The organism is Streptomyces cinereospinus (genome assembly GCF_042430725.1).
GTDB classification, from domain to species: domain Bacteria; phylum Actinomycetota; class Actinomycetes; order Streptomycetales; family Streptomycetaceae; genus Streptomyces; species Streptomyces cinereospinus.
The window spans coordinates 10,435-67,327 of the sequence record NZ_JBHMCY010000016.1; the positions used below are offsets into that span (position 1 = coordinate 10,435).

At 72.3% G+C, this 56,893-nt stretch carries 50 protein-coding genes (1 of these 50 cut by a window edge); 14 read left to right on the top strand and 36 right to left on the bottom strand.

Annotated elements, in window-relative coordinates:
* Window positions 1–312: 312 nt before the first annotated feature.
* Window positions 313–1,278 carry a LysR family transcriptional regulator gene (locus ACFF45_RS10840; protein ID WP_381345185.1) on the bottom strand — a complete coding sequence of 322 codons (966 nt, stop codon included), beginning with the start codon at window positions 1,276–1,278 and terminating at the stop codon, window positions 313–315.
* A gap of 37 nt (window positions 1,279–1,315) precedes the next feature.
* On the opposite strand from ACFF45_RS10840, the gene ACFF45_RS10845 reads away from it, so the two are divergent.
* Window positions 1,316–1,693, top strand: a complete 378-nt coding sequence (locus tag ACFF45_RS10845) for a hypothetical protein (protein ID WP_381345187.1) — start codon at window positions 1,316–1,318, stop codon at window positions 1,691–1,693.
* A 113-nt stretch (window positions 1,694–1,806) separates the two neighbouring features.
* On the opposite strand, the gene ACFF45_RS10850 is transcribed toward ACFF45_RS10845, so the two are convergent.
* The 3 genes from ACFF45_RS10850 to ACFF45_RS10860 all read right to left on the bottom strand — a co-directional run bounded on the left by ACFF45_RS10850 (window position 1,807) and on the right by ACFF45_RS10860 (window position 5,842).
* A complete protein-coding gene (locus ACFF45_RS10850) occupies window positions 1,807–2,373 on the bottom strand; it encodes a helix-turn-helix domain-containing protein (protein WP_381345189.1) in 567 nt (188 codons plus the stop codon).
* Window positions 2,374–2,949: 576 nt separating this feature from the next.
* Complete coding sequence (locus ACFF45_RS10855) at window positions 2,950–4,770, bottom strand: ABC transporter permease/substrate binding protein (RefSeq protein ID WP_381345191.1); 1,821 nt, start codon at window positions 4,768–4,770, stop codon at window positions 2,950–2,952.
* Window positions 4,748–5,842: a quaternary amine ABC transporter ATP-binding protein gene (locus ACFF45_RS10860; RefSeq protein WP_381345192.1), complete on the bottom strand. Its 1,095-nt coding sequence runs from the start codon at window positions 5,840–5,842 to the stop codon at window positions 4,748–4,750. The genes ACFF45_RS10855 and ACFF45_RS10860 overlap by 23 nt, the downstream gene beginning before the upstream one ends.
* Before the next feature lie 193 nt (window positions 5,843–6,035).
* On the opposite strand from ACFF45_RS10860, the gene ACFF45_RS10865 reads away from it, so the two are divergent.
* The 4 genes from ACFF45_RS10865 to ACFF45_RS10880 all read left to right on the top strand — a co-directional run bounded on the left by ACFF45_RS10865 (window position 6,036) and on the right by ACFF45_RS10880 (window position 9,347).
* Window positions 6,036–6,965: a 5'-3' exonuclease gene (locus ACFF45_RS10865; RefSeq protein WP_381345350.1), complete on the top strand. Its 930-nt coding sequence runs from the start codon at window positions 6,036–6,038 to the stop codon at window positions 6,963–6,965.
* A 128-nt stretch (window positions 6,966–7,093) separates the two neighbouring features.
* Complete coding sequence (locus ACFF45_RS10870) at window positions 7,094–7,939, top strand: siderophore-interacting protein (RefSeq protein ID WP_381345194.1); 846 nt, start codon at window positions 7,094–7,096, stop codon at window positions 7,937–7,939.
* A 117-nt stretch (window positions 7,940–8,056) separates the two neighbouring features.
* A complete protein-coding gene (locus ACFF45_RS10875) occupies window positions 8,057–8,287 on the top strand; it encodes a hypothetical protein (protein ID WP_381345196.1) in 231 nt (76 codons plus the stop codon).
* Window positions 8,288–8,396: 109 nt separating this feature from the next.
* Complete coding sequence (locus ACFF45_RS10880) at window positions 8,397–9,347, top strand: RluA family pseudouridine synthase (RefSeq protein ID WP_381345197.1); 951 nt, start codon at window positions 8,397–8,399, stop codon at window positions 9,345–9,347.
* On the opposite strand, the gene ACFF45_RS10885 is transcribed toward ACFF45_RS10880, so the two are convergent.
* The 17 genes from ACFF45_RS10885 to ACFF45_RS10965 form a co-directional block, all read right to left on the bottom strand.
* Window positions 9,341–10,858, bottom strand: coding sequence for a cytochrome P450 (locus ACFF45_RS10885; protein ID WP_381345198.1), 1,518 nt, complete (start codon window positions 10,856–10,858; stop codon window positions 9,341–9,343). The genes ACFF45_RS10880 and ACFF45_RS10885 overlap by 7 nt on opposite strands.
* 57 nt (window positions 10,859–10,915) lie before the next feature.
* Window positions 10,916–11,536, bottom strand: a complete 621-nt coding sequence (locus ACFF45_RS10890) for a GTP-binding protein (protein WP_381345200.1) — start codon at window positions 11,534–11,536, stop codon at window positions 10,916–10,918.
* On the bottom strand, window positions 11,517–11,954 hold the full coding sequence (locus ACFF45_RS10895) for a DUF742 domain-containing protein (RefSeq protein WP_381345202.1): 438 nt from the start codon (window positions 11,952–11,954) through the stop codon (window positions 11,517–11,519). Before ACFF45_RS10895 ends, ACFF45_RS10890 begins: the two co-directional genes overlap by 20 nt.
* Complete coding sequence (locus ACFF45_RS10900) at window positions 11,951–12,355, bottom strand: roadblock/LC7 domain-containing protein (RefSeq protein ID WP_381345203.1); 405 nt, start codon at window positions 12,353–12,355, stop codon at window positions 11,951–11,953. The genes ACFF45_RS10895 and ACFF45_RS10900 overlap by 4 nt, the downstream gene beginning before the upstream one ends.
* Window positions 12,355–13,959, bottom strand: coding sequence for a sensor histidine kinase (locus ACFF45_RS10905; protein WP_381345204.1), 1,605 nt, complete (start codon window positions 13,957–13,959; stop codon window positions 12,355–12,357). The genes ACFF45_RS10900 and ACFF45_RS10905 overlap by 1 nt, the downstream gene beginning before the upstream one ends.
* 390 nt (window positions 13,960–14,349) lie before the next feature.
* Complete coding sequence (locus ACFF45_RS10910) at window positions 14,350–17,199, bottom strand: DEAD/DEAH box helicase (protein WP_381345206.1); 2,850 nt, start codon at window positions 17,197–17,199, stop codon at window positions 14,350–14,352.
* A 40-nt stretch (window positions 17,200–17,239) separates the two neighbouring features.
* The gene (locus ACFF45_RS10915; RefSeq protein WP_381345208.1) at window positions 17,240–18,130 is read right to left on the bottom strand and encodes a diacylglycerol kinase; all 891 of its coding nucleotides are present in this window, start codon (window positions 18,128–18,130) and stop codon (window positions 17,240–17,242) included.
* 58 nt (window positions 18,131–18,188) lie between these two features.
* Window positions 18,189–19,151 carry a twin-arginine translocase subunit TatC gene (gene tatC / locus ACFF45_RS10920; RefSeq protein WP_381345209.1) on the bottom strand — a complete coding sequence of 321 codons (963 nt, stop codon included), beginning with the start codon at window positions 19,149–19,151 and terminating at the stop codon, window positions 18,189–18,191.
* Window positions 19,152–19,198: 47 nt separating this feature from the next.
* On the bottom strand, window positions 19,199–19,483 hold the full coding sequence (tatA, locus tag ACFF45_RS10925; RefSeq protein WP_381345210.1) for a Sec-independent protein translocase subunit TatA: 285 nt from the start codon (window positions 19,481–19,483) through the stop codon (window positions 19,199–19,201).
* A gap of 260 nt (window positions 19,484–19,743) precedes the next feature.
* Complete coding sequence (locus ACFF45_RS10930; protein WP_381345211.1) at window positions 19,744–19,938, bottom strand: hypothetical protein; 195 nt, start codon at window positions 19,936–19,938, stop codon at window positions 19,744–19,746.
* 352 nt (window positions 19,939–20,290) lie between these two features.
* Window positions 20,291–20,578, bottom strand: coding sequence for a hypothetical protein (locus ACFF45_RS10935; protein ID WP_381345212.1), 288 nt, complete (start codon window positions 20,576–20,578; stop codon window positions 20,291–20,293).
* Window positions 20,575–21,747, bottom strand: a complete 1,173-nt coding sequence (locus ACFF45_RS10940) for a helix-turn-helix transcriptional regulator (protein ID WP_381345214.1) — start codon at window positions 21,745–21,747, stop codon at window positions 20,575–20,577. The genes ACFF45_RS10935 and ACFF45_RS10940 overlap by 4 nt, the downstream gene beginning before the upstream one ends.
* Window positions 21,748–21,765: 18 nt before the next feature.
* Window positions 21,766–22,719: a helix-turn-helix transcriptional regulator gene (locus tag ACFF45_RS10945; RefSeq protein ID WP_381345216.1), complete on the bottom strand. Its 954-nt coding sequence runs from the start codon at window positions 22,717–22,719 to the stop codon at window positions 21,766–21,768.
* 129 nt (window positions 22,720–22,848) lie between these two features.
* Window positions 22,849–23,220, bottom strand: coding sequence for an FKBP-type peptidyl-prolyl cis-trans isomerase (locus ACFF45_RS10950; protein WP_381345218.1), 372 nt, complete (start codon window positions 23,218–23,220; stop codon window positions 22,849–22,851).
* A 61-nt stretch (window positions 23,221–23,281) separates the two neighbouring features.
* Window positions 23,282–24,283: an FKBP-type peptidyl-prolyl cis-trans isomerase gene (locus ACFF45_RS10955; RefSeq protein ID WP_381345220.1), complete on the bottom strand. Its 1,002-nt coding sequence runs from the start codon at window positions 24,281–24,283 to the stop codon at window positions 23,282–23,284.
* Between the two features lie 124 nt (window positions 24,284–24,407).
* On the bottom strand, window positions 24,408–25,769 hold the full coding sequence (gene pafA / locus ACFF45_RS10960) for a Pup--protein ligase (RefSeq protein WP_381345221.1): 1,362 nt from the start codon (window positions 25,767–25,769) through the stop codon (window positions 24,408–24,410).
* 9 nt (window positions 25,770–25,778) lie between these two features.
* Complete coding sequence (locus tag ACFF45_RS10965) at window positions 25,779–27,038, bottom strand: MFS transporter (protein WP_381345222.1); 1,260 nt, start codon at window positions 27,036–27,038, stop codon at window positions 25,779–25,781.
* 112 nt (window positions 27,039–27,150) lie between these two features.
* Between ACFF45_RS10965 and ACFF45_RS10970 the strand changes: the two genes are divergently transcribed.
* Window positions 27,151–28,161 carry a LacI family DNA-binding transcriptional regulator gene (locus ACFF45_RS10970; protein WP_381345223.1) on the top strand — a complete coding sequence of 337 codons (1,011 nt, stop codon included), beginning with the start codon at window positions 27,151–27,153 and terminating at the stop codon, window positions 28,159–28,161.
* A gap of 68 nt (window positions 28,162–28,229) precedes the next feature.
* Here the strand turns inward: ACFF45_RS10970 and prcA are convergent, their stop codons facing one another.
* The 6 genes from prcA to arc form a co-directional block, all read right to left on the bottom strand.
* Window positions 28,230–28,979, bottom strand: coding sequence for a proteasome subunit alpha (prcA, locus tag ACFF45_RS10975; RefSeq protein ID WP_381345224.1), 750 nt, complete (start codon window positions 28,977–28,979; stop codon window positions 28,230–28,232).
* A gap of 61 nt (window positions 28,980–29,040) precedes the next feature.
* Window positions 29,041–29,886: a proteasome subunit beta gene (gene prcB, locus ACFF45_RS10980; protein WP_381345225.1), complete on the bottom strand. Its 846-nt coding sequence runs from the start codon at window positions 29,884–29,886 to the stop codon at window positions 29,041–29,043.
* Window positions 29,838–30,131: an endonuclease domain-containing protein gene (locus tag ACFF45_RS10985; RefSeq protein ID WP_381345226.1), complete on the bottom strand. Its 294-nt coding sequence runs from the start codon at window positions 30,129–30,131 to the stop codon at window positions 29,838–29,840. The genes prcB and ACFF45_RS10985 overlap by 49 nt, the downstream gene beginning before the upstream one ends.
* Window positions 30,132–30,165: 34 nt before the next feature.
* Window positions 30,166–30,384 (bottom strand): ubiquitin-like protein Pup, encoded by a 219-nt coding sequence (locus ACFF45_RS10990; RefSeq protein ID WP_062154959.1) that lies wholly within the window; start codon window positions 30,382–30,384, stop codon window positions 30,166–30,168.
* 180 nt (window positions 30,385–30,564) lie between these two features.
* A complete protein-coding gene (dop, locus tag ACFF45_RS10995) occupies window positions 30,565–32,076 on the bottom strand; it encodes a depupylase/deamidase Dop (RefSeq protein WP_381345228.1) in 1,512 nt (503 codons plus the stop codon).
* A gap of 234 nt (window positions 32,077–32,310) precedes the next feature.
* Window positions 32,311–34,077 (bottom strand): proteasome ATPase, encoded by a 1,767-nt coding sequence (arc, locus tag ACFF45_RS11000; protein ID WP_381345229.1) that lies wholly within the window; start codon window positions 34,075–34,077, stop codon window positions 32,311–32,313.
* Window positions 34,078–34,321: 244 nt separating this feature from the next.
* Between arc and ACFF45_RS11005 the strand changes: the two genes are divergently transcribed.
* The gene (locus tag ACFF45_RS11005) at window positions 34,322–34,627 is read left to right on the top strand and encodes a ferredoxin (RefSeq protein ID WP_381345230.1); all 306 of its coding nucleotides are present in this window, start codon (window positions 34,322–34,324) and stop codon (window positions 34,625–34,627) included.
* Window positions 34,628–34,685: 58 nt separating this feature from the next.
* Here the strand turns inward: ACFF45_RS11005 and ACFF45_RS11010 are convergent, their stop codons facing one another.
* From ACFF45_RS11010 to ACFF45_RS11020, 3 genes are all read right to left on the bottom strand, one after another.
* Window positions 34,686–35,255 (bottom strand): hypothetical protein, encoded by a 570-nt coding sequence (locus ACFF45_RS11010; protein ID WP_381345231.1) that lies wholly within the window; start codon window positions 35,253–35,255, stop codon window positions 34,686–34,688.
* A 197-nt stretch (window positions 35,256–35,452) separates the two neighbouring features.
* Window positions 35,453–36,355 carry a tRNA (adenine-N1)-methyltransferase gene (locus tag ACFF45_RS11015; RefSeq protein ID WP_381345233.1) on the bottom strand — a complete coding sequence of 301 codons (903 nt, stop codon included), beginning with the start codon at window positions 36,353–36,355 and terminating at the stop codon, window positions 35,453–35,455.
* Between the two features lie 51 nt (window positions 36,356–36,406).
* The gene (locus ACFF45_RS11020; RefSeq protein ID WP_381345234.1) at window positions 36,407–37,993 is read right to left on the bottom strand and encodes a site-2 protease family protein; all 1,587 of its coding nucleotides are present in this window, start codon (window positions 37,991–37,993) and stop codon (window positions 36,407–36,409) included.
* 485 nt (window positions 37,994–38,478) lie between these two features.
* Here ACFF45_RS11020 and ACFF45_RS11025 point away from each other — a divergent pair, with 485 nt between their 5' ends.
* Together ACFF45_RS11025 and ACFF45_RS11030 are read left to right on the top strand one after the other, a co-directional pair.
* The gene (locus tag ACFF45_RS11025) at window positions 38,479–39,510 is read left to right on the top strand and encodes a RecB family exonuclease (RefSeq protein ID WP_381345235.1); all 1,032 of its coding nucleotides are present in this window, start codon (window positions 38,479–38,481) and stop codon (window positions 39,508–39,510) included.
* Window positions 39,511–39,524: 14 nt separating this feature from the next.
* Window positions 39,525–40,196 carry a response regulator gene (locus ACFF45_RS11030; RefSeq protein ID WP_381345236.1) on the top strand — a complete coding sequence of 224 codons (672 nt, stop codon included), beginning with the start codon at window positions 39,525–39,527 and terminating at the stop codon, window positions 40,194–40,196.
* 99 nt (window positions 40,197–40,295) lie between these two features.
* Here the strand turns inward: ACFF45_RS11030 and ACFF45_RS11035 are convergent, their stop codons facing one another.
* From ACFF45_RS11035 to metH, 4 genes are all read right to left on the bottom strand, one after another.
* Window positions 40,296–41,876: an ABC transporter substrate-binding protein gene (locus ACFF45_RS11035; RefSeq protein ID WP_381345238.1), complete on the bottom strand. Its 1,581-nt coding sequence runs from the start codon at window positions 41,874–41,876 to the stop codon at window positions 40,296–40,298.
* A gap of 71 nt (window positions 41,877–41,947) precedes the next feature.
* Entirely contained in the window at window positions 41,948–43,549 is a 1,602-nt protein-coding gene (locus tag ACFF45_RS11040) for an ABC transporter substrate-binding protein (RefSeq protein ID WP_381345239.1), read from the bottom strand.
* Window positions 43,550–43,931: 382 nt separating this feature from the next.
* Window positions 43,932–44,624, bottom strand: coding sequence for an HAD family hydrolase (locus ACFF45_RS11045; RefSeq protein WP_381345241.1), 693 nt, complete (start codon window positions 44,622–44,624; stop codon window positions 43,932–43,934).
* Between the two features lie 129 nt (window positions 44,625–44,753).
* Entirely contained in the window at window positions 44,754–48,269 is a 3,516-nt protein-coding gene (gene metH / locus ACFF45_RS11050) for a methionine synthase (RefSeq protein WP_381345242.1), read from the bottom strand.
* A 324-nt stretch (window positions 48,270–48,593) separates the two neighbouring features.
* Between metH and ACFF45_RS11055 the strand changes: the two genes are divergently transcribed.
* The 5 genes from ACFF45_RS11055 (at window position 48,594) to ACFF45_RS11075 (ending at window position 55,074) form a co-directional block, all read left to right on the top strand.
* Window positions 48,594–49,358 (top strand): IclR family transcriptional regulator, encoded by a 765-nt coding sequence (locus tag ACFF45_RS11055; protein ID WP_381345243.1) that lies wholly within the window; start codon window positions 48,594–48,596, stop codon window positions 49,356–49,358.
* Window positions 49,359–49,724: 366 nt separating this feature from the next.
* On the top strand, window positions 49,725–50,531 hold the full coding sequence (locus ACFF45_RS11060) for an MIP/aquaporin family protein (protein WP_381345245.1): 807 nt from the start codon (window positions 49,725–49,727) through the stop codon (window positions 50,529–50,531).
* A gap of 77 nt (window positions 50,532–50,608) precedes the next feature.
* Complete coding sequence (gene glpK / locus ACFF45_RS11065) at window positions 50,609–52,150, top strand: glycerol kinase GlpK (protein ID WP_381345247.1); 1,542 nt, start codon at window positions 50,609–50,611, stop codon at window positions 52,148–52,150.
* 49 nt (window positions 52,151–52,199) lie between these two features.
* Window positions 52,200–53,816: a glycerol-3-phosphate dehydrogenase/oxidase gene (locus tag ACFF45_RS11070; RefSeq protein ID WP_381345248.1), complete on the top strand. Its 1,617-nt coding sequence runs from the start codon at window positions 52,200–52,202 to the stop codon at window positions 53,814–53,816.
* Window positions 53,817–54,120: 304 nt separating this feature from the next.
* Window positions 54,121–55,074, top strand: coding sequence for a PAC2 family protein (locus ACFF45_RS11075; RefSeq protein ID WP_381345250.1), 954 nt, complete (start codon window positions 54,121–54,123; stop codon window positions 55,072–55,074).
* A gap of 95 nt (window positions 55,075–55,169) precedes the next feature.
* On the opposite strand, the gene mshC is transcribed toward ACFF45_RS11075, so the two are convergent.
* On the bottom strand, window positions 55,170–56,399 hold the full coding sequence (gene mshC, locus ACFF45_RS11080) for a cysteine--1-D-myo-inosityl 2-amino-2-deoxy-alpha-D-glucopyranoside ligase (RefSeq protein WP_381345251.1): 1,230 nt from the start codon (window positions 56,397–56,399) through the stop codon (window positions 55,170–55,172).
* 116 nt (window positions 56,400–56,515) lie between these two features.
* A protein-coding gene (locus tag ACFF45_RS11085) for an Rv2133c family protein (protein ID WP_381345253.1) crosses the window boundary here: on the bottom strand, window positions 56,516–56,893 show its 3' end. 441 nt of this gene lie beyond the right edge of the window; only the last 378 of its 819 coding nucleotides appear in the window; its start codon lies off the right edge, out of view; its stop codon occupies window positions 56,516–56,518.

The following is a 56,893-nucleotide window of genomic DNA, read 5'->3' on the forward strand; positions in this document are numbered from 1 at the left end:
ACAGGACCCCACCGCCAACGGCTGACCGCCGGACGAACGCGAACAGACGAAGAACACGACCCCACCGCCAACGGCTGACCGCCGGACGAACGCGAACAGACGAAGAACACGACCCCACCGCCAACGGCTGACCGCCGGACGAACGCGAACAGACGAACGGTGGGACCCGACCGCCAACGGACGAAGGGCGGGCGGCGACCGCCGACGAGTGGGGGCGCGGTCTCCTCCGCCGGTCTCCACGTCACGCGGCCCGGTCACGGTCCTGGCCCCGTACCGCGGCCCCGCGCTCCGCGCCCCGCGCCCCGGCCGGGGTCATCGCCCCTTGGGTGACTTCCGCGTCAGCCCCAGCAGTTCCCGTGCCGGTCCCGCGGGGCGGTGGCCCGTGCGCCACACGGCCCGCAGGTCGCGCCGGAGGCGGACGCCGTCCACCGGGACGCTCACCAGGCGCCGGGTGGCCAGTTCCTCGCCGACCGCCAGCTCGCTGAGGACCGCCGGTCCCGCGCCGCCGACCGCCGACGCCTTCACGGCCGTGGTCGAGGAGAGCTCGATCAGGGGACGGGCGAGGCCGCCCAGGGCCGCGTCCAGGACCTGGCGGGTGCCCGAGCCCTTCTCCCGCAGGACCAGCGGGGTCGCCGCCAGCTCGGCCGCCGGCAGCGGGCGGCGCCGACGGGCCCAGGGATGGCCGGGCGCGGTGACGACGACGAGGTGGTCGTGGGCGACGACCACCGAGTCCAGGCCCGCCGGGACCGTCAGCCCCTCGACGAACCCCAGGTCTGCCTCGTCGGACAGCAGCCGCTCGGCGACGGCCGCCGAGTTGCCCGCGAGCAGCGACACCGCCGTGTCGGGGCGCCCCGCGCGCAGCGCCAGCAGCCAGCCCGGCAGCAGGTACTCGGCGATGGTCATGCTGGCCGCGACCCGCAGCCGGGAGTCCCGCCGGTCCCGCAGCGCCTGCGCCCCGGCGTCGAAGGCCTCCGCCGCCTCCACGACCCGCCGCGCCCAGTCCGTCACCAGCACACCGGTGTCGGTCAGCCGGGAACCGCGCGGCGAGCGGTCGACCAGCGCCACCCCCAGCTGCCGTTCCATGGACCGGATCCGGCTGCTCGCCGCGGGCTGGGTGATGCCGACCTCCCGGGCCGCCGCGCCGAGACTGCCCAGCCTCGCCACGGCCAGCAGCAGCTCCAGCGCCCCGAGATCCGGCACCCGGTGCGCCAGCGAACCCGCCCCCGGGGACGTCCGCCCGGCCCCGTGTGCCTCCGACTGTGCCTCCGGCCTGCCCATAACCCCACCTTATGCCCCCATAGAGACATGATCCCCGGTGGCGTCCCGCAACCGGCGCGACGGTGAGCGCATGGTCACCGCCGTCCGTCCCGTCCGCCGCGCCGCCCCGCGTGTCCCCGCCGTCCGCCGCCCGGACCGAACCGGTACGCGTCCGGTGACGGGCACCGCCCTCGTCGCCCCGGCCGGCGCCGCGCTCCCCGTGCGCCGGCCGGGCCTGCGCACCGCCTGCACGGCCGTGCGGGCGCTGTCCGTGGTCCTGCTGGTGGCCCTGCTCGCCGCCCGCGCCCTGCACCGGCCCCACCACCACCGCGGCCAGGCCCGCGCCCACCTGCTGGACCCGGCGACGGCCCCCTTCCACGGCTGCCCGGCCGTGGCCCTGGGCCCCGGCCGGCACCCGTGGCGCCCCGGCCGGTGACGGTCCGCACCGGGTCGGGCGCCGGCCGCTGAGCGGCGCGCGGAGCGGCCCCCGGGAACCGGTCACCGCCACGGCCTCCGCCGGGGAGGGCACCGGCGGGACGGCGCGCACGGCTACCGGTGCCGGTCCCGCAGGGCCTCGATGTGCTCGGCGACGGCGACGACGAGGACGCGGGTGTCCGGTACGGTCGCCCGCCAGCGGTGCCGGACGCCGCCGGTGAGGTACAGGGTGTCGCCGCGGCCCAGCCGGTAGGCGCGGCCCTCCGCCTCGATCTCGACGGCGCCGTCGGCGACGTACAGCAACTGGTCGTTGCGGTACTGGAATTCCCGGCCCGCCTCGTGGTCCCCGACGAACTCGGAGGCGTGCATCTGGTGGTGACCGCGCACCAGGGACCGCACCTGCGGGCGCGGGTCCGGCTCGGCGGCGTCGGCGCGCACCACGTCGACGCTGCACGCCGGGTCGGCGGCGGCGAGGAGCTCGACGGCGGTGGTGCGCAGGGCGTCGGCGACCCTCTCCAGGGAGCTGCGGCTGGGCCGTGCGCGGTCGTTCTCGACCTGGCTCAGGAAGGGGACCGACAGACCGCTGCGCTCGGCCACGACGGCGAGGGTGAGCTCCAGGGTGCGACGGCGCCGCCGTACGGCCGCGCCCACCCGAAGGGGCTGTTCTTTGTGGTCGCCCATCGCTCCGGCTCCCTCCTTCGCTCGTCGGCCGGTCCGTGTACGCCGCTGTTCGGGCGCACCCCTTTCTGATGAGTTCTCTGCACCCTACGCATGTTCGGCAAACCGTTTCATGCGCCCGTCACATCGCCGTCACCCAGCGTGGCCCGCTACCCCACAGTTCGCGCCACCGGATCGGCCACCTGGCGGCACCGGCCGTCCGTTCGGCCCGCGGGACGAACGGGCTGACCAGCGGGGCCGGCTGCCGCTCGGTGGCCGGTCACACGGGGGCGCGCGGGACACCGACCGTCGATCAGTACGAGCCTCGCGCTGTTCGGTTCAATGCGCGAGCGCTGCGCGGTGTTCCCGCCCCGGGCCTGGGCCGACCGGCCGGTCGGGCGCCGCGCGAGGGGGGGCGCGCGCGCCGCCCGGCCGACGACCGGCTCTGGTGGTGCCGTAGCGCTGCGTGGTTGTCCGGATCCTTTTCGTGCGGACGGTGCCCCCGGGTGGCCGGAACACACGAGGGGCGGGCGGCGGCCGCACACGCCCGCGCGTGTGCGTCGCTGCCCGCCCCTCGCTCCGGCGGCCGGACCGGTCAGGTCACCCGGCCGCCCGGTTCCCGCCCGCGCCCACGGGGGCCCAGGTGTCGACCAGGCCGGGCCGCTCGTCGAGCCAGGCGCGCACCGCGTCCCGCTCCTGGCCCTTGCCGGCCTGCTGGATCCGCGCCTCCAGGCCGGTCAGCTGCTCCTCCGTCATGGAGAAGTCGCGCAGCCACGCGGCGACCTCGGGGTTGTCCTCGGCGAAGCCGTTGCGGGCGAGCGTGTGCACGCCGTCGCCCTCGCCCCAGGCGCCCTCGGGGTCCTTGAGCTTCTTCAGGTCGTAGTCGCTGTACGCCCAGTGCGGCGACCAGAGGGTGACGACGATCGGCTGCTGCTTGGCGTAGGCGCGCTTGAGCTCGGCGAGCATCGCGGGCGTGGAGCCGTCGACGACCTCGAAGGTGTCCTGGAGCCCGTACTCCTTGAGCACCTTGTCCTTGAGCAGGCCCATCATCCCGGCGCTCGGCTCGATCCCGACGATCTTGCCGCCGACGTCCGCGGCGTGCGCCTCCAGGTCCGCCAGCGAGTTCACGTCCGTCATGTACGCCGGGACGGCCAGCTCCAGCGAGGTGGGGCCGTACCACGAGCCGAGGTCGTCGAGCCGCTCGCCGTACCTCTCCCAGTACTCGGCGTGCGTGGTCGGCAGCCAGGAGTCGGTCTGGAAGTCGATCCGGCCGGTGGCGAGGCCGGTGTAGAGCGGCCCGGCGGCGTACTGCGTGGTGGTGACCTCGAAGCCGCGCCGCTCCAGGATCTCCTGCCACAGGTACGTCGAGGCGATGCCCTCGTCCCACGGGATGTAGCCGAGCTCGATCTCCCTGCCCTTGCCGACGTTCGCCGCCGAGGCCTCGGCGGGACCGGCGGACGGGCCGAGGACGCCCATGCCGCCGGCGGCCAGGGCGAGGACGACCACGCCGACGACCGCGACGGCCGGGCGGGGGCGGTGGTGCCAGACGCGGCGGCCGCCGGCCGCGCGGGCCCGGGCGGCGGCGCGGCGGCCGAGCGGGGAGATCTGCTCGCCGAGCGCGCCGGTGACCCGGTCCAGGTAGATGGCGAGGACGACGATGCCGAGGCCCGCCTCGAAGCCGAGGCCGATGTCGAGCTGGCCGATCGCCTCGTTCACGGCGCCGCCGAGGCCGCCGGTGCCGACCATGCCGGCGATCACGACCATCGACAGGCCGAGCATGATGACCTGGTTGACGCCCGCCATGATGGTCGGCAGGGCCAGCGGCAGCTGCACCCGCAGCAGGGTGTCGCGGGGCGTGGTGCCGAACGCCTCGGCGGCCTCCACGAGTTCGGCGTCGACCTGCCGGATGCCCAGCTCGGTCATGCGGACGCCGGGCGCCAGCGCGAAGATCAGGGTGGCGATCACGCCGGCCGGCACGCCCATGCCGAAGAACAGGATCGCCGGGATCAGCAGAACCATCGACGGCATCGTCTGAAGCAGGTCCAGCACGGGCCGCAGCAGCGCGCCGACGGTCCTGGAGCGGGCGGCCCAGACGCCCAGCGGGATGGAGATCACCAGGGCGATCAGGGTCGCGACGAGCACCAGGGACAGGGTCAACATGGCCTGTTCCCACAGATCGAGCGAGTCGATGAGGGCGAAGCCGGCGAAGGCCAGCACGCCGCCCAGCAGGCCGCGCAGCCACCAAGCGACCACCGCGAGGATGCCGGCCAGGAGCAGCGGCTCGGGGGCGGTCAGGAGGTCGCTGATGCCGTCGTACATGCCTTCCACGACGGCCTTGACCGCGTCGAAGAGCCAGGCGAGGTGGGTGACGAGCCAGTCGACGCCGGAGTCGACCCAGTCACCGAGGCGCAGCCTGGGCACGGGCGGTCACCTCCCCCTCGCGCGCTCGCGCACAGGGCGCGGGGGCGCCCTGCTCGTCGCCGAGGAAGCCGACCAGGCGCTGCCGCGGGACGACGCCGACGAGTCCGCGGTCCGGGTCGAGCACGGCGACGGGGTGCGGCACCCGGGCGCTGAGGGCGCACAGCTCGGTGAACGGCGTGCCGGGCGTCGCGGTCTCGCAGCCGCAGCCGGCCTCGTCGCCGCGGACGCCGGCGTCCATGACGGCGCCCGCGGTCAGCACCCGGGAGCGGTCGACGTCCTGGACGAAGGAGGCGACGTAGTCGTCGGCGGGGCGCAGCAGGATGTCCTCGGCGCTGCCGGTCTGCCTGATCCGGCCGTCGCGCATGACGGCGATCCGGTCGCCCAGGCGCATGGCCTCGTTGAGGTCGTGGGTGATGAAGACGATGGTCTTCTTCAGCGTCCGCTGCAGTCCGAGGAGCTGGTCCTGCATGTCGCGGCGGATCAGCGGGTCCAGGGCGCTGAAGGACTCGTCCATCAGCAGCAGGTCGGCGTCGGTGGCGAGCGCGCGGGCCAGGCCGACGCGCTGCTGCATGCCGCCGGACAGCTCGTCGGGCCAGGACCGCGCCCAGCCGTCCAGTCCGCACAGGGCCAGCGCCTCGCCGGCGCGGCGTTCGCGCTCGGCGCGGGGCACGCCCTGCACGGCCAGGCCGTAGGCGGCGTTCTCCAGGACGCTGCGGTGCGGGAACAGCGCGAAGTGCTGGAAGACCATGCTGATCTTCCGCGCACGGACCTCGCGCAGCTCGCGGCCGGCGAGCGCGGTCAGGTCCTGGCCGTCGAAGCGGACCGTTCCGGCGGTGGGTTCCAGCAGTCCGTTGAGCATCCGCAGCAGGGTGGACTTGCCGGAGCCGGACAGCCCCATGACGACGAAGATCTCGCCGGGCTGCACGGTGAAGGAGGCGTCGATCACGGCGGCGGTGGTGCCGTCGGCGCGCAACTCCTCCCGGTCGGCCCCGTCACGGAGCCGCTGCACTGCCTCGTCCGGTCGTCTGCCGAACACCTTGTGGAGATGCTGGGCCTCAAGCCTGGCTGACACGCGTACCTCTCGTCTCGACGGCAAGGAAGGGAGCCGAGGGGCCGCAAACAGTTGAAACTGCAACCGGCATCGCTCCGAGGCGGCGCCTGCCCGGTCGCGACCAAGGCAAACACGACCGTGACCCGGTTCACAGAGCGTTCGCGACCGCCATGCCGCGGCCGCGCGCCGGTGCCTGTCGGCGGGGTACGGCATGATGCGGGACGTGACCGGACGACTGATGCTCCTCGACACCGCCTCGCTCTACTTCCGCGCCTACTTCGGCGTCCCGGACTCGGTGCGGGCCCCGGACGGCACGCCGGTGAACGCCGTGCGCGGGCTGCTCGACTTCGTCGACCGGCTGGTCCGGGACCACCGGCCGGCCCACCTGGTGGCGTGCATGGACGCCGACTGGCGCCCGCAGTGGCGGGTCGACCTGATCCCGTCGTACAAGGCGCACCGGGTGGCCGAGGAGCAGGCGGCGGGTCCGGACGTGGAGGAGGTGCCGGACACGCTGTCCCCGCAGGTGCCGGTCATCGAGGCGGTCCTCGACGCGCTGGGCATCGCCCGGGTGGGCGTCGAGGGGTACGAGGCGGACGACGTCATCGGCGCCTTCACCGCGCGGGCCACGGGCCCGGTCGACATCGTCACCGGCGACCGCGACCTGTACCAGCTGGTGGACGACGCGCGCGGCGTGCGGGTGCTGTACCCGCTGAAGGGCGTGGGCACCCTGCAGCACACGGACGAGGCGTGGCTGCGCGAGAAGTACGGCGTCGACGGCCGGGGGTACGCGGACCTGGCCCTGCTGCGCGGCGACCCGAGCGACGGCCTGCCGGGCGTGCCGGGCATCGGCGAGAAGACGGCCGCCAAGCTGCTCGCCGAGTTCGGCGACCTGGCCGGCATCGTGGCCGCGGTCGACGACCGCACGGCGAAGCTGACGCCGACCCAGCGCAGGCGGCTGGACGAGGCGCGGCCCTATCTGGCCGTGGCGCCGACGGTCGTCCGGGTGGCGTCCGACGTGCCGCTGCCGGACGTCGACACGCGCCTGCCGCGCACACCGCGCGACGCGGCGGCGCTGGAGGCACTGTCGGCGCGCTGGGGGCTCGGCAGCGCGCTGCAACGGCTGCTCACCACGCTTGGATCGTGACGATGACGGCAACCCGGACTCCTGGACCTGCCCGCCGAACGAAACACACACGAAAAGGATCGACCCATCGGCAGGGCGGTAGTGCTAGCTTAGGTAAGCCTAAGTTTCATCGGATCAGGGAGGCCGTCATGGCAGAACGTCCGGCCCGCCAGCCGCGCAGGACCCACTCCGCCCAGGTCGTCCGCACCGAGCGGCTGACCCCCCACATGCAGCGCGTCGTGCTCGGCGGCGACGGCCTCGCCGAGTTCACGGCGGGTACCTGCACCGACCACTACGTGAAGCTGCTGTTCCCCGCCGAGGGCGTGACCTACCCGGCCCCCTTCGACCTGGAGCGGATCCGCGCGGAGTTCCCGCGCGAGCAGTGGCCGGTCACCCGGACGTACACGGTGCGCGCCTGGGACCCCGAGGTGCGCGAACTGACCCTGGACTTCGTGCTGCACGGCGACGAGGGCCTGGCCGGCCCCTGGGCGATGCGCGCCCAGCCGGGCGAGACCCTGCGTTTCATGGGCCCCGGCGGCGCCTACGCCCCCGACGCGCACGCCGACTGGCACCTGCTCGCCGGTGACGAGAGCGCGCTGCCCGCGATCGCGGCCGCCCTGGAGTCGCTCCCCGACGGCGCCGGGGTCCGGGCCTTCGTGGAGGTCTCCGGGCCCGAGGAGGAGCAGAAGATCGACTCGGACGCCGAGGTCGTCTGGCTGCACCGCGGCGACCGTCCCGTCGGCCAGGCGCTCGTCGAGGCGGTCCGGGCGCTGCGTTTCCCCGAGGGCCGGGTGCACGCCTTCGTGCACGGCGAGGCGGCGTTCGTGAAGGAGCTGCGGGCGCTGCTGCGGGTGGAGCGGCAGATCCCGCGCGAGGACCTGTCCGTCTCCGGCTACTGGCGGCTCGGTCACAACGAGGACGGCTGGCAGGCGTCGAAGCGGGAGTGGAACGCCCGCGTCGAGGCGGAGCAGGAGACCGGGGCGACGGCCGCGTAGGCGTGTCCGGTGGCGCGCCGGAGACTGCGCGTCCGGGGGGCCGCCGAGGCCGCGGACCGCGCTGGTGCGACCGGGTGACAAGCGTTGCCCCGGGGTCCTCGCGTCGTTGGAGCAGGCATGATCAAGAAGCTCGCTTGTGTCTCCGTCCTGGCCACCGCCCTCCTGGCGGCCGCTCCCGCCGCCCAGGCCGCTCCGGCCGCCCCCGCCCCCGGCTCGTCCGGGACGGTCCCCGGCGTCTCCCTGCTGGACGGCCTCCTCGGCTCCCTGGAGATCGGCCACCCGGTCACCTCCCTGAAGACGCTGCTGCCCGGCGACCTGTCGGCGCGGGGCCGGTCCCGCACGGCGTAGCCGGCGGCTCCCCTCCCCCGCCCGCCACGGCGCGGGCCGCCGCAGCCGCACCGCGCTCACCCGGGGGTCTCCCGCGGCCGCCCCGCGGGAGCGCCTACGCTGGACGGCGATGAGACGCAAGCCCCCGGTTCCCCCCTCCCCGCTGCCGCAGCGCGACGGCGTGGACCCGGTGCGGGTGCGACTGCCCTTCGGGCAGGCCCCCTGGGCGACCGTGCGGGAGCACCTGGTCGAGCGGCTCACCGGAGCCGGTCCCGGAGTCGTCGACGGCATGTTCGCGGCGGGGCTGGTCGTCGGGGCCGACGGGACGGCGGTGGCGCCGGACGCGGCCTACGTGCCGGGGATGTTCGTCTGGTTCCACCGGCACCTGCCCGCCGAGGTCCCGGTGCCGTTCCCGCTGGAGATCGTGCACCGCGACGAGCACATCGTCGTCGCCGACAAACCGCACTTCCTCGCCACCACCCCGCGCGGCGGCCACGTCAGGCAGACCGCGCTCGCCCGGCTCCGCCGGGAGCTGGGCGTTCCCGCGCTGACCGCCGCGCACCGGCTGGACCGGCTCACCGCCGGGCTGGTGCTGTTCACCGTGCGGCCCGGGGAACGCGGCGCGTACCAGACGCTGTTCCGGGACCGGCGGGTGCGCAAGGTGTACGAGGCGGTGGCGCCGTACGACCCGGCGCTCGCCCTCCCCCGGACCGTGCGCAGCCGGATCGTGAAGGAGCGCGGGACGCTGACCGCCCGTGAGGTCGCGGGCGAGCCGAACGCGGTGAGCCGCGTCGAGCTGATCGAGCGCCGTGCGGACCTGGCCCGGTACCGGCTGGTGCCCGGCACCGGGCAGACCCATCAGCTGCGCGTGCACATGAACGCGCTGGGCGTGCCGATCCTCGGCGATCCGCTGTACCCGGTGGTGGCCGACCCCGTGTCGGCCGGTGACTTCCGGCGCCCCCTGCAACTGCTGGCGCGGGAGCTGGAGTTCACCGACCCGGTCACGGGCGTGGCGCACGCCTTCCGCAGCGGGCGGAGGCTGGGCGCCTGGTCCGGGGATCCGGAGTGGGCCGGTCAGTAACCCCGCCACCAGCGCAGGAACCGCTGCCAGGCGCCCGGCCCGCGGCCGCCGTCCGGTGCCGCGGCGGGCTCCGGCCGGGGCGCGGGCGGCGCGGTGCCCGCCGGGTCGGCGGCGGCCGCGGACTCGGCGGCGGGCTCGGCGGCGGGCGCCGGCTCGGCCACCGGCGTTCCGACCTGCCAGGCGGTGCGCCGGCGGGACACCGGCTCCCGGCCCGGCTGCTCCGTCACGTCCTGCCGCGGCGTGGGGGCGAAGCGCACCGGCAGTTCCACCAGATGGCGTGAGGCGATCGACTCGGACCAGGCCAGGTCCTCCTCGTCGCAGTCGAGTTCGACGTCGGGCAGCCGCATCAGCAGGGCGTCCACGCCGATGTCGGCGATGGCCCGGCCGATGTCCTGGCCGGGGCACTCGTGCGGGCCGCCGCCGAAGGCGAGGTGCGAGCGGTTGCCCTGCATGTGGGCGGTCAGGTCCGGCCGTACCTTCGGGTCGACGTTGCCCGGCGCGGGGGCGAAGAGCAGTCCGTCGCCCTTGCGGATCCGCTGCCCGCCCAGCTCGGTCTCCTGCTTGGCGAAGTAGGCGAAGACCGCGCTGAACGGCGGCTCGTCCCACAGGGACTGCTCGACCGCCTCGGGCACGGTCATCTGGCCGCCGTTGAGCTGGGCCCGGAAGCGGGGGTCGGTGAGCACCGTGCGCAGTACGTTGGCGAGGAGGTTGGCGGTGGCTTCGTAGGCGGCGATGAGCACGACCCGCAGGTGCTCGCGGACCTCGTCGTCGCTGAGGCCGGCGGGGTGGGTGACGAGGTGGCCGGCGAAGTCGTCCTCGGGCCGGGCGCGGCGGGCGGCGGCGAGCCGTCCGAGGGCGTCCACGATGTACTGGTTGCTGGCGATCGCGGTCTCGGTGCCCTTGAGCATGTCGCGGGCGGCGTGCACGATCCGGTCGCCGTACTCGTCGGGCATGCCGAGGATCTCGCACATCACGGCCATCGGCAGGTGGTCGGCGTACTGGCCGACCAGGTCGGCCTGGCCGGCCTCGCAGAACCGGTTGACGAGCAGCTGGGTGCAGCGGGTGATGTGCCGGCGCAGGCTGCGGAAGTCGATGGTGGTGAGAGCGCCGGTGACCGCGCCGCGCAGCCTGAGGTGCTCGTCGCCCTCGGCGTGCGAGCAGACGGGCTGCCGGGCGATGTGCGGCATGAGGGGGTGGTCGGGCTTGACCATGCCCTCCAGCAGCGGGCTCCAGGTCCGGCTGTCCCGGGTGAACTGCGAGGGCGAGCGGACCATGTGCAGGTTCTCGGCGTGGCCGAGGACCACCCACATCGGTACGTCGTCGTGGAGCAGCACGGGCGCCACGGCACCGTGCTCGGCGCGGAGTCTCTCGTACAGGGCGCCCAGGTCCCGCGCGTCGGGGCCGTGGAGCCGGTGCAGCCCGCCGGGGCCGGGGCCGTGGGCGGGGCAGCCGGGGGGCGGGCCGGCGGAGAGGTCGTCCGCTTCGGTCGTGGAGTGGGTCTCAGGCGTCACAGCGAGTCGCTTTCGGGAACTGTGGGGGGGGCGTTGTCGGGGAGGTGTGCGGGCGGGTCACGTGAGCCGGCCCGTCATGGCGAGGGAGTGCAGGAAGCGCATCAGCGTCATGAGGACCTCCTTGCTGGAGGCGCGGCGCCGGGCGTCGCACTCCACGATCGGGATCTCCTCGGTCAGGTCGAGCGCCGCGCGCAGCTCCGGGACCGGGTGGCGGGGGCCGTCCGGGAAGGTGTTGACGGCGACCACGAAGGGCACGCCGCACTCCTCCAGCCGGCCCATGACGTCGAAGCTGACCTCCAGCCGCCGGGTGTCGACCAGGACCACCGCGCCCAGCGCGCCCTCGAACAGCCCGTTCCACAGGAACCAGAAGCGTTCCTGGCCGGGTGTGCCGAAGAGGTACAGCACCAGTTGGTCCGTGAGGCCGATGCGGCCGAAGTCCATCGCCACGGTGGTGGCCGTCTTGGAGTCGGAGCCGTAGTCGTCGTCGACCCCGATGCCGGCCTGCGTCATGGTCTCCTCGGTGGTCAGCGGTCTGATCTCGCTGACCGAGCCGACCATGGTGGTCTTGCCGACCCCGAAGCCGCCCACGATCACGATCTTGACCGCGGCCTGTGTGGTGTGGGGCAGGTGGTCCTCGGCCCGTGGTCCCGGGACGGTGTCAGAGCCGTTGAAGTCCATGCATCACCGCTTCGAGGATGGATCGGTCCGGGAGCGCCTGGCGCACGACCGGGGCGCGTGCCTGCACGAGTTCGGCCGCCAGCATCTGGGTGAGCAGGACGGTGATCACGCTGAACGGCAGACTGAGGTAGGCCGACAGCTCGGCCACGGAGAGCGGGGCGGCGCACAGCCGGAGCACCGCCGCCTGTTCCGGGCTGGTGGACGGCTTCGGCTCGGAGCGCGCCACGATCAACGTGACCAGGTCGAGCTCCGCGCGGTCCCCGTCCACCTCACCGATCACGAAGAGGCGCTCGGGGTTGGCGGGCTTGCCGTCCTTGCCGCCCGTGCCCTCGTGATCCGCGCCGCCCTCCTGGAGCGACGGCCGCGGCGGCGGGGGCTCCTGCCGGGGGGAGCGCCGCCGGCGTTTCGGCGGAGTCATACGGCCTGCCCGTTGCGCCGCGGCGGACTGGTCAGGTGGGGACCGATCCGGTCGACGAGGTCACGCATCTGGGCGCTCATCAGCCCGGGTTCGGCGACGATGTCGGAGAGCACCGCGAGATAGGCGTTGGGTCCCGCCGCCATCAGGTAGAAGTAGCCGCCGTTGACCTCGATGAGGATCATCCGCATCTGGCCGTCGCTGGTCGGGATCTCGTCGGCCACGGCGCTCGCCAGGCTCTGCAGTCCGGCGCAGGCCGCGGCGACCCGGTCGGCGGTGTCCGGATCGCCGCCGTGCCGGGCGATGCGCAGCCCGTCGGCGGAGAGCACCACGATCATGTGGATGCCCGGTACGCCCTTGGCGAGGTTCTGGAGCATCCAGTCGAAGTCCGGTCGGTACGCCATCAGTGCGGATCCCTCTCGTCGTCGGCCCGGGCAGCGCGGGCCGGCTCATCGGCCGGCTGGGTGGACGAGGCGGGCTTCGGTCGCTTGAGGCCCTCCATGAACGCCTCGACCCACATCCCGGGCGGGGGCTGGTCCTCGGGCTCGGGCTCGGGCATGGGAGTGCCCCAGAGGGGACGGGGTTCGCGCCCCTCCCGTTCGGCGGCTTCCTTCTCGGCGCGTTCCGCGGCGTACTGCTCGCGGATCCGCTGAGTGATCGGGATCTTCATCCGGGTGCGGCGCTGCGGCAGCCCGTTGGCGTTCCACTCCTTGACGACCGGGACGTCGTCCTCCATGGACACCGAGCCGGGGATCTTCGGGCTGGTCGGGCGGCGCCGCTTCGGCGGGCGCTTGGGACCCTCCAGCGCGTCGGGCGAGACGTTGGGCACGGAGGTGGCGCCGATGCCGTGGGCGAGTCCGACGCCGGGCTCGTCGGTGAGCATGTTGCTGGGCACGATGACCACGGCGCGGACCCCGCCGTACGCCGAGGAGCGCAGCGCGACCTGCATGTTGTACGCCCGGCACAGGCGGCCCACGACGGCGAGGCCGAGCCGGGGCGGGCCCGCGATGTCCTGGAGGTCGACGCCGGCCATGGCGCGTTCCAGCATGCCCTCGATCCGGGCCCGGGCCTCCTCGCTGAAGCTGACGCCGGCGTCCTCGATCTCGATGGCGAGGCCGGTCTGCACCCGGACGGCGGTGACGTGCACCTCGGTGCTCGGCGGCGAGTAACGGGTGGCGTTGTCGAAGAGCTCGGCGCAGGCGTGGATGACCGGCTCGACGTAGATGCCCTTGACACTGATGCGGGCGATGTTGTCCAGCTTGATGCGCCGGTACTCCAGGATCCGCGACATGGCGCCGCGCAGGGTGCTGTACAGCGACACCGGCAGGGGCCACTGGCGGCCGGGGCGTCCGCCGCCGAGTACGGAGAGGGAGTCGGCGAGGCGGCCGATCAGCGCGTTGCCGTGGTCGATGCGCAGCAGGTCGTCGAAGACCTCGGGGTTGCGGCCGTGGTCCTCCTCCATCTCCCGCAGTTCGTTGGCCTGCTGGTGGACGATCGCCTGCACGCGCCGGGCGACGGTGACGAAGGAGCTCGCCGCGGACTCGCGCAGGGCCTCCTCGTGGTCGACGATGCGCATCAGCTTCTTCAGCAACTGGCGCTGCGGGTCGGGCAGGTCCCGGAAGACCGGGTTCACCAGGCCGAGTTTGCGGATCACCTCCGGGGCCGACACCCCGCCGGCCATCCGCCGCAGCGCGGTGGGCAGGATCTCCTCGCCGAATCGGGCCCAGTCCTCGTGGTGGTCGGCGATGCGCTGCTCCAGCTCCGCGCTGTGCCGGGCGTGGCCGGCCTGCGCGTCCCGCAGCGCGCGGCCCCGGCGCACCGCCTCGGCCGCGGTGGCGGTCACCAGGAGCGTGGCGAGGGCGCCGCACAGGGCGACCGCGGCCCGGGCCGACGGCGACACCAGGGCGACGGCGGTTCCGGTCGCCGCGGCCATCAGTGTCGCCGGGAGCAACAGCACGCGCGCAGGGGGAAGTTCACGGCGTGCGGGTGGGGGTTGAACACTCACCATGTGGGCCCTCTGAAAGCAGTCGGCGGGGAGTCGGGGGAGCTTGCCGGGGTATACGTCATGGGACTGTTGCCTACATCAGGGATTTTTGGGAACAGACGCACGAATACACCGCAACTCGGTGCGCTGCGGGCGAGCTTAGTCCGACCGGATCATCGCCGTGTCATATTCAGCAACCGCCTGAAACGGGCCTCACGGCAGGAGTACCCTCACTCATTTACACGCACAGCCGCGACTCGCACACGACGCGTGACGACGTACAGACATGCGAAAGCCACTCACCGTGACGGGTGAGTGGCTCGTCGCTCAGGAAACCGGCGGGCGGCGGCGCCCCTCAGGGGCGCGGGGAACTGCGCGCCCAGCCGCAGTCCCTCCGCATCCGCCGGGGAACCGTCACCCCACCGACGAGTAGGCGACGACCCCCCGCAGCAGCCCCTCGACGGCCTTGCGCGAGTTCTTCACGACCGTCGACCCCACGGGTGCGGCCGCCGAGATCTGCCCCAGCACGTCGATGACCTGCTTGCACCAGCGCACGAAGTCCCCCGCCGGCATCTCCGCCTCGCGCAGCACCTCGTCCAGCCCCTTGCCCGAGGCCCACATGTACGCGGCCCAGGCGAACCCGAGATCCGGCTCCCGCTGCCCGACCCCCTCGGTCTGGGTGATCCGGAACTCCTCCTCCAGCGCGTCCAGCCGGCCCCAGATCCGCACCATCTCCCCCAGCGCGGCCTTCGCCTTGCCCGACGGCAGCTTCGGCGCCATCGCGTCGTCGGCGACCCGCGCCTCGAACACCAACGCCGAGACGCAGGCGGCCAGTTCGGCCGGCGCCAGCCCTTCCCAGACGCCCTCGCGCAGACACTCGCTGGCGAGCAGGTCGAGCTCGCCGTACAGCCGCGCCAGTCGCTTGCCGTGCTCGGTGACCTCGTCGTCGCGCAGGTAGTCCAGCTCGGTCAGGAGCGCGACGATCCGGTCGAACGTCCGGGCGATGGTGTTCGTCCGCCCCTCGATCCGCCGCTCCAGCTGGGAGGTGTCCCGCATCAGCCGGTGGTACCGCTCGGCCCACCGGGCGTGGTCCTCGCGGTCGTTGCAGCCGTGACACGGGTGCGCCCGCAGCGCCGCCCGCAGCCGCGCGATCTCCCGGTCGTCCGCGGCCTGCGACCGCCGCTTGCGCTGCCGCTCCGGCGGGATGTGCCCGGCCTTGGTGCGCAGCGCCGACGCCAGGTCCCGCCGCGACTGCGGCGAGCGCGGATTGAACGACTTCGGGATCCGCATCCGCTCCAGCGCCTCGACCGGCACCGGGAAGTCGATCGACGCCAGCCGCTTGACCTGCCGCTCCGCGGTCAGCACCAACGGCCGCGGCCCGTCGTGCTGTTCGAGCCCGCGGTGTCCGTTGGACCGCCCGGCGGGCAGCCCCGGATCCAGCACCAGCGCCAGCCCGGCGTACTTCCCGCTCGGCACGTGGATGATGTCGCCCGGCCGCAGCCGCTCCAGCGCGACGGCCGCCTCGGCCCGCCGCTGGGCCGCGCCCTGCCGGGCCAACTCGGTCTCCCGGTCCTTCAGTTCGCGCCGCAGCCGCGCGTACTCCGCGAAGTCCCCGAGGTGGCAGGTCATGGACTCCTGGTAGCCGGCGAGCCCCTCCTCGTTGCGCTGCACCTGGCGCGAGATGCCCACGACCGACTTGTCGGCCTGGAACTGCGCGAACGAGGTCTCCAGCAGCTCGCGCGAGCGGTGCCGCCCGAACTGCTCGACCAGGTTGACCGCCATGTTGTACGACGGCTTGAAGCTGGACCGCAGCGGATACGTGCGCGTCCCGGCCAGTCCCGCCAGGTGCTCGGGGTTCATCCCCCGCTGCCACAGCACCACCGCGTGGCCCTCGACGTCGATGCCGCGCCGCCCCGCGCGCCCCGTCAGCTGCGTGTACTCGCCGGGGGTGATGTCGGCGTGCTGCTCGCCGTTCCACTTGACGAGCTTCTCCAGCACCACCGAGCGCGCGGGCATGTTGATGCCCAGGGCCAGCGTCTCGGTGGCGAAGACCGCCTTCACCAGCCCGCGGACGAACAGTTCCTCCACGACCTCCTTGAAGGTCGGCAGCATGCCCGCGTGGTGGGCGGCGATACCGCGTTCCAGGCCCTCCAGCCACTCGTAGTACCCGAGCACGTGCAGGTCCTCGGGCGGGATCGAGGCCGTGCGCTCCTCCACCAGGGCGCGGACCTGCTCCCGGGCCTCCTCGTCGTTGAGCCGCAGCCCGGCGTACAGGCACTGCTGGACGGCGGCCTCGCAGGCGGCCCGGCTGAAGATGAACGTGATCGCGGGCAGCAGCCCTTCCGCGTCCAGCCGCTCGATGACCTCGGGCCGGCTGGGCGTCCAGATCCGCGACCGCTGCCGCCGCTCCCGCTCCCGGTCGGCCTCGCGCATCGCGCGGCCCCGCCGGCGGTCCTGGTACGACGGCCGGCTGGCCTCCATCCGCGCCATCCGCGTGAGGTCGGGGTTGACGGCCCTGCGGTGGTCCTCGCCCTCCTCGAAGAGGTCGTACATCCGGCGCCCGGCGAGCACGTGCTGGAACAGTGGCACCGGCCGGTGCTCGGCGACGATCACCTCCGTGTCGCCGCGGACGGTGTCGAGCCAGTCGCCGAACTCCTCGGCGTTGGAGACGGTCGCCGACAGCGACACCAGGGTCACCGACTCGGGCAGGTGGATGATCACCTCCTCCCACACCGCGCCCCGGAAGCGGTCGGAGAGGTAGTGCACCTCGTCCATCACCACATGGCCGAGGCCGAGCAGGGTCTGGGAGCCGGCGTAGAGCATGTTGCGCAGCACCTCGGTGGTCATCACCACCACCGGGGCGTCGGAGTTGACGCTGTTGTCGCCGGTGAGCAGACCGACCTGCTCGCTGCCGTAGCGCCGGCACAGGTCGTTGTACTTCTGGTTGGACAGCGCCTTGATGGGCGTCGTGTAGAAGCACTTCCGGCCCTGTTGCAGGGCGAGGTGGACGGCGAACTCGCCCACGATCGTCTTGCCGGAGCCGGTGGGCGCGGCCACCAGCACGCCCTTCCCCGCCTCGAGCGCCTCGCACGCCTCGATCTGGAAGGGATCGAGGCCGAAGTCGTACATCTCGCGGAAGGAGGCGAGCGCGGTGGCCTGCTCGGCGGCGCGCCGACGCGCCGCCGCGTACCGCTCGGCCGGTGAGAGATCCTCAGTCATCGTGCTTTCGAGCGTACCGGGCCGCACTGACAACAGGACGATCATTATCCGGATCCGCTGCTGTGAATCCGGCGATACCCGCAGCTCAGCGGCCCACGACCCGGACCGCCCCGGGCACGCACCGCACGCTCAGCGGCAACGGCCCGAGCGGCTCGCCGTCGGCGTAGCCGGTGATCCCCTCGGCCGCGATCTCCACCCGCGCCGCCCGGTGGACGGTGACCTTGGGATGGCGCACGTGCGTCCCGCGGTACACGGTCGGGAAGACCCGCAGCAGCGTCCTGCGGCTGCAGTCGCCGACCACCGTGATGTCGAACAGCCCGTCACCGAGATCCGCGCCCGGGCATATCCGCATACCGCCCCCGTACGACGCCCCGTTGCCGACCGCCACCAGGGTCGCCTCGATCTCCCGGACCTCGCCGCCGTCGAGGGTGAGCCGGTACGGGAACGGGCGGAACGCGGCCAGTTCGGCGAGCATCGCCAGGTCGTACGTGAAGCGGCCGGCCGGGCGGCGCATCCGGTTGCCCCGGTCGTTGACGCGGGAGTCGAAGCCGGAGGCGAGGACGGTGCCGAACCAGCGGTCCCCTGCCCGGCCGAGGTCGACCTCCCGTACTCCGTCGCCCTTGAGTCCCTCGGCGATCACCCGGCCCGCCTCGGCCGGGTCGCGCACGGGCAGGCCGAGGGCGCGGGCGAAGTCGTTGCCGGTGCCCACCGCGACCAGCCCGAGGGGGGTGTCCGTACCGGCGACCGCCTGGAGGGCGAGATGGGCGACGCCGTCACCGCCGACCGCGACGAGCGCTCCGGTGCCCTCGGCGACCGCGGCCCGCGCGCGGGCAAGCGCGTCGCCCGGGTCCTGCCCGCTGACCGTGCGCACGCGGAACCCGGCCGCCCGCAGAGCGGAAGCGGCCGGCTGCGCCGCGTGGGCGCCCCGGCCGCGGCCCGCGGTGGGGTTGACGAAGAGAGTGATCTCGCTGGTCACGCCGGTGACCTTACGAGGTGCCCGGAGATCTTCGGATCAGGTCGCGACAACCGTTGCCTCAGGTGACGTCGTCGTACCCGTTGACCCGGTCCTTGCCCGACGGCTCGGGCAGGGCGCGGCTCGCGCTGACGGTCTCCACCTCGCCGATGTCCTCCGGCGTGAGGTCCAGCTCCGAGGCCTCGTCGGCGGCGGGGCCCAGGGCCTCCCGGCGGCGCCGGCGCCGGTCGTTGAGCAGGGAGACGGCCACCGCGCCGAAGTAGAGCACCCAGATCGGCCCGGCCAGGGCCAGCATGGTCAGCGGGTCGGTGCTGGGCGTGGCGAACGCCGCGAACAGCGTGATGCCCATGATCATCGCCCGCCACCAGCCGAGCATCCGCCTGCCGGTGATGGCGCCGGTGAAGTTGAGCATGACCAGCAGCAGCGGCAGCTCGAAGGAGAGGCCGAAGACGATCACCATGCGCGTCACGAGGTCGAGCAGGTCGTCGAGCGGCAGCAGGTTGTCGACACCGAACGGCGTGAACTCGATCAGCACGTTCGCGGTCGTGGGCAGCACCTTGTAGGCGAAGAAGGCGCCGCACAGGAAGAGCGGGAAGCCGGTGCCGACGAACGCGTAGGCGTACTTCTTCTCGTGTCGGTGCAGACCGGGGGCGACGAAGGCCCACAGCTGGTAGAGCCAGACCGGCGAGGCCAGTACGACGCCGGCCATCAGGGACACCTTCAGCGCCAGCGTGAAGGGCGCGAGCAGACCGTTGATGGTGATCTGGGCGCAGGGCTCGGTGTCCTCGGCGGCGTCGGCCGACGCCCTGGCCAGTTCCTCGAACGACTGCGAGCAGCCGACCGAATCGAGGATCGGCTCGGTGAAGAAGTTGATGATGTCGTTGTAGAAGAAGGCGGCGACGACCGTCACGGCGACGATGGCCAGCAGTGCCTTCGCGAGCCGGTTGCGGAGCTCACGGAGGTGTTCCGCGAGGGGCATCCGCCCCTCCGGATCCTTCTCCTTCTTGCGGGCAGGCTTCAGCAACCCACGTTCCCATCTCGTGCGGCAGGCCGGGGGTCACCGGCCCTGCGTCAGCGCTTGGTCGTGTCCGTCGGCTCGTTGACCGGGCGGGAGCTGGACACGTCGCCGGGCGAGGCCTGGATGATGCGCTGAGCCGGGGGCTGCTCGTCGGTGTGGGGCGGGTCGGCCGGGGCGGAGGACTTGTTGTCGTCCTTCATGGCCTTCGCCTCGCTCTTCAGGATCCGCGCGGACTTGCCGAGCGAGCGGGCCATGTCCGGAAGCTTCTTCGCGCCGAACAGCAGGATGATGACGACGAGGATGAGAATGATCTCGGGGGCTCCGAGCCTTCCGAACATAAGTCTTTACCTTCTCACCGAGGCGGGTGGGTGGGGTGCTGTCCGGTCGGTCGGACATGTGTCCGAACGACGGTGCTGGCAGCGATCGTAACGCTCAGGGGTGAACGTGAGGCAATCCCCGTGCGTACTCCCGGTCCACGGCTCGGGCCTCGTTTTCCGGGCCGCGACCAGCAGCCTACCTTCCGCTTGGGGGAAGGTGACAGGGCGAAGCGGCCCAAAGGCACATCAAGCGCAGGGGGCACAGGGTTCCGCGGGGCGGATCACAGCGCGTCCACGGACCGGGCGGTGGTCACCGCCGCCCGCTCCAGGTCCTCCGCGGCCCGGTTGATCCGGCGCGCGGACTCCGACACCTGCCTGCCGAGGCGCTGGGCCTCCACGAAGACCCGGACGGCGAGCACGCTGAGGACGGCGATTCCCAGGAAACCCACAGCTACCGCGAACATCGGCCAGAACATGCCCCGAGCTTAGGGGTCTGCGCGGCGGCCCGCGCGCACGGGGTGAGCGCCGCACGCCCGAGCCTGGAGCGCCCGCCCCGGGCGTGCGGCCCCGGGGCGGGCACCGAGCACCACGGCCGATACGGCGGCGGGGCAGGCACCGAGCACCACGGCCGATCCGGCGGCGGGCGCAGAGGCGCCACGGCGGGTGCGGCCCCGGGTGCGCGCCGAGCACCACGGCCCATACGGCGGCGGGGCAGGCACCGAGCACCACGGCCGATCCGGCGGCGGGCGCAGAGGCGCCACGGCGGGTGCGGCCCCGGGTGCGCGCCGAGCACCACGGCGGACACGGCCCCCGGGTGCGCGCCGAGCGCTACGGCGTGTGCAGCCGCAGGGTGCGGACCCCGCCTCCGGTGAGGAGCTCGACGATCCGCTCGCCGGCCGGCTTGCGGACGGACGCGCCGCACTCGGGGCAGGTGAAGGAGTAGAACGTCGTACGGCTGGTGGCGCCGATGGCCAGGCGCAGCGCGCTCGCGGCGAGCTCGAAGCGGCCCCGGCAGTCGGGGCAGCCGGCCCTGAACACCACGGGGGTCACGCTTCTCATCCCCGCGAACGCGGACGCCACCGTCATGTCCCGCAGCCCGGCCGCCGACTCGCTCACAGTCCCTGCTCCTGCCTGTCGTGTGGGGTGAGGCCCGGGGTGAGGGCCCCGGGAGCCGTGGGGTCCGGGGTGAGGGTCCCCGCGATCGTGGTGGGGCCCGGAGTGCCGGTCCCCGAAGCCGTGGGGCCCGGGGCGACCAGCTCGGGAGCCATGGGGTCCGGGGTGAGCGCACCGGGCGTGTCCGCCAAGACGCCGTCGTACGCCGCCAGCGCCTCGCGGGCCGCCTGCCGGGCGCTGTCGGCCAGCCCCCGGGGGGCGACGATCCGCCCGTCGGGCCCGAGGCGCAGGGCGAGGCGGCGCAGCGACGCCGGGTCGGGGGTGCGCAGGGTGATGCGCAGCCCGCCGTCCGTGAGCTCCTCCGCGCTGTCGTGCGGGTAGTACTCCGCGACCCAGCGGCCGCCGGGTCCGACCTCGACGACGACCTCCGGGTCCTCGGCCGCGGGCTGCACCAGCCCCTCGGACAGGTCCCGCAGCTCGACCTCGGGCGGCGCGGACGGCTGGTCGAGGACCTTGATCTCGGCGACCCGGTCGAGCCGGAAGGTGCGGCGCGCCTCGGAGCGGTAGCACCAGCCCTCGACGTAGGTGTGGCCGACGCTGACCAAACGGATCGGGTCGACCTCGCGCTCGGTGACCTCGTCGCGGGCCGGTGAGTAGTAGCGGATCCACAGCCGGCGGCGCTCCGAGATCGCCCGGTCGACGTCGGCGAAGACGCCGCCCTCGGACTCGAAGGTCACCGAGAGCCGGGCGCTGGCACCGGCCGCCTCGCCGGCCGCGGCCTCCACCTTGGCGGTGGCGCGCAGCAGCGCCTGCCGGTCGCTCTCGCGCAGGCCCGGCAGCGTGGACACGGCCCGTGCGGCGACCAGCAGGGCGGTCGCCTCGTCGGCGGCCAGCCGCAGCGGCTCGGCCGCCTCCGCGCCGAGGGCGGCGGGGTTGTGCCACCAGATGCGCTCGCCGTCGGTGTCGATGTCGAGCAGGTCGCCGCCGCGGAAGCTGGTGCCGCACATGGGCAGCACGTCCAGGTCGGAGACCAGTTCGTCCTCGGTGATCCCGAACGCGCGGGCGACGTCCTCGATGCGGGCCCCGGGGCGCTCCCTGAGGTACGTCACCAGGGAGAGCATCCGCCGGGTCTGGTCGATGGCGTTCGTGGGCCTGATCGGTTTGCCGGCCACTGTCTTCTCCGCTCCCCCTCAGCCCTTGGCCACGGCACGCAGCCGGTCCACCACGTCGGCCCGCAGCTCGGCGGGGTCCAGCACGACCACGTCCGGACCGAACTCCACCAGCCAGGCGTCCAGCCCGTGACCGTACGGGATCTCCAGCTCGTCCCAGCCGTCCCCCAGCTCCCGGACCGCGGTCGCCCGGGCCCGCAGGGGGTACCCGGCGCCGGAGCGCAGCCGGATCCGCGCGCTGCGGTCGGCGGTCTCGCCGGCCCAGCCGGCGACGGTCTCACGCACCGTGACGACGTCCGGGACGGGCGCGGTGTACCGGCCGCTGCGGGCACGTACCCGGCCGGTGATCCGGGACAGCCGGAAGACCCGCTCGGCCCCGCGGTCCCGGTCCCAGCCCGCGAGGTACCAGTGGCCGCGCCAGCACTCCAGCGCCCACGGCTCCACCTGCCGCGTCTCGGGACGGGCGGCGGTGGCCTTGCGGTACTCGAAGACGACCGGGCGGCGGTCGCGGCAGGCCAGCATCAGCGGCTCGAAGGCGGCCTCGTGCACGGGGATGCGCGGCTCCAGGGCGCCGTGCGCCCCGTACGGGTCGACGTCCTCGGGGAGCCCGGCGGCGCGCAGCTTCTGCAGGGCGCCGCTGGCCGCGCCGGCCAGCCGGGCCTGCTGCCAGACCTTGGCGGCCAGGCCCAGGGCCGCGGCCTCCTCGGCGTCCAGGGTGATGGGCGGGAGGCGGTTGCTGTCGCGGCGGGCGAGGTAGCCGACCTCACCGTCGAGGTTCTCGACGGTGTCGATGATGAGGCCGAGCTCGCGCAGATCGTCCTTGTCCCGCTCGAACATCCGGTTGAAGGAGTCGTCGCTGCCCGCTTCGAGGTAGGCCTCGATGGATTCTCGAAGCTCGCGCTTGCTGAGCGGCCGCCGTGTCCCCAGCAGACACAGCGCCAGGTTCATCAGCCGCTCGGCCTTGGCAATGGCCATCGACGCCCTTCGCCTTCCTTATGGTGCTTCCGACCGATGACCGTACCGCTCCGCGGGGCCGTGGCAAAAGCCGAGGGCCCACGCCCGGACAGGCATGGGCCCCAGGTGATCGGCTCCGATCGGTCCCGCTCAGACGCCGAGCAGGTCGACCACGAAGATCAGCGTCTCGCCGGGCTTGATCGCCGGGGTCGGGCTCTGGTCGCCGTAGGCGAGGTGGGCGGGGATGGTCAGCTGGCGGCGGCCGCCGACCTTCATGCCCTGCACGCCCTGGTCCCAGCCCGCGATGACCCGGCCGGCGCCCAGCGGGAAGCGGAACGGCGTACCGCGGTTCCAGCTGGCGTCGAACTCCTCGCCCGTGCTGAAGGCGACACCGACGTAGTGCACGGTGACCGTCTGGCCGGCCTGCGCCACGGGGCCGTCGCCCTCCCAGATGTCCTTGATCTCCAGGTCCGCCGGGGGCTCGCCGCCCGGGAAGTCGATCTCGGGCTTGTCGATGCTCACGTCTTCAGCTCCTGCTTGTCTGTGGAAAAGGCGAACACGCACAGTCTCGCATTCCCGGCGATCACATCTTCGCCAGGATGTCGACCGAGAAGACCAGCGTGGAGTCCTTCTCGATGCCGCTGCCCTGCGGCGGGTTGTCCCCGTACCCCAGCTCCGGCGGGACGACGATGAGGACCCGGCTGCCGACCTTCTTGCCGGTCAGGCCCTGCGCCCAGCCCTTGACGACCTGCTGCAAGGAGAAGGAGGTCAGCGCCTTGCGGCTGTACGACGAGTCGAACTCCTTGCCGGTGTCCCAGAGCACGCCCTTGTACTGCACCAGCACGGTGCTGTCGGCGGCGACCTCCTCGCCGTCGCCCTCGATGACGTAGCTCGCCACCAGCTCGGCCGGCGCGTCGGCCTCGGGGATCTCGATGGAGGGCGCCTTGCCGTCGGTGTTGGTGCCGACCTGGGGCAGGTCCGTGTCGTCCTGCGCGACGTCGGTGCCCTTGGCGGAGCTGGCGGCGTTGTACGTGTCCTCGATGTCGACGACGAAGACCAGCGTGTCGGTGCCCTCGATGCCCGCCTGAGCGTTGCCCTGCTCGCCGTACCCCCAGGTGGGCGGCACGGCCAGCTGGACGCGGCTGCCGGTCTTCTTGCCGGCCAGTCCGTAGCGCCAGCCGTCGATGATGCCGCCCTGGGCGAGCTGGATGAGCAGCGGGGTCTCGCGGTCGTAGGAGTTGTCGAACACCTTCGCGGTGTCCCAGATCTGGCCGAGGTAGTTGGCCACGATGTAGTCGTTCTCCGCGACCGTGCGGCCGCCGCCCGCGATGACGGTCTTCACCGCGAGGTCCTTCGACGGCTCGCCGCTGCCCTTGGCCACCGTGGGCTTCTCGCCGAACTCCGTGCCCGCGGTGATCGCCGGCAGCGGGCCGTCGACGATCTTGGGTGCCGGGGCGGCGGAGGTCGCCGGGGCCGAGGGCGACGCGGTGTCGCTGGCCTTGCCGGAGTCGGACCCCTCGTCGCCGCATGCGGCGAGCGTGACCAGTCCAGTGGGAACGGCGATGAGAAGTGAGCGTCGGCGCACGGTGGGGGCCTCGTAATCGGTCGATCTTGTGGATGGCGTGCGCGCAACTCTACGGCGTGAGAAGGGCGCCGTACGGAAAACGTACGGCGCCCGTGTGGCGTTCCGGTCACTCGGAACGCCTTGCTCACATACCGGCGATCAGCTTTTCCACCCGGTCGTCCACGGACCGGAACGGGTCCTTGCACAACACCGTGCGCTGGGCCTGGTCATTGAGCTTGAGATGGACCCAGTCGACGGTGAAGTCCCGGCGCTGCTCCTGCGCCCGCCGGATGAAGTCGCCGCGCAGCCGGGCCCGAGTGGTCTGCGGCGGTACCGACTTGCCTTCGAAGATCTTCAAGTCGTTGCAGATCCGGGCGGCTTGCCCCTTCTTCTCCAGCAGGTAGTACAGGCCACGACGGCGGTGGATGTCGTGGTAGGCGAGGTCTATCTGGGCGACCCGGGGGTGCGACATGGTCATGTTGTGCTTGGCCCGGTACCGCTCCAGGAGCTTGTACTTCATGACCCAGTCGATCTCGGTGTCGATCCGGTCCAGGTCCTCGGCCTCGATCGCGTCGAGCGTACGGCCCCACAGCTCCAGCACCTGTTCGACGGTGCCGGTGCGGATGCCGCGCCGCTCGCAGAAGTCCACCGCCTTCTCGTAGTACTCGCGCTGCACCTCCAGCGCGGAGGCCTCCCGGCCACTGGCCAGACGCACCTTGCGCCGGCCCGTTATGTCGTGGCTGACCTCCCGGATCGCCCTGATCGGGTTCTCCAGGGTGAGGTCGCGCATGACCGTGCCCGCCTCGATCATGCGCAGCACCAGGTCGGTGGCGCCGACCTTGAGCAGCATGGTCGTCTCGGACATGTTCGAGTCGCCGACGATCACGTGCAGGCGGCGGTAGCGCTCGGCGTCGGCGTGCGGTTCGTCGCGTGTGTTGATGATCGGCCGGGAGCGGGTGGTCGCCGAGGAGACGCCCTCCCAGATGTGCTCGGCGCGCTGGCTGACGCAGTACACCGCGCCCCGCGGGGTCTGCAGCACCTTGCCCGCGCCGCACAGCAGCTGCCGGGTGACGAGGAACGGGATGAGGATGTCCGCGAGCCGGGAGAACTCCCCGTGCCGGGCCACCAGATAGTTCTCGTGGCAGCCGTAGGAGTTGCCGGCGGAGTCGGTGTTGTTCTTGAAGAGGTAGACGTCGCCCGCGATTCCTTCCTCGTGCAGGCGTCGTTCCGCGTCCACCAGGAGACCTTCGAGAATGCGTTCTCCGGCCTTGTCGTGGGTGACCAGCTCGGTCACGTTGTCACATTCGGGTGTCGCGTATTCCGGGTGGGAGCCCACATCGAGATACAGGCGGGCGCCGTTCCGCAGGAACACATTGCTGCTGCGGCCCCATGACACGACACGGCGGAAGAGGTACCGCGCCACCTCGTCAGGCGACAGACGGCGCTGTCCCCTGAACGTGCACGTGACGCCGTACTCGTTCTCCAGCCCGAAAATGCGGCGGTCCATGACTGAACATTACGCCCGATCCCCGGAACTGAAACGGGGTTCGGCAGCACGATTTGGATCATTTTCCCATGAAGCCGCAACCACCGCGGTTCTGGCGGGAGCCGCGAGCACCCGCCCCGTGGCCAGCAGAACCAGCAGCGACACGGCTCCGGCCGCGCCCGGCACGGCGAAGCCCCACAGCGCCCCGCCCCGCTCGACGACCGGCCCCGCCAGTCCCGTTCCCACGGAGGCACCCACGGTGAACGTGGTCACGAGCCAGGAGAACGCCTCCGTCACGGTCCCTCGCGGAGCGTGCCGGTCGACGATGACGAACGCGCACGCGATCGCCGGCGCGAGGAAGACGCCGGCCAGCGCGGACAGGGCGGTCATGGCGACCGGCCCCGGCGTCAGCGTCAGCGGCAGGTAACAGACCGCCAGCAGGGCGACCAGCACACGCAGTCGCCGCTCGGGGGCACCGGGCCACTGCCGCGCCCCGTAGCCGACCCCGCCGGCCAGCGCGCCGAGCCCCAGGGCCGCCATCAGCCAGCCGTACACCACGTCGCCGCCGCGGCCGTCGGCGTACGACACGGCGGCGACCGTGATGGAGCCCAGGGCCACGCCGACGAAGAGGAAGGCAGCCAGCAGGGCCAGCAGCCCCGGTGAGCGCAGGGCGCCCAGCCAGTGCGCCTCGCGCGGCGCCGACCGCCACGCGCGCGAGGGCGGCGACAGCACCACGCAGAGCGCGCCGAGCACCCCGACCGCGTTCAGCACCAGCAGAGCGGCCTGCGCCGACCACAGCGACACGCAGAGCGTCACCAGCAGCGGCCCCACCGTGAACATCACTTCCTGGGCCACCGCGTCCATGGCGTACGCCGTGTGCACCTGGTCCTCCCGGCGCAGCACCGACGGCCACAGCGCGCGCAGCCCGCCCTCCAGGGGCGGGGTGAAGAGGCCGGCGGCGCCGACGGCGGCGCAGGAGAGCACCAGCGCCCCGGTGCCGGTGAACGCGAAGACGGTCGCCGCCAGTGCCGACAGCAGCGCCGCGGGCAGCTGGACCCGCGGCTGCCCGTGCAGGTCCACCAGCCGTCCGAGCAGGGGCTGGCCCACCGCGTTGGCGACGCCGTAGACCGCCGCCAGCGCGCCGGCCAGACTGTAGGAGCCGCCCTCGGCGCGGATGAACAGCACGATGGCGATCGCGGCGGTGGCGTTGGGCAGCCGCCCCACGAGGGTGCCGGTGAGCAGTCTCGCGGCGTGCCTCGTCCTGAGGATCTCCAGGTATCCCGCGGCCATGTCCCGGCCTTCCCGCCGTAGTTTTACGTATAACGTCCGCTGTCATACGTACCATGTGCGCTGTTCACCCGTCCAGGCGGAGCCCGGACCACCCGATGAAGGAGCAGGCCGAGTGGCATCAGCCGGCACCCGCCCCACCAGCCGGGACGTCGCCCAGGCCGCCGGGGTCTCGCAGGCCGCCGTCTCGCTGGTGCTCGGCGACAAGTGGCGCGGCCGGGTCTCGGCGGCGACCGCCGAGCGGGTCCGGGCGGCCGTCCGCGACCTGGGCTACCGGCCCAACCTGGCCGCCCGCAACCTGCGGCTCGGCCGCACCCGCACCGTCCTGCTGGTGGTCCCCGCCCTCACCACGGAGTTCTTCGCGGGCGTCTACACCGGCGCCGCCCGGGTCGCCGCCGAGCACGGCTTCGGCGTGGTGCTCTACCCCTCCCCCGTGGGCGCCGGTCCCGCCCGTGACCCCTTCGCGTCCGCCCAGGCCGCCCTGGACGGCGTGATCGCGTCCTCGATGGCCGCCGACGCCGTGACCGCCATCCGCGGCGACCAGCTGCCCCTGGTGATGCTCGACAGCGACCCCGCGGGCAGCCTGGGCGCGGCGACGGTCAACCTGGACATCGCCGACGGCGTCCGCCAGGTGGCCGAGCACCTGCTCGGCCTCGGCCACCGCTCCTTCCTGCACCTGGCGGCCGACGTGCCCTCGTGGACCTTCGAGGTGCGCGCCCGCGAGCTCGCCGCCCGCACGGCCGCCGTTCCGGGCACGACCGTGCGCACGGCCCGCGCGCCCATCTCCATCGAGGGCGCCCGGGCCGCCGCCGAGGCCGCGCTGCGGCGGCACCCGGCCACCGCGGTCGTCTGCGACGACGACAAGCTGGCGGCCGGCGCCTGCAAGGCGGTGCGGCGGCTGGGCCTGCGCATCCCCGACGACGTGTCCGTCACCGGCCTGGACGACCTCGCCCTGGCCACCGCGATCGACCCGGAGCTGACGACCGTCCGCCTGGACGCCGAGCTGTTCGGGGAGCGCGGGATGCGGGCCCTGCTGGCGGTGCTGGAGGGCCGGGCGCCCGACGGCGGGGACATCCCGGTGGAGCTGGTCGTACGCGGCTCCACGGCGCCGCCGCCGGCGCCGTGAACGGCGAGGCCCCGGCCGTCGACGGCCGGGGCATCCGCTGCGGCGGGGCCTGAGGCGGCCCGCCCGTCCTACTCGTCCTCGGTGGCCTCGTCCTCGGCGTCCGCGGCCGACGACGCGCCGTCCGCGTCCAGCAGCCGGGCGAGCTGCCGGCCGGTGATCCGCTTGAACTTGCGCTTCTGCGGGCGCGTCCGGTCCAGCACCGCCACCTCCAGGCGCTCGGCGGGGATCTCCCGCTGGCTGCCGTTGGTGTCGCGGGACAGGGCCTGCACGGCCAGCTTCAGCGCCTCGGCGAGCGTCATGCCGTCCTGGTGGCGCTGGTCGAGGTACCCACTGATCTGCTCGGCGTTGCCGCCGACCGCGACCGAGCCGTGCTCGTCCACGATCGACCCGTCGTGCGGCAGCCGGTAGATCTGGTCGCCCTCGGGCGTCTCCCCCACCTCGGCGACGACCAGCTCCACCTCGTACGGCTTCTCGGCCGCGCTGGAGAAGATCGTGCCCAGCGTCTGCGCGTAGACGTTGGCGAGGCCGCGGGCGGTGACGTCGTCGCGGTCGTAGGTGTAACCGCGCAGGTCGGCGTAGCGGACGCCGCCGATGCGGAGGTTCTCGTACTCGTTGTACTTGCCGGCGGCGGCGAAGCCGATCCGGTCGTAGATCTCGCTGAACTTGTGCAGCGCGCGGGACGGGTTCTCACCGACGAACACGATGCCGTCGGCGTACTGCAGCACGACCAGGCTGCGGCCCCGGGCGATGCCCTTGCGGGCGTACTCCGCCCGGTCGGCCATCGCCTGCTGAGGTGAGACATAGAACGGCGTCGACACCGGTTATCCGTCCCTTTCTGTGGAAGTCACTGGATCACCCTCGCTCAACAACGGCCGCCGGCTACAGCAGCGCGGCCCGCGGGCCGTCGGGCTGCTCCAGCCGCCGCTCCAGGATCGAGCGGGCGATCCCGGAGGCCTCGTCCTCGGTGAGCCGGCGGAAGCCGTCCTCGGTGATCACGGTGACGATCGGGTAGATCCGGCGGGCGACATCGGGACCACCCGTCGCCGAGTCGTCGTCTGCCGCGTCGTACAGGGCCTGCACCACCAGGGTGGTGGCCTGGTCCTCGGCCAGGTCGTCACGGAAGAGCTTCTTCATGGCGCCGCGCGCGAAGATCGAGCCGGAGCCCGTGGCCGCGTAGCCCTGTTCCTCGGAGCGGCCGCCCGTCACGTCGTAGGAGAAGATGCGGCCCTTGCCGCGGTCCACGTCGTAACCGGCGAACAGCGGGACCACGGCCAGGCCCTGCATGGCCATGCCGAGGTTGGACCGGATCATCGTCGACAGCCGGTTCGCCTTGCCCTCCAGGGACAGCTGGGCTCCCTCGACCTTCTCGAAGTGCTCCAGCTCCAGCTGGAAGAGCTTGACCATCTCGACGGCCAGGCCGGCGGTGCCGGCGATGCCGACGGCCGAGTACTCGTCCGCCGGGAAGACCTTCTCGATGTCGCGCTGCGCGATGACGTTGCCCATGGTGGCCCGGCGGTCACCGGCGAGCACCACGCCGCCCGGGAACGTCACGGCCACGATCGTGGTGCCGTGCGGCGCCTCGATCACGCCCTGGGTGGGCGGCAGTTGCCGCTTGCCGGGCAGCAGCTCCGGCTGGTGCTCGGCCAGGAAGTCCATGAACGAGGAGGACCCAGGCGTCAGGAAGGCAGCTGGTAGACGCCCGGTGCTACGAGTGTTGGCTTCCACGCGTTTCCTTCCAAGTAGTCGGCAGCCCGGTGCGCAGCGTCGGGATCGTCCCGCAACCGGCCGAGGCCGCCATCGCAGTTGAAGCAAGGTACGCCACGGACCCTACCCGTCCCATGGCAGTGATCCACATGAAGGGCGGAAGCCTTCGGCAGATCACACAGGGGCGCGGGAGACGACTGCGCGCGGCTCGGATCCTCCGCACCGCGCGCAGCGCCTCTCTCCTGCTCGGTCCTGGACCACCGCACCCCCGCCGGCCTTCGGTGCGAAGGACGGGTGCCGTTACTGCCCGCCCTTCTGAACGAACGACCTCACGAAGTCCTCGGCGTTCTCCTCCAGGACGTCGTCGATCTCGTCCAGCACCGAGTCCACGTCGTCGCTGAGCTTCTCGTGCCGCTCCTTGAGGTCCTCCGAGGCCTGCGCCTCCGCCGCCTGCTCCTCGACCTCCTCGGTGGAGCGCGTCGCCTTCTGCTGTCCGCCGCCGGTGTCCTTGGTCGCCATAACCCTCACCCCGCTCGGTTCGCCCGACATCCTCGGCATCGCTGCCGATCGGTCATGATCAGACCCTACAAGCCGGGTCTGACAATGGCCCCGCAGTTCGTCCAACGTACGGGGCCCACCTCGATGATTCCCGGGCGCCGGGGTTTCCACCCCGCGCGCCCGGCCCCGCCCGGTACCCGCTCAGCCGCCGCTCAGGACCCTGACCAGGTCTTCCGCCGTGCGGCAGCGGTCCAGGAGCTCCTTGACGTGATTACGCGTTCCGCGAAGCGGTTCCAGGGTTGGGACCCGCTGCAGGGAGTCCCGGCCCGGCAGGTCGAAGATCACCGAGTCCCAGGAGGCCGCGGCCACGTCGTCGGCGTACTGCTCCAGGCAGCGCCCCCGGAAGTACGCGCGGGTGTCCTCCGGCGGCTTGGACTTCGCCCGCTCGACGTCCTCGTCGGTCAGCAGCCGCTTCATCCGCCCGCGCGAGACCAGACGGTTGTACAGACCCTTCTCCGGGCGCACGTCCGCGTACTGGAGGTCGACCAGGTGCAGCCGGGCGGCGTCCCAGTCGAGGCCGTCGCGGCGCCGGTAGCCCTCCATCAGCTCCCGCTTGGCCACCCAGTCCAGCTCGCCGGCCAGGCTCATCGGATCGTGCTCCAGCCGGTTGAGGGTGTCCTCCCAGCGTTGCAGCACGTCCTTGGTCTGCTCGTCCGCGTCGGCCCCGAAGCGCTCCTCGACGTACTTGCGCGCCAGCTCGTAGTACTCCATCTGCAGCTGGACCGCGGTGAGGGTCCGGCCGCTGCGGAGCGTGACCAGGCGCTTCAGCGACGGGTCGTGCGAGACCTGGTGCAGGGTGCGCACGGGCTGGTCGACGGCGAGGTCGACGGCGATGAAACCGTCCTCGATCATGGACAGTACCAGCGCCGTGGTGCCCAGCTTGAGGTACGTGGAGATCTCGGAGAGGTTCGCGTCGCCGATGATCACGTGCAGCCGGCGGTACTTCTCGGCGTCGGCGTGCGGCTCGTCGCGCGTGTTGATGATCGGGCGCTTGAGCGTGGTCTCCAGGCCGACCTCGACCTCGAAGTAGTCCGCGCGCTGGCTCAGCTGGAAGCCGTGCTCGTGCCCGTCCTGGCCGATGCCGACGCGGCCCGCTCCGGCGAAGACCTGACGGGAGACGAAGAAGGGCGTCAGATGGCGCACGATGTCCGAGAAGGGGGTCTCCCGCTTCATCAGGTAGTTCTCGTGCGTGCCGTAGGAGGCGCCCTTGTTGTCGGTGTTGTTCTTGTAGAGGTGGATCGGCTGGGCACCGGGCAGCTGGGCGGCCCGCTCGGCGGCCTCGGCCATGATCCGCTCACCGGCCTTGTCCCACAGCACGGCGTCGCGGGGGTTGGTCACCTCGGGAGCGCTGTACTCGGGGTGGGCGTGGTCGACGTAGAGACGGGCGCCGTTGGTCAGGATGACGTTGGCGAGGCCGATGTCCTCGTCGGTGAGCTGGCTGGCGTCGGCGGCCTCGCGGGCGAGGTCGAAGCCCCGCGCGTCCCGCAGCGGATTCTCCTCCTCGAAGTCCCAGCGGGCCCGGCGGGCCCGGTGCATCGCCGCCGCGTAGGCGTTGACGATCTGGGACGAGGTGAGCATGGCATTGGCGTTCGGGTGGCCGGGGACGGAGATCCCGTATTCCGTCTCGATGCCCATTACTCGCCGTACGGTCATGCGGCCCTCCTTGCCCGGCGGCGCCCTCGGTCGTGGACACCGCTCAGATACCGCCGGCGCTCGGTGGCGTGTGCGGTGCCCGTCCCCGCACTGCGCGATCCGGCGGTACGGAAGAGCCTAGAACGCCTTTGCGCTGGTGGGGAGATCATTTGCGTCATTGCTGTGCTCCAGCCGTGGCCCGAAAAGCAGACGGCTGCGGATACCCGGTGAGGGCACCCGCAGCCGCCCTGCCTTTTACAGGTACTGACCGGTGTTCGCCACCGTGTCGATGGAGCGTCCGGTGTCCGCACCCTGCTTTCCGGTGATAAGGGTACGGATGTACACGATCCGCTCGCCCTTCTTGCCGGAGATGCGGGCCCAGTCGTCCGGGTTGGTGGTGTTCGGGAGGTCCTCGTTCTCCTTGAACTCGTCCACGCAGGCCTGGAGGAGGTGGGAGACCCGCAGACCCTTCTGGTTGTGCTCCAGGAAATCCTTGATCGCCATCTTCTTGGCGCGTCCGACGATGTTCTCGATCATGGCGCCGGAATTGAAGTCCTTGAAGTACAGGACTTCCTTGTCACCATTGGCGTAGGTCACCTCGAGGAAGCGGTTCTCCTCCGATTCGGCGTACATGTGTTCCACGGCGGTCTGGATCATGCTCTGGACCGTCATGCCCTTGTCGCCACCGTGCTCGGTGAGGTCGTCGGTGTGCAGCGGAAGGCGCTCGGTGAGGTACTTGCCGAAGATGTCCTTGGCCGCCTCGGCGTCCGGACGCTCGATCTTGATCTTCACGTCGAGCCGGCCGGGGCGCAGGATCGCGGGATCGATCATGTCCTCGCGGTTGGAGGCACCGATCACGACCACGTTCTGCAGGCCCTCCACGCCGTCGATCTCGGCGAGCAGCTGCGGGACGATGGTGTTCTCCACGTCCGAGCTGACGCCGGAGCCACGGGTGCGGAAGAGGGACTCCATCTCGTCGAAGAAGACGATCACCGGGGTGCCCTCGCTGGCCTTCTCCCGGGCCCGCTGGAAGACGAGGCGGATCTGCCGCTCCGTCTCACCGACGTACTTGTTCAGCAGCTCGGGACCCTTGATGTTCAGGAAGAAGCTCTTGCCTGCGGCCTGGCCGGTGACCTCGGCGACCTTCTTGGCCAGCGAATTGGCGACGGCCTTGGCGATGAGCGTCTTGCCGCATCCGGGGGGCCCGTACAGGAGCACACCCTTGGGCGGGCGCAGTTCGTGCTCCTTGAACAGGTCCGGGTAGAGGTACGGGAGCTCGACCGCGTCCCGGATGGCCTCGATCTGGTTGCCGAGGCCGCCGATGGCCTCGTAGCCGATGTCGGGGACCTCTTCGAGGACGAGTTCCTCGACCTCGCTCTTGGGCACGACCTCGTAGACGTAGCCGGAACGGGGTTCGAGCAGCAGGGCGTCGCCGGGACGGATGGTGACGTCCAGCAGCGGCTCGGCGAGCCGTACCACCCGTTCCTCGTCGGTGTGTCCGAGCACCAGGGCGCGTTCGCCGTCCTCCAGGATCTCCTTGAGGGTGACGATGTCCCCGACGCGCTCGAACTCCATGGCCTCGACCACGTTGAGCGCCTCGTTGAGCATGACTTCCTGGCCGCGCCGCAGGACGTCGAGTTCGACGCTGGGGCTGACGTTCACGCGGAGCTTGCGGCCCCCCGTGAAGATGTCGGCGGTGCCGTCCTCGTTCGCCTGCAGGAAGACACCGAAGCCGGCCGGCGGCTGGGCGAGCCGGTCGACCTCCTCCTTGAGGGCCACGATCTGGTCGCGGGCCTCACGGAGCGTGTTGGCGAGTCGCTCGTTCTGCGCGGACACGCCGGCCAGATTGGTCTGCAGCTCGACGATCCGCTCTTCGAGAATCCTCGTGTGCCGCGGAGAGTCGGCGAGCTTGCGTCGCAGGACGGCGATCTCCTGCTCAAGATAGGCAATCTGCCCGGCCGGGTCGTCGGACCCGCGTCCCGGGCGGATGCCGCGGTTCATGTCGTCGTCGTGGGCTGCCACGGTCCTCACCTCCTCCAAGGGGAGCTGGACGCTTCCAGACCCTACCTGGGTGGGTGTCGATTGAAACCCCTAGATCACAAAGACTGTCGGGGTGTGTCCGATCTTCACCCTTGCGCTCTCCCTCACGCCAGGGGAATACCCAGCGAACGGGATGCGAAAGCGAGCGAAGGTAGGGTCGAAGCGTTCAACACCCGTCACAGCTGGCCGGATTCCCGTACGGCCGGGCGGGCAGACGGCAGGAGAGGTGACCGTGCAGCAGGAGGCCGGAGTCGACGGCGGGGCACTGGAGGTGTGGATCGATCAGGATCTCTGTACCGGCGACGGCATCTGCGCCCAGTACGCGCCCGAGGTGTTCGAGCTGGACATCGACGGCCTGGCCTACGTCAAGGGCGCGGACGACGAGCTGTTGCAGGCCCCGGGGGCCACAACGCCCGTGCCGCTGCCGCTCCTCACCGATGTGATCGACTCGGCGAAAGAGTGTCCGGGCGCATGCATCCACGTACGTCGGGTTTCGGACAGCGTCGAGATCTACGGCCCGGACGCAGAGTGACCGGATCCGGACGCCGCGTCACGACTGTCTGATTTCTCACACGCGCGGGTTGCGCGGGTCACACGCTCCGGGCGCCGGCGGGTGACGAGCGGACGAACGCGCCCCCGCTCCACTGCCACTTCGCGTCCTCCTCCAGGTCCGGACAGCAGGTCGGCACGTCGGAGGAGGAGTAGCCGAGCAGGGTCGCGAACACGGCACCCTGCCGTACCGCGAAGTCGCTGACGGTGAACCGGCCCTTGGGGTCGACGAGCGTGGCCACCACCCGGGGCCGGGTCGCGCCGTCGCCCTGCGTGAGGACGTAGACGCCGTCGGGGGGCGTGCTGATGCCGGCGTCGCAGTGCACGACGGCAACCGTTTCCGGCCGCCCGTCGCCGTCCAGGTCGCCGGACGCCTGCTTCTCCACGACGGCCCGTACGGGCCCGCATTCGAGCGGGAAGGCGACGCCCTCGGTGGCCGGCGGCGCGGCGGTGGCCACGGGCTCGCGGCCCGCCGGCTGGGCGGCGGTCGCCGCGTCGGGCTGCAGCAGCGAGGACAGGGCGAGGACACCGGCGACCGCTGTGGCGGTGGCGACCCAGTGGATGGGGCGGGTGTGCGTGTGTGCCAGTTCCGGAACGGCGGATTGCTGCACTAGGAGTGTCTCCCGTGAGGGCTGTGCCGGTGGGGTGGCCAGCATGGTGCCACACGTCACAGTGGTGCGGAACGGCGGGGTCGGCCCCGGGTGCCGGGCCTCTGGCGGTACGTCAACGCGGCGGCGCCGTGGCCGAGTTCCCGGCGTGCTGGGGAACTGGGCCACGGCGCCGTCACGTTGCACGCCGCGGGGCGGGCTCAGCGGCCCGTGCCGCCGTCGGCGTTGGGTCCGGAGTAGTCCTCGCCGTAGGCGCCCTTGGCGGGGCGGCGGCGGCGCATGGGCGGCTCGACGCCGTCGGCGAGACGGCGGGCGGTGAGCAGGAAGCCGGTGTGGCCGATCATCCGGTGGTCCGGGCGGACGGCCAGGCCCTCGATGTGCCAGTTGCGGATCATCGTCTCCCAGGAGGTCGGCTCGTTGAAGCAGCCGATCTCGCGGATGGACTCGACGGTCCGGGCGAGCTGCGTGGTGGTCGCGACGTAGCAGCACAGGATGCCGCCGGGCACCAGCGCCTTGGAGACGGCCTCCAGGCACTCCCAGGGGGCGAGCATGTCGAGGATGACGCGGTCGACGTCGGTGTCGGACAGGTTGTCCTGGAGGTCGCCGACGGTGAGCTGCCAGGCCGGGTGCGGGCCGCCGAAGTAGCGCTCCACGTTGGCCTGGGCGATCTCGGCGAAGTCCGCGCGGCGCTCGTAGCTGTGCAGCATGCCCTGGTCGCCGATGGCCCGCAGCAGGAAGCTGCTGAGCGAGCCCGAGCCGACGCCGGCCTCCACGACGCGCGCGCCGGGGAAGATGTCGGCGAAGGCGAGGATCTGCCCCGCGTCCTTGGGGTAGACGACGGCCGCCCCGCGGGGCATGGACAGGACGTAGTCGGGGAGCAGGGGGCGCAGCGCGAGGTAGGCGACGTTTCCGGTGGTGCGGACAACGCTGCCCTCGGGAGCGCCGATCAGTTCGTCGTGCGGGAAGGAACCCTTGTGGGTGTGGAAGTTCTTCCCGGCCTCGAGCGTGAACGTGTAGTGGCGGCCCTTGGGGTCGGTCAGCTGTACCTGGTCCCCGACCTTGAAGGGCCCGCGCCTGCGGGCGGCACCGGTCGGTTCGGACATGTGACCAGCCTACCGGCGTTTCACGGGGCCGCCGACCACCCGCGCCCGCGCTCAGGAGGGCCGGGCCATCGCCTTGACGAAGGCCCGCTCGACGTCGGCGGCGGACAGGACGCCGTAGATCGCTCCGGTCTCCTCGACCACGAGGTACTCGGTCGCGGGGGTGGCCCGGAGCACCTCCAGGAGGTCCTCGCCGGCCAGCTCGGCGGAGACGCGCATGCCGTCGGTGAGGTCCTGCGCGAGGGAGCTGACCGCGACCCAGGGGCGGCGGTGCTCGGGTACGCCGACGATGGCGGCCTCGCGGACCAGTGACAGGGGGTTGCCGTCGGCGTCGACGACGACCAGGGCGCGGGCCCCGGCGGCGTTGGCGCGGCGCAGCGCCTCCGAGAGGGGGGTGTCGCCCGGCACCGGGACCGCGCGCCGGGTGAGGGCGCGGGCGCGCAGCTCGGGCAGGTGCTCGCGCAGCCGGGCGACGCGCAGGCTGTTGCCGGCGCCGGTCCAGATGATCGCGGCGAGGATGGCGGCCAGCAGGGCGTCCATGACGGTGTCCATGCCGACGTTGTCCACGGCGTCCCGGCCGAGCGCCCCGGACTGGGTGAGCAGCGGGAGCCCGATGAGGACGGAGACGGCGAGGGCGCGGCCGACCCAGGCGGCGGCGATCGTGCCGCTCATGGGCTTGCCGGTGAGCTTCCAGACGACGGCGCGGAGCATGCGGCCGCCGTCGAGGGGGAGGCCGGGCAGGAGGTTGAAGGCGGCCACGAGGAGGTTGGAGATCATCAGGCCGGCCAGCAGGACGCCGGGGACCGTGCCGGGGTCGACGGGCTGCATGGCGAGGTAGAAGAGGCCGGCGAGCACCAGGGAGAGCAGCGGGCCGACGAACGCCAGGACGAACTCGCGGCCCGGCGTCTCGGCCTCCTTCTCGATCTCGGAGACTCCGCCGAAGAACTGGAGCTGGATACGCCGGACGGGGAGCTTGTAGCGCAGGGCGGCCACGGTGTGGGCCAGCTCGTGCACGAGCACCGAGGCGTAGAAGGCGACGGCGAAGAAGAGGGAGACCAGGTAGCGGGCGGCGCCCAGCTCGGGCAGCACCCGCTCCAGCTGGCCGCCGAACACCCAGGTGATCAGCGCGGCGACGAGGAACCAGCTGGGGGCGACGTACACCGGTACGCCGAAGAGCCGCCCCATCAGCAGCCCGCCGCGGGGCTCCGGGGGGCGCTGGGGGGCGGTGCCCTTGCCGGGGGCGGAGTGGGCGAGGGTGCGGGGGGTGTCGCCGGGGGCGGTGCGAGCGGAACCGGCGTGGTCGCCGCCGGGGGCGTGGGCCTCGTCGCCGGGGGCGGTACGGCCGGGGTGAGACCGGCTTTCGCCAGGAGGATGAGACTGCTTGCCGGAAGCGGTGTCGCCGGGGGCGGTGCGCGTGGGGCCGGCCTGGTCGCCGGCGGGGGCGTGGGGCTCTTCATCGGGAGCGGAGCGGCCGGAGTGCGGCCCGGTACCGCCGGGGACGGTACCGCCGGGGTGGGGCCCGGTGCCGCCGGGAGCGGTGCGGCCCGCCGCCTGGAGCCTGAGACGCGCCGCCGGGGACGGTACCGCCGGGGTGGGGCCCGGTGCCGCCGGGAGCGGTGCGGCCCGGGTCGGCCCGGTCACCGCCTGGAGCCTGAGACGCGCCGCCGGGGACGGTACCGCGGGGGTGGGGCTGGGCGTCGCCGGGTGCCCGAGGGGCGTCGCCGGCGCCGTCCGCCTTCCCATCCGGCCGGGCGGGGGCGGGGGCCGCCGCGGGCGGCGTGGCGGGGGCGCGGTCCGGGGCCGGGGGGACGGGCTCGGGGCGTTCCGCGGGCGCCGGCCGGGGCGGGTCCGGGCGCGCGGGGTCCGTGGCCGGGGTCGTACGGCCTGGTTGGTGCCGGTCCGCCTCGTCGGTGCCCGGCCGCCGCGGCTGCCCGCTCCCGCCGCTCTCGTCCACGGTGTCCCCTCGTTCGCAGCGTCTCCCGCCTGCCGGACGGGAGGTCTCGGGTCGATGGTATGCGTCCGGGGGGACGCGTTCCGCCCCGGCACCCCCTCTGTTTCCCCCGCAGTCGCAGCCGTAACGGCCACGGCTGGGTCACTGTCGGTGGTGGGCCGTATGGTCTGTGGGCATGGACACCAGCACCGAGGGCACGGCGCGGCCCGACAGCGGCGGCGGGGCCGAGGCGGCGGACCGGGGCCCGTCCGCCCCGGCCGAGCCCACGACGGAGAGCGCGGGGGCGGTGGTGGCGGCCGCCGAGGCCGTCGTCGCCGACCCCGCCGTGACCGGGCCCGCCGTGACCGGGCCCGCCGTCACACCGCCCGCCTCGCTCTCCCCCTCGCGTGCCGGCGACTTCATGCAGTGCCCCCTGCTGTACCGGTTCCGGGTGATCGACCGGCTCCCCGAGAAGCCCAGCGCGGCGGCGACCCGGGGCACCCTGGTGCACTCGGTCCTGGAGCGTCTCTTCGACGCGCCCGCGGCGGAGCGCACCCCGCCGCGGGCCAAGTCGCTCGTCCCCGGCCAGTGGCAGCGGCTGCGCGAGGCACGGCCGGAGGTCGAGGAGCTGTTCGCCGACGATCCGGAGGGCGAGCGGCTGGCGGGCTGGCTGGCGGAGGCGGAGCGGCTGGTCGAGCGGTGGTTCACGCTGGAGGACCCGAGCCGGCTGGAGCCCGCCGAGCGTGAGCTGTTCGTCGAGGCCGAGCTGGACTCGGGGCTGCGGCTGCGCGGCATCATCGACCGGGTCGACGTGGCGCCGACCGGCGAGGTCCGGATCGTGGACTACAAGACGGGCAAGGCGCCCCGGCCCGAGTACGCCGAGAGCGCGCTGTTCCAGATGAAGTTCTACGCGCTCGTCGTCTGGCGGCTCAAGGGCGTCGTCCCGCGCCGGCTCCAGCTCGTCTACCTCGGCAGTGGTGACGTGCTGACGTACGACCCCGTCCTGGCGGACCTGGAGCGGGTCGAGCGCAAGCTGCTGGCGCTGTGGGAGGCGATCCGCGAGGCCACCGAGACGGGCGACTGGCGGCCCCGGCCGACCAAGCTGTGCGGCTGGTGCGACCACCGGGCGCACTGCCCGGAGTTCGGCGGCACTCCCCCGCCCTATCCGCTGCCCGTGAGGGCGGTCGGACCGGACCCCGCGGCGCAGGGCAGAATGGGCGCGGACTAGCGAAGGAGACTTACGTGGCCATCCGCGTCCTACTGGTCGACGACCAGCCGCTGCTGCGTACGGGCTTCCGCATGATCCTGGAGGCCGAACAGGACATCGCGGTCGTCGGCGAGGCCGGTGACGGCCTCCAGGCACTCGACCAGGTGCGGGTGCTCCAGCCCGACGTGGTGCTGATGGACATCCGCATGCCGCGGATGGACGGCGTGGAGGCGACCCGGCAGATCACCGGCCCCGGCCGGGACGGCCCGGCGAAGGTGCTGGTGCTGACCACCTTCGACCTCGACGAGTACGTGGTGGAGGCGCTCCGGGCCGGCGCCAGCGGCTTCCTGCTGAAGGACGCCCCGGCGGGCGAGCTGGTGCAGGCGATCCGGGTGGTGGCGGCCGGCGAGGCGATGCTCGCGCCGAGCGTCACGCGCCGGCTGCTCGACAAGTACGCCACGCACCTGCCGTCCGGTGAGGAGCCGGTGCCCGACGCCCTCAACACGCTGACCGAGCGCGAGGTGGAGGTCCTGAAGCTGGTCGCGCGCGGTCTGTCGAACGCCGAGGTCGCCGCCGACCTGTTCGTCAGCGAGACCACGGTCAAGACGCACGTGGGCCACGTACTGACCAAGCTGGGGCTGCGCGACCGGGTGCAGGCCGCGGTGTACGCGTACGAGAGCGGCCTGGTGCGTCCCGGCGCGCAGTGACCCGCACCGCACCGGCCCGTCCCGGTCGAGCCGCAGTACGACGCCGAGGGCGCCCCCTTCCGGAGAAGCGGGCGCCCTCGGCGCTGCCGTACCCGGGTCTCAGCCCTTGCTGATCTCCCAGAAGCGGAAGACGGTCGAGGCGTCGAGGCAGTACTCCAGGCCGTAGACCTCGTCGCGGACGACCGCGTACTGCTTGGCCTGCCAGACCGGCAGCATGGGCAGTTCCTCGGCGACGATGTTCTGCAGCTCGCCGTACGCGTCGTCGGTCGCGGCGCGGTCGCTCTGCGCGGCCGTGCGCGGGATGAGCGTGCCGGTGATGGTGTCGTTGCTGTAGTTGTTCTCCAGCACGTTGCCCTCGCCGAAGAACGGAGCGGTGAAGTTGTCGGCGTCGGGGTAGTCCGGCACCCAGCCCTTGACGTACACGCCGTACTTGCCGGCGGCGATGTCCTGCTCGTACTGGTCGAAGGTGACGGACTTCACGTCGGCGGCGAACAGGCCGCTGGCGTTCAGCTGGGCCGCTATGGCCTGCAACTCATCGTCGGTGGCCGGGCCGTAGCGGGACGGCGTGGACCACAGGGTGAGCTTCACCTTGCTCGTGATGCCGTCGCCGCGCAACGCGGCCTCGGCCTTCTCCTTGGAGGGGCGGTCGCCGTAGGTGTCGAAGAAGGCCGTGTTGTGGCCCGAGACGCCGGCCGGGATGATCGAGTACAGCGGGGTCGCGGTGCCCTGGTAGACGTCCTCGATGAGGGCGTCGCGGTCGATCAGGTGCGCGATGGCCTGGCGGACGGCGAGCTTGCCGACGACCGGGTCGTCCATGTTGAACACCAGGTGCTGGACCTCGGCGCTGGTGCCCTCGATGACCTTGACGCCCGAGTCGGCGGCGGCGTTCCCGACGTCGGCGATGTCGGCGGCGCTCAGGCCTCGGTAGGCGATGTCGATCTCGTCGGCGAGCAGCGCGTCCTTCAGGGCGGTGCGGTCACCGTGGAAGAACTTCAGGGTGACGCCGGAGTTCTGCACCTCGGCGGTGCCCCGGTAGTTCTCGTTGACCGTGAACACGGCCTCGTCCTCGGTGAACGAGTCCAGCTTGTAGGGGCCGGAGCCGACCGCCTTGCCGTCCGTGCGCAGCGCGTCGGCGTCGTACTCCCGGTGGTTGACGATGGAGCCGGCACCGGAGGCGATCTTGCTCGGGAAGGTGGCGTCGGAGACCTTCAGCTGGAACACGACGGTCTTCTCGTCCGGCGCCTGCACCGAGTCGAGCATGGGGAAGATGATGGCCGGGCCGGCCGCGTCGTCGACCTTCAGCATGCGGTCGAAGGAGAACTTGACGTCCTCCGAGGTCAGCGGGTCACCGTTGCTGAACTTGAGGCCGTCCTTGAGGGTGCACTCGTAGACCTTCGTCGAGCTGTCGGTGAAGGTGCACGCCTCGGCCAGCTCCGGCTGCGGCTCGGTGCCGCCCTTGGGGAAGCTGAGCAGGGACTGGAAGACGTTGTTGAACAACAGCCAGGAGCCGGGGTCGTAGCCGGACGCCGGGTCGGTGGCGAGGACGTCGTCGGACATCCCCACGACCACGGTGGAGCCGTTCTCCCCGGAGTCCCCCGACTCGGAGCCGCATCCGGTCAGCAGGCCGGAGGCCAGACCCGCCACGATCGGCAGGACCGGCCACTGGTTGCGCATGTTCACGTACGTGCCTTACGTCGTTCTCGAAGTTCCCGGGGCCGCCGTCCAGGACCCGGGGCGCGTGCGGGGAGACGTCAGCCGCTCACACCGCGGCCGAGCTCCCACAGCTGAAGGGTCGAGGAGGAGTTGAGCGCGTAGGCGACACCCGTGATGTCGTCGCGCGCCGCCACGTACTGCTTGCCCTGCCACAGGGGCAGCACGGGGACGTCCTCGGCCACGATGTCCTGAATCCGGTTCAGGCTCTCGGAGGCGGCGAGACGGTCGGCCTCGCGGCGGGACTCCGGGATGAGGGTGTTGCGGATCTCGCTGTTGGCGTACGGCGACTTCAGGAAGTTGTCCTTGTCCAGGAACGGCGCGACGAAGCTGTCGGCGTCCGGGAAGTCGGGGAACCAGCCCATGCCGAAGACGTCGTACTGGCCGTCGCGTTCGGCCGGGACGAAGGTGTCCCAGGGGGTGCCCTGGATACGGACGTCGAACAGGCCGCTGCCGTTGAGCTGCCGGCGCAGCTCCTCGAACTCCCGCTCGGTGGCGGCACCGTAGTGGTCGGTGGTGTAGTGCAGGGTCAGCTCGACCGGGGTGGTGACGCCGGCGTCGGCGAGCAGGGCCTTGGCCTTGGCGACGCTGGGGTCACCGTACCTGTTGAAGAACGCGTTGGAGTGGCCGGTGATGGTGGCCGGGACGAGCGAGTACAGGGGCTCGGCCTGCGAGCCGTAGACGCCGGAGACGAGGGCCTCGCGGTTGACGAGCTGGGCCATGGCCTGGCGCACGGCCTTGTTCCTGACCGTGGGGGCGTCGGTGTTGAAGCCCAGGTAGCGGATCTCCAGGCCGGGCATCTCGATCAGGTCGACGTCGCCGTCGGCGGCGGCCAGCCTGGTGATCTGCTCCGGCGTCATGGTGCGGCTCATCACGTCGATGTCGCCCTGGTCGAGGGCGGCGCCCATGGCGGCGGCGTCCTGGTAGGAGACCATGTCGATCTGCCCGTTGCTCACCTTCAACGCCCCCTTGTAGCGGGGGTTCCTGGTGAACACGGCGCGGACCAGCTCGCCGTCCTTCTCCTCCGGCTTCAGCACGTACGGACCGGAGCCGTCGACCTGGAAGCCGTCGCGCAGCCTGTCCTTCTCGTAGGCGTCGGGGTTGACGATGCCCGCGACCGGGGTCGACAGCTTGTACGGGAAGGTGGCGTCGGCGGTCCTGAGGTGGAAGACGACCTCGTCGTCGCCCTTGGTCTCGACGGTGTCGATGGTGGACAGCAGGGCGAAGACACCGCTGTCCGCCTCCAGCGCCAGCACCCGGTCGATGGAGAACTTCACGTCGGCGGCGGTGACCGGGTCGCCGTCGGAGAAGGTGAGGTCGTCGCGGAGCGTGCAGGCATAGCGCTCGTTGCCGGTGTCGGTGAAACCGCAGCTCTGGGCGGCCTCGGGGACGGGGGCGCCCTCGCCGCGCGGCTGGATCATCAGGGTCTGCACGGTCTGGCGGAGCACGTTCCAGGAGCCGACGTCGTAAGCGTACGCCGGGTCCAGGGGGGCGGGGGCTTCCTCGGTGGCGACGAACCGGTCCGTGGTGCCGACGACGATCGGGTCCGAGCCGTCGCTGCCGCCGTCCGCCCCGCCGCACGCGGCGAGTGCGGGTGCCAGCAGGCCCGCCACGGCCGGCAGCACCCAGGTCTTGCGGTTCATGCTCGGGAATCTCCACAGCTGTCAGGTCCGTGTGTCCGGCACGCAGGGGTGGCGCGGCCGGTCACGGGGCGGGGTGAGGTTCTCGCGACGAGATTAGTGCGCGCCCGTGACGGGGTTCGCGGCCACCGGAGTCGCCTCGCCATCACGCTGCGAAACCGGGCGCGGACAGATCGAAGACCCGACAGGGGAAGGATTGGTGCAGCATCTTATGAATCAGGACACAAAGGCGGGTCCACCACCCCGTCAGGGGCCCGGGCGGCACAAAGACGCCGCCCCGTCGACCCCCTCCGGAGTGATGAACATCACACGTCCAACGGGGTGTGCGGAGACCGGTTTTCGGCCATGGCCCGACCCGTCTGCACAGCGGTGGCGGGCCGCGTCGTCAGTTCAGCAGGCCGCGCAGGAACGCCAGATCGACCCGTTCGAGGGAGTCCACCACGGTGCGCCGCGCGGCCGGGGCGATCGGGGCCACCGAGGGCACCGCCACCACGTGGCAGCCCGCCGCCTCGGCCGCGGCCACGCCGGTCGCGGTGTCCTCGACGACCGCGCATCTGGCCGGATCCGCGCCGAGCCCGGCGGCGGCGAACAGGTACGGGTCCGGGTGCGGCTTGGTGCGGGCGACCTCGTCGCCGGCCACGGTCAGGGCGAAGTACTGCGGCCCGAGCGTGCCCAGGACGCGGTCGATGATGCGCCGGTGGGAGGCCGAGACCAGCGCCGTGGGGATCTCGTGCGCGGCGAGTTCGGCCAGCAGCCGGGCGGCTCCCGGCATCAGCGGCAGCGTCCGGGCGATCCGGTCCTCGAACCCCTGGTTGAGCAGCACGGTCAGCTCGGCCAGGGTGATGTCGGCGCCGGTGGCCTCGATCAGGAACCCCGCGCTGCGGCTCATCGGGCCGCCGACCACGACGTGGCGCCACGAGTCGTCGAGGGTGTGCCCGAGGCCGGCGAAGACCTCGCACTCCACGTCCCACCAGAACCCCTCGGTGTCCACCAGGGTGCCGTCCATGTCGAGGAGCACGGCCTGCAGGGCGGAGCCTTCGGCCGTGCGGGTGTCGATTGCGGGGACCGTCGTCGTCATCCGGCGTACCTCCTGGAGGGACGAGCAGGCCGGTTCCCGGGTCGGGAACCGGCCTTCAGTGGACCGACCAGTGTACGACGATTCCGATCAGCGCGCGGTAAGGAAGGCCACGGTGAGTCGCGGGGCACGTCACCGTGCGTTGAAGTACTTCGCCTCCGGGTGGTGGATGACGATCGCGTCGGTGGACTGCTCGGGGTGCAGCTGGAACTCCTCCGACAGCCGCACGCCGATCCGCTCCGGCTCCAGCAGGCCGGCGATCTTCGCCCGGTCCTCCAGGTCCGGACAGGCGCCGTAGCCCAGCGAGAAGCGGGCGCCGCGGTACTTCAGCGCGAACATGTCCTCGACGGCGGCCGGGTCCTCGCCGGCGAAGCCGAGCTCGGCGCGCACGCGCGCGTGCCAGTACTCGGCGAGCGCCTCGGCCAACTGCACGGACAGGCCGTGCAGTTCGAGGTAGTCGCGGTAGGAGTCGGACGCGAACAGCCGGGCGGTCTCCTCGCCGATCCGGGAGCCGACGGTGACGACCTGGAGGCCGACGACGTCCGTCTCGCCCGCCTCCTCCGGGCGGAAGAAGTCGGCCAGGCACAGCCGGCGGCCGCGGCGCTGGCGCGGGAAGGTGAAGCGGGTGCGCTCGTTGCCGGCCTCGTCCAGGATGATCAGGTCGTCGTCCTTGGAGACGCACGGGAAGTAGCCGTAGACGACGGCCGCCTCCAGCAGGTTCTCCGTCTGGAGCCGGTCCAGCAGCCCGCGCAGCCGGGGCCGGCCCTCGGTCTCGACCAGGTCCTCGTACGACGGCCCCTCGCCGGTGCGGGCCTGCTTCAGGCCCCACTGGCCCTTGAACAGCGCGCCCTCGTCCAGCCAGGACGCGTACTCCTTGAGCTGGATGCCCTTGACGACCCGGGTGCCCCAGAAGGGCGGCTCGGGGACCGGGTTGTCGGTGGCCACGTCGGAGCGGACGTGGCCCTCCTCCGGGCGCTCCTCGATCTCCACGGCGGCCGCCCGCACCCGGCGCTGCCTGAGCTCGGGCAGCTTGGCCCCCGGTACGCCCCGCTTGACGCCGATGAGGGCGTCCATCAGGCGCAGGCCCTCGAACGCGTCGCGGGCGTAGCGGACCTCGCCCTGGTAGATGTCGTGCAGGTCCTGCTCGACGTAGGCGCGGGTGAGCGCGGCGCCGCCGAGGATGACGGGGTAGGACGCGGCCAGTCCGCGCGAGTTCAGCTCCTCCAGGTTCTCCTTCATGATCACCGTGGACTTCACCAGGAGCCCGGACATGCCGATGACGTCGGCCCTGTGCTCCTCGGCGGCTTCCAGGATCGCGGAGACCGGCTGCTTGATACCGAGGTTGACGACGTTGTAGCCGTTGTTGGACAGGATGATGTCGACCAGGTTCTTGCCGATGTCGTGCACGTCGCCGCGCACGGTGGCCAGCACGATGGTGCCCTTGCCCTCGTCGTCCGTCTTCTCCATGTGCGGTTCCAGGTAGGCCACCGCGGCCTTCATCACCTCGGCGGACTGGAGCACGAACGGCAGCTGCATCTGGCCGGAGCCGAACAGCTCGCCGACGACCTTCATGCCCTCCAGGAGGGTGTCGTTGACGATGTCCAGGGCGGGCCGGTCCTGGAGGGCCTCGTCGAGGTCCCGCTCCAGGCCGTTGCGCTCGCCGTCGATGATCCGCCGCTGCAGGCGCTCCTCCAGCGGCAGCGCGGCCAGTTCCTCGGCCTTGCCCGCCTTCAGCGACTTCGCGGTGGCGCCCTCGAACAGCGCCATCAGCTTCTGCAGCGGGTCGTAGCCCTCACGGCGGCGGTCGTGGATCAGGTCCAGGGCGGTGGTGACCTGCTCCTCGTCGAAGCGGGCGATCGGCAGGATCTTGGAGGCGTGCACGATCGCCGAGTCCAGGCCGGCCTTGACGCACTCGTCGAGGAAGACGGAGTTGAGCAGGATCCGCGCGGCCGGGTTCAGGCCGAAGGAGATGTTCGACAGGCCCAGCGTGGTCTGCACGTCGGGGTGCCGGCGCTTGAGCTCGCGGATCGCCTCGATGGTGGCGATGCCGTCCCGGCGGGACTCCTCCTGGCCGGTGCAGATGGTGAAGGTGAGGCAGTCGATGAGGATGTCCTCCTCGCGGATGCCCCAGTTGCCGGTCAGGTCGGCGATGATCCGCTCGGCGATCTCGACCTTCTTCTCCGCGGTGCGGGCCTGGCCCTCCTCGTCGATGGTGAGGGCGATCAGCGCGGCGCCGTGCTCCTGGGCCAGCCCGGTGACCTTCGCGAAGCGGGACTCGGGGCCGTCGCCGTCCTCGTAGTTGACCGAGTTGATCACCGCGCGGCCGCCCAGCTTCTCCAGCCCGGCGCGGATCACGTCGACCTCGGTGGAGTCCAGCACGATCGGCAGCGTGGAGGCGGTGGCGAAACGGCCGGCCAGCTCCTCCATGTCGGCGACGCCGTCCCGGCCGACGTAGTCCACGCACAGGTCCAGCATGTGAGCGCCCTCGCGGATCTGCTCGCGGGCCATCTCCACGCAGTCGTCCCAGCGGCCGGCCAGCATGGCCTCGCGGAACTTCTTCGAGCCGTTGGCGTTGGTGCGCTCACCGATCGCCAGGTACGCGGTGTCCTGGCGGAACGGCACCGACTGGTACAGCGAGGCGGCACCCGGCTCCGGACGCGGGTCGCGCCCGGCCGGGGCGAGGCCGCGGACCCGCTCGACGACCTGGCGCAGGTGCTCGGGCGTGGTGCCGCAGCAGCCGCCGACCAGGGACAGGCCGTAGTCGCGGACGAAGTTCTCCTGCGCGTCGGCCAGCTCGGGCGCGCTCAGCGGGTAGTGGGCACCGGCCGCGGTCAGCACGGGCAGACCCGCGTTCGGCATGCACGACAGCGGGACGCGGGAGTGCCGGGCCAGGAAGCGCAGGTGCTCGCTCATCTCGGCCGGGCCGGTGGCGCAGTTCAGGCCGATCATGTCGATGCCGAGCGGCTCCAGCGCGGTCAGCGCGGCGCCGATCTCCGAGCCCAGCAGCATGGTGCCGGTGGTCTCGACGGTCACCGACACGATCAGCGGCACGTCGTACCCGGCCGTCTCCATCGCGCGGCGGGCGGCGACGACCGAGGCCTTGGTCTGGAGCAGGTCCTGCGTGGTCTCCACCAGCAGCGCGTCGGCGCCGCCGGCGAGCAGGCCCTCGGCGTTCTGCTGGTAGGCGTCGCGGATCGCCGCGAAAGTGGTGTGACCGAGGGTCGGCAGCTTGGTGCCGGGACCCATCGAACCCAGCACCCAGCGCTGCTGTCCGGTGCGCCGCGCGTAGTCGTCGGCGGTCTCGCGCGCGATCCGGGCGCCGGCCTCGGACAGCTCGGCGATGCGGTGGGCGATGTCGTACTCGCCGAGGGCCGACAGGTTCGCGCCGAAGGTGTTGGTCTCCACGCAGTCCACGCCCGCGTCGAAGTACGCCGAGTGCACGGAACGGACGATGTCCGGGCGGGTGGCGTTCAGGACCTCGTTGCAGCCCTCCAGGTCCTGGAAGTCCTCCAGCGTGGGGTCCTGCGCCTGGAGCATGGTGCCCATCGCCCCGTCGGCGACCACCACGCGGGTGGCGAGCGCCTCACGGAGCGCGGACGCACGGGTCCGGCTGTCGGCGGTGGAAGGGGACTGCGGCGACGAGGCCATGTGGAGGGCTCCCTGGAGTGCGACGGCTGTCGGCTTCGCGCTTCCCCCGGATACCCGTCCGGGACGTCCCGGGGAAGGGCGCACGCGGTCAGGGTAGCCGGGACCGGGCGCCTATGGTCAGGGTCGTCCACGGGTCGGACCGAATAGCGCCGGGCGGCGTCCGGGTCACGCCTCGATGACGCGGACACGGCACCTGCCGACCACTCATTGGCGAGATTTCGGCATGGACCGGTAGTGTTCGGCATTGCCGAACAGCGGACAGAGCCGTACAGCGAGCAGCGACGTCACGGCTGGACGGTCGAAGGGGACGGAGGCAGGACGGCGATGGCACGGAACATCCAGTCGCTCGAACGGGCGGCCGCGATGCTGCGCCTGCTCGCGGGCGGTGAGCGGCGGCTGGGCCTGTCGGACATCGCCTCGGCACTGAGCCTGGCCAAGGGCACGGCCCACGGCATCCTGCGCACCCTGCAGCAGGAGGGCTTCGTCGAGCAGGACGAGGCCTCCGGGCGCTACCAGCTGGGCGCCGAGCTGCTGCGGCTCGGCACCACCTACCTGGACGTGCACGAACTGCGCGCGCGGGCCCTGGTCTGGACCGACGACCTGGCCCGCGCCAGCGGTGAGAGCGTGCACCTGGGGGTGCTGCACCAGCAGGGCGTGCTGATCGTGCACCACGTCTTCCGGCCCGACGACAGCCGGCAGGTGCTGGAGATCGGCGCCATGCAGCCGCTGCACTCCACGGCCCTGGGCAAGGTGCTGTCGGCCTACGACCCGGTCGCGCACAGCGAGGCCGTGGAGTCCGACCGCAAGGCCTTCACCGACCGCACGGTGTGCGACCTGGGCGACTTCGAGCAGCTCCTGGACCTCACCCGCGCGCGGGGCTTCGCCGCGGACGTGGAGGAGACCTGGGAGGGCGTCGCCGCCATCGCCGCGCCCATCCACGACCGGCGGCGCATGCCGGTCGGCGCGGTCGGCGTCACCGGCGCGGTGGAGCGGCTCCGCCGGGACGGCGAGCTGCGGCCCGAGCTGATCGCCGCGGTCCGGGACTGCGCCCGCGCGGTCTCGCGCGACCTGGGCGCCGGGCGCTTCTGAGCCGCACGCCGGGCCTCCGAGCGGGCACCGCGGCACATCCACGGCACATTCGCACAGAAAGACCGGGACGCCACAGGGCGTCCCGGTACTCGACATACCCTAAAACGGGCATATAGCACATAAGGCGGCCCATGCGGCCCGCTCGCGCGACCCGTGGGCCCACACCTCAACACAACTCAGCACCCTCGCGCTTTCCGTGCGAGAACTCTTGACGGGCGCGTAACGCCGAAGCAAGACTCCCGTCCATCGGTCGGCATTGTCGAACAGCTATCGGCAATACGCGCTAGAGTGACAACGCCAAGGGGCCGATGGACCCCGGAAGGGACGCGGGGTCCCCCCTCCCCTGGACGGACAAAGGAGTCGCGGGTGTCCAGCTCCGACATCTTCATCGGCGAGACCATCGGTACCGCCATACTCATCCTCCTCGGCGGAGGCGTCGTCGCCGCCGTGGTCCTGAAGGCCTCCAAGGCCCGCAACGCCGGCTGGCTCGCGATCGCCTTCGGGTGGGGTTTCGCGGTGCTCACGGCCGTCTACATCTCGGCGCCGCTGTCCGGCGCCCACATCAACCCGGCCGTCACGCTCGGCATCGCGATCACGAGCGGCGACTGGAGCAATGTCCCGGTCTACCTGGGCGGGCAGCTGCTCGGCGCCATGATCGGCGCGACGCTGGTCTGGCTCGCCTACTACGGGCAGTTCCACGCACACCTCACCGACAGGGAGATCGTGGGCGCCGCCGCCGACGCGCGGGCCACGCCGGCCAAGGCGGCCAAGGCGGTGGAGGCACGGGAGAAGGGTGCCGGCCCGGTGCTCGGCATCTTCTCCACCGGACCGGAGATCCGCAACGCGGCGATGAACCTCGCCACGGAGATCATCGGTACGTTCGTGCTGGTCCTCGCCGTCCTCACGCAGGGCCTGAACGACAACGGCAACGGCCTGGGCACCCTCGGCGGTCTGATGGTCGCCCTCGTGGTGGTCGCCGTCGGCCTCTCCCTGGGCGGCCCGACGGGGTACGCCATCAACCCCGCACGTGACCTCGGTCCGCGGATCGTGCACGCCCTGCTGCCGCTGCCCAACAAGGGCGGGTCCGACTGGGGCTACGCCTGGATCCCGGTGGTCGGCCCGCTGATCGGCGCCGCAGCCGCCGCGGGCCTGTACAACGTCGCGTTCGCCTAGAGCGGGTACGACCGCTCCCGCAGCCGCAAGCACCACCGCAACCAGCCCCGGACCACACGGACCTCCAGGAGCGCACAGTGACCGACGCCCACACCGCCGGCCCCTTCGTCGCAGCCATCGACCAGGGCACGACCTCCAGCCGCTGCATCGTCTTCGACCGGGACGGCCGCATCGTCTCGGTCGACCAGAAGGAGCACGAGCAGATCTTCCCCAAGCCCGGCTGGGTCGAGCACGACGCCATCGAGATCTGGACCAACGTCCAGGAGGTCGTCGCCGGAGCCGTCGAGAAGGCGGGCATCACCCGGGACGACATCAAGGCGATCGGCATCACCAACCAGCGCGAGACCACCGTGCTGTGGGACCGCAACACCGGTGAGCCCGTCCACAACGCCATCGTCTGGCAGGACACCCGCACGGACGCCCTCTGCCGGGAGCTCGGGCGCAACGCCGGCCAGGACCGCTTCCGCCGGGAGACCGGTCTGCCCCTCGCCTCCTACTTCGCCGGCCCCAAGGCCCGCTGGCTGCTCGACAACGTCGAGGGCCTGCGCGAGCGCGCCGAGGCCGGGGACATCCTCTTCGGCACCATGGACACCTGGGTCATCTGGAACCTGACCGGCGGCGTCGACGGCGGCCACCACGTCACCGACGTCACCAACGCCTCGCGCACCCTGCTGATGAACCTGCACACCATGCAGTGGGACGAGAAGATCGCCGAGTCCATCGGCGTCCCGCCGGCGATGCTGCCGGAGATCCGCTCGTCCGCCGAGGTGTATGGCGAGATCACCGGCGGCAAGCTGGGCGGCCTGCTCGGCGGCGTCCCGGTCGCCTCCGCCCTGGGCGACCAGCAGGCGGCCCTGTTCGGGCAGACCTGCTTCTCCGAGGGCGAGGCCAAGTCGACGTACGGCACCGGCACCTTCATGGTGATGAACACCGGTGACAAGATCATCGACTCCTGCAGCGGGCTGCTGACCACCGTCGGCTACCGGATCGGCGACGAGCAGCCGGTCTACGCCCTGGAGGGCTCGATCGCCGTCACGGGCGCGCTGGTGCAGTGGATGCGCGACCAGATGGGCCTGATCTCCACCGCCGCCGAGATCGAGACGCTCGCGCTGTCCGTCGAGGACAACGGCGGCGCCTACTTCGTGCCGGCCTTCTCCGGCCTGTTCGCCCCGTACTGGCGCTCCGACGCCCGCGGCGTGATCGCCGGCCTGACCCGGTACGTCACCAAGGCGCACCTCGCGCGCGCCGTGCTGGAGGCCACCGCCTGGCAGACGCGGGAGATCGCCGACGCCATGACCAAGGACTCCGGTGTCGAGCTCACCGCCCTCAAGGTCGACGGCGGTATGACCTCCAACAACCTGCTGATGCAGACGCTCTCGGACTTCCTGGACGCCCCCGTGGTGCGCCCGATGGTCGCCGAGACCACCTGCCTCGGCGCCGCCTACGCCGCCGGCCTCGCCGTCGGCTTCTGGAACAGCACCGACGACCTGCGCGCCAACTGGCGGCGGGCCGCCGAGTGGACCCCCCGCATGGACGCGGCCGACCGCGACCGCGCGTACAAGAACTGGCTCAAGGCCGTCGAGCGGACCATGGGCTGGCTCGACGAAGACGAGAGCTGATCCGGACGAGGGCCGACGCACGTCGGCCGACGAGGAGCAAGAACCCGACATGACCAGCCAGTCCACCCTGCAGTCCGTGCCTGCCCTGGGCACGCACCCGGCCTCCGGCTCGAACCCGAGCCGCGCCGAGACCCGGGAGCAGCTCGCCAGGGCGTCGTACGACCTTCTCGTGATCGGCGGCGGCATCCTGGGCATCTCCACCGCCTGGCACGCCGCGCAGTCCGGCCTCAGGGTGGCGCTGGTCGACGCCGGCGACTTCGCCGGCGCCACCTCTTCCGCCTCCTCCAAGCTGCTCCACGGCGGCCTGCGCTACCTGCAGAGCGGCGCGGTGAAGCTGGTGGCGGAGAACCACTTCGAGCGCCGTGCGGTCTCCCGCCAGGTGGCTCCCCACCTGGCGAACCCGCTCACCTTCTACCTCCCCGTGTACAAGGGCGGCCCGCACGGGGCCGCCAAGCTCGGCGCGGGCGTGTTCGCGTACTCGATGCTGTCCGCCTTCGGTGACGGCGTCGGCCACCTGCTCTCCCCGGCCAAGGCGCGGGCGGACGTGCCCGAGCTGCGCACCGAGAACCTCAAGGCCGTCGCGGTGTACGGCGACGACCAGATGAACGACGCCCGGATGGCGCTGATGACGGTCCGCGCGGCCGTCGAGGCGGGGGCGGTCGTCCTGAACCACGCCGAGGTCACCGGCCTGCGCTTCACCCGGGGCCGGGTGACCGGCGCCGAGCTGAGGGATCGCCGGTCCGGCGCCGAGTTCGGCGTCGGCGCCCGCCTGGTGCTGAACGCGACCGGCCCGTGGGTCGACCACCTGCGCCGGATGGAGGACCCGAATGCCGCCCCGTCGATCCGCCTGTCGAAGGGCGCGCATCTGGTCCTGAGGCGCACCTCCCCCTGGAAGGCGGCGCTCGCCACCCCGATCGACAAGTACCGCATCACCTTCGCCCTGCCCTGGGAGGACATGCTGCTGCTCGGCACGACCGACGAGGTCTACGAGGGCGACCCGGCGGACGTGGCGGTCAACGACAAGGACATGGCCCAGATCCTCGACGAGGCCGCGTTCTCCGTCCGCGACCAGCAGCTCCACCGGGACCTGATCACGTACGCCTTCGCGGGTCTGCGGGTGCTGCCGGGCGGTCCCGGCGACACCGCCAGGGCCAAGCGGGAGACGGTGGTCACCGAGGGGCGCGGCGGGATGCTGTCCGTCGCGGGCGGCAAGTGGACCACCTTCCGCCACATCGGCCGCACGATCATGAAGAAGCTGGAGTCGCTGCCGGGCCACCCGCTCGGCGAGGACATCGAGCCGGTCTCCGCGCTGCCGAGGAAGCTGCCCCTGCCGGGCGTCGCCAACCCGCGCGCGGTCGCCCACCGGCTGCTGGTCGACGGCCCCGCCCCCGGCCCGGGCATGGCGGCGGACACCGCCAGGCACCTGGCCACGCACTACGGTTCGCTGGCGTTCGACATCGCCCGCATCGCCAACGAGAACCCCGAGCTCGCCCGGCGCGTCCACCCCGACGCCCCGGAGATCTGGGCACAGGTGGTCTGGGCCCGCGACCACGAGTGGGCCGAGACCGCGGACGACGTGCTGCGCCGCCGCACGACCCTGACGATCCGCGGCCTCGCCTCGGACGACGTCCGGGCGAAGGTGCGGGACCTGCTCGACGAGAAGTAGGCGGTACGGCGGACAGGGTCGGCCCTCCGCGGTGGGGCCGACCCTGTCCGCCGCGGAACTGGACGCGCTGACGGCCCGGTCGGCGCGCCACGGGGCACCTCGCCGGCGTGCGGCAGGAGCCGGCCGGCGCCCCGTCGGCACGCGGGTGCCGCCCCGTCACAGCTCGGTCGAATCGCGGGGTGTCCGGGGGTGGCGAACGGGGCAGTGATCCGTTCACTCCCCCGTGCGAGGGGGCTGCGGGCGCCCCCGCCGCACGCCGTAAGGTTGGGGCGTCAAGCGAGGGCACGTCGGAAGGAGGCACTGGGTGATCGAGCTCGAGGGGGTTCCCGAGCTGATCGACCCGGTCATGGTGGCCGCGTTCGAGGGCTGGAACGATGCCGGCGACGCCGCCTCCACCGCGGTCGCGCATCTGGAGCGGGAGTGGAAGGGCGAGGTGTTCGCGGCACTCGACGCCGAGGACTACTACGACTTCCAGGTGAACCGGCCCACGGTGTGGATGGATGCCGGCGTCCGCAAGATCACCTGGCCGACGACAAGGTTGTCGGTGGTGCGGGTCGGCGGCGAGAAGCCGCGCGACCTGGTGCTGGTCCGCGGCATCGAACCGTCCATGCGCTGGCGCTCGTTCTGCAACGAGCTGCTCGGCTTCGCGCACGAGCTGGGCGTGGAGCTGGTGGTGATCCTCGGCGCGCTGCTCGGCGACACCCCGCACACCCGTCCGGTCCCGATCAGCGGGACCACGTCCGACCCGGACCTGGCCCGCCGGATGGACCTGGAGGAGACCAAGTACGAGGGCCCGACGGGCATCGTCGGCGTCCTCCAGGAGGCGTGCACGCACGCGGGCGTCCCGGCGGTGTCGCTCTGGGCCGCCGTACCGCACTACGTCTCCCAGCCGCCCAACCCCAAGGCGACGCTGGCCCTCCTCAACCGCCTGGAGGACCTGATCGACGTGCGCATCCCGCTGGGCGAGCTGCCCGAGGACGCGCGCGCCTGGCAGGTGGGCGTGGACCAGCTGGCCGCCGAGGACAGCGAGGTCGCCGAGTACGTCCAGACGCTGGAGGAGGCCCGCGACACCGCGGAGCTGCCGGAGGCGTCGGGCGAGGCCATCGCCCGTGAGTTCGAGCGGTATCTGCGGCGCCGGGACGGCGGCGGCAACGCGCCGGGCGGACACGCCACCGCGGACGGCGGGGACAGCCCGCCGTACCTGCGGGACAAGCGCCCGCCGAAGCCGGGCAACGAGGACGAGGACCCGGAGGACTGAGCGCACCACGCCCGTGGGCCCCCCCCTCCCCTCGGAGGCGGCGGCCCACGGGCGTGGTGCGCGCGGGAACGCCCGCGCCGGGTACCAGAGCTGTGCTAGAGCGCCACGCCGAGCAGCGCGTCCACCGTGCGGGTCACGACGCCGGGCGCGCCCGTGTCCGTACCGCCCTGCTCGTGCTGCCGGGCCGCCCAGCGGTCGACCGCGACGAGCGCGGCCGGAGCGTCCAGGTCCTCGGCCAGGGCCTCGCGGACCTCCTCGACCAGCGCGTCCGCGCTCGGCCCGTCGGGCCGGGAGACGGCGGAGCGCCAGCGGTCCAGCCGGGCCACGGCGTCCTGGAGCACCTGGTCGGTCCACTCCCAGTCGGCCCGGTAGTGGTGGGCGAGCAGGGCGAGCCGGATCGCGGCCGGGTCGACGCCCTCGCGGCGCAACTGCGAGACGAAGACCAGGTTGCCCTTGGACTTGGACATCTTCTCGCCGTCCAGGGCGACCATGCCGGCGTGCACGTACGCCTTGGCCATGGGGAACGCGCCGGTGAGCACCTGGGCGTGCGAGGCGCCCATCTCGTGGTGCGGGAAGGCGAGGTCGGAGCCGCCGCCCTGGACGTCGAAGCCCATGCCCAGGTGGTCCAGGGCGATGGCGACGCACTCGATGTGCCAGCCGGGCCGGCCGCGGCCGAGGGACCCGCCGTCCCAGCTCGGCTCGCCGTCGCGGGCCGCCATCCACAGCATCGGGTCGAGCGGGTTCTTCTTGCCCGGGCGGTCCGGGTCGCCGCCGCGCTCGGCGGACAGCAGCCGCATGGCGGCGGCGTCGAGGCGCGAGACCTGCCCGAAGTGCGGGTCGGACTCGACGGAGAAGTAGACGTCGCCCTCGAGTTCGTAGGCGGCGCCCATCTCCCGCAGCCGCTCCACCAGCGGCACGATGCCGGGTATCGCCTCCACCGCGCCGACGTAGTGCGCCGGGGGCAGCATCCGCAGGGCGGTCATGTCCTCCCGGAACAGCGCGGTCTCCCGCTCGGCGAGGTCGACCCAGTCGATGCCGTCGCGGTCCGCCCGCTCCAGGAGGGGGTCGTCGACGTCGGTGACGTTTTGCACGTACTGGACCTGCCGCTTGGTGTCGAGCCACACGCGCTGCACGAGGTCGAACGCGTTGTAGGTCGCCGCGTGACCCAGATGGGTCGCGTCGTACGGGGTGATGCCGCAGACGTAGATACGGGCGACGGGACCGGGGTCGAGGGCGACGAGGCCCCCGCTCGCGGTGTCGTGGATCCTCAGGTCGCGGCCCTTGCCAGGCAGGGCGGGGACCTCAGAAGCGGGCCAGGCATGCATGCCATGAGCCTAACCGGACTGGAGTTCCGGATACGAACCGGACCAGGCCGGATGGCCGGGAAGGCGCTCTTGCGCACAGCGCCCGGATGTGCCTGCCGCACGTGCGGGCACGGCCCTCACACCGGCGGCCACGGGATGGCCGGCCACTCGCCGCTCGGCTCCGGGTGCACCCCGGTGGCGAGCAGGACGCCGACCCGCGCGCGGGTGGCCTCGATCTCGGCGTCGGTGATCAGCGCGCCCAGCCGCTCGGCGAGCGCCCCGCCCGCCTTCAGCTCCCCCTGGAGCCGCTGGAGGACCTCCACGGCCTCGGCGGTGAGCGGCTCGCCCGCCCAGCCCCACAGCAGCGTGCGCAGCTTGTTCTCGACGTTGAAGGTGACCCCGTGGTCGATGCCGTACAGCCGTCCGTCCCCGGCGGGCAACAGGTGGCCGCCCTTGCGGTCCGCGTTGTTGAGCACGGCGTCCAGCACGGCGAGCCGCCGCAGCCGCTCGTCGTC

What these genes read in the sequence shown, in the direction of transcription:
- ACFF45_RS10840 (WP_381345185.1), bottom strand. Translation starts at nt 1,278, where the DNA reads ATGGGCAGGCCGGAGGCACAGTCGGAGGCACACGGGGCCGGGCGGACG.
- ACFF45_RS10850 (WP_381345189.1), bottom strand. Translation starts at nt 2,373, where the DNA reads ATGGGCGACCACAAAGAACAGCCCCTTCGGGTGGGCGCGGCCGTACGG.
- ACFF45_RS10865 (WP_381345350.1), top strand. Translation starts at nt 6,036, where the DNA reads ATGCGGGACGTGACCGGACGACTGATGCTCCTCGACACCGCCTCGCTC.
- ACFF45_RS10870 (WP_381345194.1), top strand. Translation starts at nt 7,094, where the DNA reads ATGGCAGAACGTCCGGCCCGCCAGCCGCGCAGGACCCACTCCGCCCAG.
- ACFF45_RS10875 (WP_381345196.1), top strand. Translation starts at nt 8,057, where the DNA reads ATGATCAAGAAGCTCGCTTGTGTCTCCGTCCTGGCCACCGCCCTCCTG.
- ACFF45_RS10880 (WP_381345197.1), top strand. Translation starts at nt 8,397, where the DNA reads ATGAGACGCAAGCCCCCGGTTCCCCCCTCCCCGCTGCCGCAGCGCGAC.
- ACFF45_RS10890 (WP_381345200.1), bottom strand. Translation starts at nt 11,536, where the DNA reads ATGGACTTCAACGGCTCTGACACCGTCCCGGGACCACGGGCCGAGGAC.
- ACFF45_RS10895 (WP_381345202.1), bottom strand. Translation starts at nt 11,954, where the DNA reads ATGACTCCGCCGAAACGCCGGCGGCGCTCCCCCCGGCAGGAGCCCCCG.
- ACFF45_RS10900 (WP_381345203.1), bottom strand. Translation starts at nt 12,355, where the DNA reads ATGGCGTACCGACCGGACTTCGACTGGATGCTCCAGAACCTCGCCAAG.
- ACFF45_RS10905 (WP_381345204.1), bottom strand. Translation starts at nt 13,959, where the DNA reads ATGGTGAGTGTTCAACCCCCACCCGCACGCCGTGAACTTCCCCCTGCG.
- ACFF45_RS10910 (WP_381345206.1), bottom strand. Translation starts at nt 17,199, where the DNA reads ATGATCGTCCTGTTGTCAGTGCGGCCCGGTACGCTCGAAAGCACGATG.
- tatA (WP_381345210.1), bottom strand. Translation starts at nt 19,483, where the DNA reads ATGTTCGGAAGGCTCGGAGCCCCCGAGATCATTCTCATCCTCGTCGTC.
- ACFF45_RS10930 (WP_381345211.1), bottom strand. Translation starts at nt 19,938, where the DNA reads ATGTTCTGGCCGATGTTCGCGGTAGCTGTGGGTTTCCTGGGAATCGCC.
- ACFF45_RS10945 (WP_381345216.1), bottom strand. Translation starts at nt 22,719, where the DNA reads ATGGCCATTGCCAAGGCCGAGCGGCTGATGAACCTGGCGCTGTGTCTG.
- pafA (WP_381345221.1), bottom strand. Translation starts at nt 25,769, where the DNA reads ATGGACCGCCGCATTTTCGGGCTGGAGAACGAGTACGGCGTCACGTGC.
- ACFF45_RS10965 (WP_381345222.1), bottom strand. Translation starts at nt 27,038, where the DNA reads ATGGCCGCGGGATACCTGGAGATCCTCAGGACGAGGCACGCCGCGAGA.
- ACFF45_RS10990 (WP_062154959.1), bottom strand. Translation starts at nt 30,384, where the DNA reads ATGGCGACCAAGGACACCGGCGGCGGACAGCAGAAGGCGACGCGCTCC.
- dop (WP_381345228.1), bottom strand. Translation starts at nt 32,076, where the DNA reads ATGACCGTACGGCGAGTAATGGGCATCGAGACGGAATACGGGATCTCC.
- ACFF45_RS11015 (WP_381345233.1), bottom strand. Translation starts at nt 36,355, where the DNA reads ATGTCCGAACCGACCGGTGCCGCCCGCAGGCGCGGGCCCTTCAAGGTC.
- ACFF45_RS11025 (WP_381345235.1), top strand. Translation starts at nt 38,479, where the DNA reads ATGGACACCAGCACCGAGGGCACGGCGCGGCCCGACAGCGGCGGCGGG.
- ACFF45_RS11040 (WP_381345239.1), bottom strand. Translation starts at nt 43,549, where the DNA reads ATGAACCGCAAGACCTGGGTGCTGCCGGCCGTGGCGGGCCTGCTGGCA.
- ACFF45_RS11045 (WP_381345241.1), bottom strand. Translation starts at nt 44,624, where the DNA reads ATGACGACGACGGTCCCCGCAATCGACACCCGCACGGCCGAAGGCTCC.
- metH (WP_381345242.1), bottom strand. Translation starts at nt 48,269, where the DNA reads ATGGCCTCGTCGCCGCAGTCCCCTTCCACCGCCGACAGCCGGACCCGT.
- ACFF45_RS11055 (WP_381345243.1), top strand. Translation starts at nt 48,594, where the DNA reads ATGGCACGGAACATCCAGTCGCTCGAACGGGCGGCCGCGATGCTGCGC.
- ACFF45_RS11070 (WP_381345248.1), top strand. Translation starts at nt 52,200, where the DNA reads ATGACCAGCCAGTCCACCCTGCAGTCCGTGCCTGCCCTGGGCACGCAC.
- mshC (WP_381345251.1), bottom strand. Translation starts at nt 56,399, where the DNA reads ATGCATGCCTGGCCCGCTTCTGAGGTCCCCGCCCTGCCTGGCAAGGGC.